Annotated in this window: 55 protein-coding genes, 1 tRNA gene and 1 pseudogene (1 of these 57 only partly in view); 12 read left to right on the forward strand and 45 right to left on the reverse strand. The window is 63.0% G+C overall.

Features of this window, described 5'->3' with window-relative positions:
• A partial coding sequence (locus tag AC0L26_RS10655; protein ID WP_473632470.1) for a CoA-acylating methylmalonate-semialdehyde dehydrogenase occupies nucleotides 1-1,460 on the reverse strand: 1,460 nt, incomplete at its 3' end.
• A gap of 370 nt (nucleotides 1,461-1,830) precedes the next feature.
• On the opposite strand from AC0L26_RS10655, the gene AC0L26_RS10660 reads away from it, so the two are divergent.
• A complete protein-coding gene (locus AC0L26_RS10660) occupies nucleotides 1,831-2,712 on the forward strand; it encodes a LysR family transcriptional regulator (RefSeq protein WP_473632471.1) in 882 nt (293 codons plus the stop codon).
• Between the two features lie 63 nt (nucleotides 2,713-2,775).
• Here the strand turns inward: AC0L26_RS10660 and AC0L26_RS10665 are convergent, their stop codons facing one another.
• The 10 genes from AC0L26_RS10665 to rsfS all read right to left on the reverse strand — a co-directional run bounded on the left by AC0L26_RS10665 (nucleotide 2,776) and on the right by rsfS (nucleotide 12,213).
• On the reverse strand, nucleotides 2,776-4,032 hold the full coding sequence (locus AC0L26_RS10665; RefSeq protein WP_473632472.1) for a D-amino acid dehydrogenase: 1,257 nt from the start codon (nucleotides 4,030-4,032) through the stop codon (nucleotides 2,776-2,778).
• Between the two features lie 21 nt (nucleotides 4,033-4,053).
• Complete coding sequence (locus AC0L26_RS10670; protein ID WP_473632473.1) at nucleotides 4,054-4,608, reverse strand: GreA/GreB family elongation factor; 555 nt, start codon at nucleotides 4,606-4,608, stop codon at nucleotides 4,054-4,056.
• A 13-nt stretch (nucleotides 4,609-4,621) separates the two neighbouring features.
• Nucleotides 4,622-5,044 carry a nucleoside diphosphate kinase regulator gene (rnk, locus tag AC0L26_RS10675; RefSeq protein ID WP_473632474.1) on the reverse strand — a complete coding sequence of 141 codons (423 nt, stop codon included), beginning with the start codon at nucleotides 5,042-5,044 and terminating at the stop codon, nucleotides 4,622-4,624.
• 273 nt (nucleotides 5,045-5,317) lie between these two features.
• Nucleotides 5,318-6,469 (reverse strand): alanine racemase, encoded by a 1,152-nt coding sequence (gene alr / locus AC0L26_RS10680; protein ID WP_473632475.1) that lies wholly within the window; start codon nucleotides 6,467-6,469, stop codon nucleotides 5,318-5,320.
• A 98-nt stretch (nucleotides 6,470-6,567) separates the two neighbouring features.
• Entirely contained in the window at nucleotides 6,568-7,086 is a 519-nt protein-coding gene (locus AC0L26_RS10685; protein ID WP_473632476.1) for an RNA pyrophosphohydrolase, read from the reverse strand.
• 42 nt (nucleotides 7,087-7,128) lie between these two features.
• Nucleotides 7,129-8,319, reverse strand: a complete 1,191-nt coding sequence (locus AC0L26_RS10690) for a divergent polysaccharide deacetylase family protein (protein ID WP_473632477.1) — start codon at nucleotides 8,317-8,319, stop codon at nucleotides 7,129-7,131.
• A 132-nt stretch (nucleotides 8,320-8,451) separates the two neighbouring features.
• Entirely contained in the window at nucleotides 8,452-9,777 is a 1,326-nt protein-coding gene (locus AC0L26_RS10695; protein WP_352928316.1) for a S41 family peptidase, read from the reverse strand.
• Between the two features lies 1 nt (nucleotide 9,778).
• The gene (locus AC0L26_RS10700) at nucleotides 9,779-11,125 is read right to left on the reverse strand and encodes a murein hydrolase activator EnvC family protein (RefSeq protein ID WP_473632478.1); all 1,347 of its coding nucleotides are present in this window, start codon (nucleotides 11,123-11,125) and stop codon (nucleotides 9,779-9,781) included.
• 145 nt (nucleotides 11,126-11,270) lie between these two features.
• The gene (rlmH, locus tag AC0L26_RS10705; protein WP_473632479.1) at nucleotides 11,271-11,753 is read right to left on the reverse strand and encodes a 23S rRNA (pseudouridine(1915)-N(3))-methyltransferase RlmH; all 483 of its coding nucleotides are present in this window, start codon (nucleotides 11,751-11,753) and stop codon (nucleotides 11,271-11,273) included.
• An 82-nt stretch (nucleotides 11,754-11,835) separates the two neighbouring features.
• Nucleotides 11,836-12,213 (reverse strand): ribosome silencing factor, encoded by a 378-nt coding sequence (gene rsfS / locus AC0L26_RS10710; protein WP_473632480.1) that lies wholly within the window; start codon nucleotides 12,211-12,213, stop codon nucleotides 11,836-11,838.
• 243 nt (nucleotides 12,214-12,456) lie between these two features.
• Between rsfS and AC0L26_RS10715 the strand changes: the two genes are divergently transcribed.
• Nucleotides 12,457-13,311 carry a mechanosensitive ion channel family protein gene (locus tag AC0L26_RS10715; RefSeq protein ID WP_473632481.1) on the forward strand — a complete coding sequence of 285 codons (855 nt, stop codon included), beginning with the start codon at nucleotides 12,457-12,459 and terminating at the stop codon, nucleotides 13,309-13,311.
• Nucleotides 13,312-13,334: 23 nt separating this feature from the next.
• Here AC0L26_RS10715 and AC0L26_RS10720 read toward each other — a convergent pair whose 3' ends face one another.
• From AC0L26_RS10720 to obgE, 5 genes are all read right to left on the reverse strand, one after another.
• Entirely contained in the window at nucleotides 13,335-14,630 is a 1,296-nt protein-coding gene (locus AC0L26_RS10720; protein WP_473632482.1) for an MFS transporter, read from the reverse strand.
• Nucleotides 14,631-14,726: 96 nt separating this feature from the next.
• Complete coding sequence (locus AC0L26_RS10725) at nucleotides 14,727-15,314, reverse strand: nicotinate-nucleotide adenylyltransferase (protein WP_473632710.1); 588 nt, start codon at nucleotides 15,312-15,314, stop codon at nucleotides 14,727-14,729.
• Between the two features lie 71 nt (nucleotides 15,315-15,385).
• Nucleotides 15,386-16,672: a glutamate-5-semialdehyde dehydrogenase gene (locus AC0L26_RS10730; protein ID WP_473632483.1), complete on the reverse strand. Its 1,287-nt coding sequence runs from the start codon at nucleotides 16,670-16,672 to the stop codon at nucleotides 15,386-15,388.
• Nucleotides 16,673-16,675: 3 nt separating this feature from the next.
• The gene (gene proB / locus AC0L26_RS10735) at nucleotides 16,676-17,872 is read right to left on the reverse strand and encodes a glutamate 5-kinase (RefSeq protein WP_473632484.1); all 1,197 of its coding nucleotides are present in this window, start codon (nucleotides 17,870-17,872) and stop codon (nucleotides 16,676-16,678) included.
• Nucleotides 17,873-17,874: 2 nt separating this feature from the next.
• Nucleotides 17,875-18,906, reverse strand: a complete 1,032-nt coding sequence (obgE, locus tag AC0L26_RS10740; protein WP_352928330.1) for a GTPase ObgE — start codon at nucleotides 18,904-18,906, stop codon at nucleotides 17,875-17,877.
• Between the two features lie 114 nt (nucleotides 18,907-19,020).
• Here obgE and AC0L26_RS10745 point away from each other — a divergent pair, with 114 nt between their 5' ends.
• The gene (locus AC0L26_RS10745) at nucleotides 19,021-19,890 is read left to right on the forward strand and encodes an endonuclease/exonuclease/phosphatase family protein (RefSeq protein WP_473632485.1); all 870 of its coding nucleotides are present in this window, start codon (nucleotides 19,021-19,023) and stop codon (nucleotides 19,888-19,890) included.
• A gap of 215 nt (nucleotides 19,891-20,105) precedes the next feature.
• Here AC0L26_RS10745 and AC0L26_RS10750 read toward each other — a convergent pair whose 3' ends face one another.
• The 3 genes from AC0L26_RS10750 to AC0L26_RS10760 all read right to left on the reverse strand — a co-directional run bounded on the left by AC0L26_RS10750 (nucleotide 20,106) and on the right by AC0L26_RS10760 (nucleotide 21,850).
• Nucleotides 20,106-20,693, reverse strand: a complete 588-nt coding sequence (locus tag AC0L26_RS10750) for a GNAT family N-acetyltransferase (RefSeq protein ID WP_473632486.1) — start codon at nucleotides 20,691-20,693, stop codon at nucleotides 20,106-20,108.
• 118 nt (nucleotides 20,694-20,811) lie between these two features.
• A complete protein-coding gene (gene rpmA, locus AC0L26_RS10755; protein WP_095487526.1) occupies nucleotides 20,812-21,081 on the reverse strand; it encodes a 50S ribosomal protein L27 in 270 nt (89 codons plus the stop codon).
• 100 nt (nucleotides 21,082-21,181) lie between these two features.
• Nucleotides 21,182-21,850, reverse strand: a complete 669-nt coding sequence (locus tag AC0L26_RS10760; protein WP_473632487.1) for a 50S ribosomal protein L21 — start codon at nucleotides 21,848-21,850, stop codon at nucleotides 21,182-21,184.
• 324 nt (nucleotides 21,851-22,174) lie between these two features.
• Here AC0L26_RS10760 and AC0L26_RS10765 point away from each other — a divergent pair.
• Nucleotides 22,175-22,264 (forward strand) — tRNA-Ser (locus AC0L26_RS10765).
• 168 nt (nucleotides 22,265-22,432) lie between these two features.
• Here the strand turns inward: AC0L26_RS10765 and AC0L26_RS10770 are convergent.
• The 4 genes from AC0L26_RS10770 to AC0L26_RS10785 form a co-directional block, all read right to left on the reverse strand.
• On the reverse strand, nucleotides 22,433-22,729 hold the full coding sequence (locus tag AC0L26_RS10770) for a hypothetical protein (protein WP_473632488.1): 297 nt from the start codon (nucleotides 22,727-22,729) through the stop codon (nucleotides 22,433-22,435).
• 657 nt (nucleotides 22,730-23,386) lie between these two features.
• Nucleotides 23,387-23,962, reverse strand: a complete 576-nt coding sequence (locus AC0L26_RS10775; protein ID WP_473632489.1) for a DUF308 domain-containing protein — start codon at nucleotides 23,960-23,962, stop codon at nucleotides 23,387-23,389.
• A gap of 65 nt (nucleotides 23,963-24,027) precedes the next feature.
• A complete protein-coding gene (locus AC0L26_RS10780; RefSeq protein ID WP_473632490.1) occupies nucleotides 24,028-24,639 on the reverse strand; it encodes a TetR/AcrR family transcriptional regulator in 612 nt (203 codons plus the stop codon).
• An 86-nt stretch (nucleotides 24,640-24,725) separates the two neighbouring features.
• Nucleotides 24,726-25,208, reverse strand: coding sequence for an RNA polymerase sigma factor (locus AC0L26_RS10785; RefSeq protein ID WP_473632491.1), 483 nt, complete (start codon nucleotides 25,206-25,208; stop codon nucleotides 24,726-24,728).
• Nucleotides 25,209-25,586: 378 nt separating this feature from the next.
• On the opposite strand from AC0L26_RS10785, the gene AC0L26_RS10790 reads away from it, so the two are divergent.
• The gene (locus AC0L26_RS10790; RefSeq protein ID WP_473632492.1) at nucleotides 25,587-26,264 is read left to right on the forward strand and encodes an outer membrane protein; all 678 of its coding nucleotides are present in this window, start codon (nucleotides 25,587-25,589) and stop codon (nucleotides 26,262-26,264) included.
• 152 nt (nucleotides 26,265-26,416) lie between these two features.
• Here the strand turns inward: AC0L26_RS10790 and AC0L26_RS10795 are convergent, their stop codons facing one another.
• Complete coding sequence (locus AC0L26_RS10795; protein ID WP_473632711.1) at nucleotides 26,417-27,391, reverse strand: Tim44 domain-containing protein; 975 nt, start codon at nucleotides 27,389-27,391, stop codon at nucleotides 26,417-26,419.
• 193 nt (nucleotides 27,392-27,584) lie between these two features.
• Between AC0L26_RS10795 and AC0L26_RS10800 the strand changes: the two genes are divergently transcribed.
• Nucleotides 27,585-28,478: an alpha/beta fold hydrolase gene (locus tag AC0L26_RS10800; protein WP_473632493.1), complete on the forward strand. Its 894-nt coding sequence runs from the start codon at nucleotides 27,585-27,587 to the stop codon at nucleotides 28,476-28,478.
• A 138-nt stretch (nucleotides 28,479-28,616) separates the two neighbouring features.
• Nucleotides 28,617-28,940: a hypothetical protein gene (locus AC0L26_RS10805; RefSeq protein WP_473632494.1), complete on the forward strand. Its 324-nt coding sequence runs from the start codon at nucleotides 28,617-28,619 to the stop codon at nucleotides 28,938-28,940.
• 54 nt (nucleotides 28,941-28,994) lie between these two features.
• Here the strand turns inward: AC0L26_RS10805 and recQ are convergent, their stop codons facing one another.
• The 10 genes from recQ to uxaC all read right to left on the reverse strand — a co-directional run bounded on the left by recQ (nucleotide 28,995) and on the right by uxaC (nucleotide 39,310).
• Nucleotides 28,995-30,839, reverse strand: coding sequence for a DNA helicase RecQ (recQ, locus tag AC0L26_RS10810; RefSeq protein ID WP_473632495.1), 1,845 nt, complete (start codon nucleotides 30,837-30,839; stop codon nucleotides 28,995-28,997).
• A 305-nt stretch (nucleotides 30,840-31,144) separates the two neighbouring features.
• Nucleotides 31,145-31,921: a sulfotransferase family protein gene (locus AC0L26_RS10815; protein WP_473632496.1), complete on the reverse strand. Its 777-nt coding sequence runs from the start codon at nucleotides 31,919-31,921 to the stop codon at nucleotides 31,145-31,147.
• 277 nt (nucleotides 31,922-32,198) lie between these two features.
• Nucleotides 32,199-32,537, reverse strand: coding sequence for a cupin domain-containing protein (locus AC0L26_RS10820; RefSeq protein WP_473632497.1), 339 nt, complete (start codon nucleotides 32,535-32,537; stop codon nucleotides 32,199-32,201).
• 13 nt (nucleotides 32,538-32,550) lie between these two features.
• A complete protein-coding gene (kduD, locus tag AC0L26_RS10825; protein WP_473632498.1) occupies nucleotides 32,551-33,315 on the reverse strand; it encodes a 2-dehydro-3-deoxy-D-gluconate 5-dehydrogenase KduD in 765 nt (254 codons plus the stop codon).
• Entirely contained in the window at nucleotides 33,312-34,169 is an 858-nt protein-coding gene (gene kduI, locus AC0L26_RS10830; RefSeq protein WP_473632499.1) for a 5-dehydro-4-deoxy-D-glucuronate isomerase, read from the reverse strand. Before kduI ends, kduD begins: the two co-directional genes overlap by 4 nt.
• Before the next feature lie 14 nt (nucleotides 34,170-34,183).
• On the reverse strand, nucleotides 34,184-34,960 hold the full coding sequence (locus tag AC0L26_RS10835; RefSeq protein WP_473632500.1) for a FadR/GntR family transcriptional regulator: 777 nt from the start codon (nucleotides 34,958-34,960) through the stop codon (nucleotides 34,184-34,186).
• A 9-nt stretch (nucleotides 34,961-34,969) separates the two neighbouring features.
• On the reverse strand, nucleotides 34,970-36,250 hold the full coding sequence (locus tag AC0L26_RS10840; protein WP_473632501.1) for a TRAP transporter large permease: 1,281 nt from the start codon (nucleotides 36,248-36,250) through the stop codon (nucleotides 34,970-34,972).
• Between the two features lie 4 nt (nucleotides 36,251-36,254).
• Nucleotides 36,255-36,785 (reverse strand): TRAP transporter small permease, encoded by a 531-nt coding sequence (locus tag AC0L26_RS10845; protein ID WP_473632712.1) that lies wholly within the window; start codon nucleotides 36,783-36,785, stop codon nucleotides 36,255-36,257.
• Between the two features lie 100 nt (nucleotides 36,786-36,885).
• Nucleotides 36,886-37,863 (reverse strand): TRAP transporter substrate-binding protein, encoded by a 978-nt coding sequence (locus AC0L26_RS10850; protein WP_473632502.1) that lies wholly within the window; start codon nucleotides 37,861-37,863, stop codon nucleotides 36,886-36,888.
• Nucleotides 37,864-37,900: 37 nt separating this feature from the next.
• Nucleotides 37,901-39,310 (reverse strand): glucuronate isomerase, encoded by a 1,410-nt coding sequence (gene uxaC / locus AC0L26_RS10855; RefSeq protein WP_473632713.1) that lies wholly within the window; start codon nucleotides 39,308-39,310, stop codon nucleotides 37,901-37,903.
• Between the two features lie 162 nt (nucleotides 39,311-39,472).
• On the opposite strand from uxaC, the gene AC0L26_RS10860 reads away from it, so the two are divergent.
• Nucleotides 39,473-40,957, forward strand: coding sequence for a mannitol dehydrogenase family protein (locus AC0L26_RS10860; protein ID WP_473632503.1), 1,485 nt, complete (start codon nucleotides 39,473-39,475; stop codon nucleotides 40,955-40,957).
• 52 nt (nucleotides 40,958-41,009) lie between these two features.
• Here the strand turns inward: AC0L26_RS10860 and lepB are convergent, their stop codons facing one another.
• The 8 genes and pseudogenes from lepB to AC0L26_RS10900 all read right to left on the reverse strand — a co-directional run.
• Nucleotides 41,010-41,969, reverse strand: a complete 960-nt coding sequence (gene lepB / locus AC0L26_RS10865; RefSeq protein ID WP_473632504.1) for a signal peptidase I — start codon at nucleotides 41,967-41,969, stop codon at nucleotides 41,010-41,012.
• Between the two features lie 93 nt (nucleotides 41,970-42,062).
• Nucleotides 42,063-42,470, reverse strand: coding sequence for a F0F1 ATP synthase subunit epsilon (locus AC0L26_RS10870; RefSeq protein WP_473632505.1), 408 nt, complete (start codon nucleotides 42,468-42,470; stop codon nucleotides 42,063-42,065).
• Between the two features lie 101 nt (nucleotides 42,471-42,571).
• Nucleotides 42,572-44,155 carry a F0F1 ATP synthase subunit beta gene (gene atpD / locus AC0L26_RS10875; RefSeq protein WP_473632506.1) on the reverse strand — a complete coding sequence of 528 codons (1,584 nt, stop codon included), beginning with the start codon at nucleotides 44,153-44,155 and terminating at the stop codon, nucleotides 42,572-42,574.
• Between the two features lie 73 nt (nucleotides 44,156-44,228).
• Entirely contained in the window at nucleotides 44,229-45,113 is an 885-nt protein-coding gene (locus AC0L26_RS10880; protein ID WP_473632507.1) for a F0F1 ATP synthase subunit gamma, read from the reverse strand.
• Nucleotides 45,114-45,146: 33 nt separating this feature from the next.
• On the reverse strand, nucleotides 45,147-46,676 hold the full coding sequence (atpA, locus tag AC0L26_RS10885) for a F0F1 ATP synthase subunit alpha (RefSeq protein WP_127206280.1): 1,530 nt from the start codon (nucleotides 46,674-46,676) through the stop codon (nucleotides 45,147-45,149).
• Complete coding sequence (locus tag AC0L26_RS10890) at nucleotides 46,676-47,236, reverse strand: F0F1 ATP synthase subunit delta (RefSeq protein WP_473632508.1); 561 nt, start codon at nucleotides 47,234-47,236, stop codon at nucleotides 46,676-46,678. The genes atpA and AC0L26_RS10890 overlap by 1 nt, the downstream gene beginning before the upstream one ends.
• Nucleotides 47,237-47,471: 235 nt before the next feature.
• A complete protein-coding gene (locus tag AC0L26_RS10895) occupies nucleotides 47,472-47,867 on the reverse strand; it encodes an AGROH133_08824 family phage infection protein (RefSeq protein ID WP_352928386.1) in 396 nt (131 codons plus the stop codon).
• A 118-nt stretch (nucleotides 47,868-47,985) separates the two neighbouring features.
• A pseudogene (locus AC0L26_RS10900) lies at nucleotides 47,986-48,178 on the reverse strand (aspartate/glutamate racemase); the annotation flags it as partial.
• Between the two features lie 64 nt (nucleotides 48,179-48,242).
• Between AC0L26_RS10900 and AC0L26_RS10905 the strand changes: the two are divergent.
• Together AC0L26_RS10905 and AC0L26_RS10910 are read left to right on the forward strand one after the other, a co-directional pair.
• Nucleotides 48,243-48,485 (forward strand): type II toxin-antitoxin system Phd/YefM family antitoxin, encoded by a 243-nt coding sequence (locus AC0L26_RS10905; protein ID WP_352928388.1) that lies wholly within the window; start codon nucleotides 48,243-48,245, stop codon nucleotides 48,483-48,485.
• Nucleotides 48,486-48,681: 196 nt separating this feature from the next.
• Nucleotides 48,682-48,894 carry a PIN domain-containing protein gene (locus tag AC0L26_RS10910; RefSeq protein ID WP_473632714.1) on the forward strand — a complete coding sequence of 71 codons (213 nt, stop codon included), beginning with the start codon at nucleotides 48,682-48,684 and terminating at the stop codon, nucleotides 48,892-48,894.
• 14 nt (nucleotides 48,895-48,908) lie between these two features.
• On the opposite strand, the gene AC0L26_RS10915 is transcribed toward AC0L26_RS10910, so the two are convergent.
• The gene (locus AC0L26_RS10915; protein WP_473632509.1) at nucleotides 48,909-51,092 is read right to left on the reverse strand and encodes a primosomal protein N'; all 2,184 of its coding nucleotides are present in this window, start codon (nucleotides 51,090-51,092) and stop codon (nucleotides 48,909-48,911) included.
• 90 nt (nucleotides 51,093-51,182) lie between these two features.
• On the opposite strand from AC0L26_RS10915, the gene fsa reads away from it, so the two are divergent.
• Nucleotides 51,183-51,836, forward strand: coding sequence for a fructose-6-phosphate aldolase (fsa, locus tag AC0L26_RS10920; protein ID WP_352928393.1), 654 nt, complete (start codon nucleotides 51,183-51,185; stop codon nucleotides 51,834-51,836).
• A gap of 368 nt (nucleotides 51,837-52,204) precedes the next feature.
• Here fsa and AC0L26_RS10925 read toward each other — a convergent pair whose 3' ends face one another.
• Together AC0L26_RS10925 and leuS are read right to left on the reverse strand one after the other, a co-directional pair.
• Nucleotides 52,205-52,795, reverse strand: a complete 591-nt coding sequence (locus tag AC0L26_RS10925) for an LPS assembly lipoprotein LptE (protein WP_473632510.1) — start codon at nucleotides 52,793-52,795, stop codon at nucleotides 52,205-52,207.
• Nucleotides 52,782-55,472, reverse strand: coding sequence for a leucine--tRNA ligase (gene leuS, locus AC0L26_RS10930; protein ID WP_473632511.1), 2,691 nt, complete (start codon nucleotides 55,470-55,472; stop codon nucleotides 52,782-52,784). Before leuS ends, AC0L26_RS10925 begins: the two co-directional genes overlap by 14 nt.
• Before the next feature lie 145 nt (nucleotides 55,473-55,617).
• On the opposite strand from leuS, the gene AC0L26_RS10935 reads away from it, so the two are divergent.
• Nucleotides 55,618-56,120, forward strand: partial view of a YggS family pyridoxal phosphate-dependent enzyme gene (locus AC0L26_RS10935; protein WP_473632512.1) — the 5' portion only. The gene runs 160 nt beyond the window's last position; only the first 503 of its 663 coding nucleotides appear in the window; it begins with the start codon at nucleotides 55,618-55,620; the stop codon falls past the right edge of the window.

Raw genomic sequence — 56,120 nt, forward strand, 5'->3', positions numbered from 1 at the left:
TTGACGCCGGACGGCCAACGCGAGGTCACCGTCTTGGTCTTGGTGTAGAAACGGAACGCGTCCGGCCCATGCTGGTTGAGGTCGCCGAAGGAAGACGCTTTCCAGCCGCCGAACGTATAATAGGCGATCGGCACCGGGATTGGCACATTGACACCGACCATGCCGACCTGGACCCTCGAGGCGAAATCGCGGGCCGCATCGCCGTCGCGAGTGAAGATGGCGACGCCGTTGCCCATTTCGTGGTCGTTGGCGAGCTTGATCGCGTTCTCGTACGTCGGCGCGCGCAGCACCGAGAGCACCGGCCCAAAGATCTCTTCCTTGTAGATGCGCATGTCTGCTGTCACGTTGTCGAACAGGCAGCCGCCCATATAGTAGCCGTTCTCATAGCCTTGCATCGAGAAGCCGCGGCCGTCGACGACCAGCTTGGCGCCTTCCTTGACGCCAATGTCGACGTAGCTCTTGACCCGCTCCAGCGCCTGCGCCGTCACCAGCGGTCCGAAATCGGCGGATGAATCCGTCGACGGACCGACTTTCAGGCTTTCGACACGCGGCACCAGCTTTTCCATCAGCCGGTTGGCGGTGTCGTTGCCGACCGGGACAGCCACCGAGATCGCCATGCAGCGCTCGCCGGCCGAACCGTAGCCGGCACCGATCAGCGCGTCGACGGTTTGGTCCATGTCGGCGTCCGGCATGATGATCATGTGGTTCTTGGCGCCGCCAAAGCACTGCACGCGCTTGCCCGAGGCGGTGCCGCGCGAATAGATATAGTGGGCGATCGGCGTAGAGCCGACGAAACCAATTGCCTTGATATCAGGGTCGTCGAGGATGGCGTCGACCGCCTCCTTGTCGCCGTTGACGACGTTGAGGATGCCCGCCGGCAGGCCGGCCTCGATGAACAGCTCGGCGATGCGCAGCGGCACGCCCGGATCGCGCTCCGAAGGCTTCAGGATGAAGGCGTTGCCGCAGGCGATGGCCGGCGCGATCTTCCATAATGGGATCATCGCCGGAAAATTGAACGGCGTGATGCCGGCAACGACGCCGAGCGGTTGGCGCATCGAATAGACGTCGATACCGGGGCCGGCGCCGTCGGTGAACTCGCCCTTCATCATGTGCGGCGCGCCGATGCAGACCTCGACCACTTCCAGCCCGCGCTGGATGTCGCCCTTGGCGTCGGCGATGGTTTTGCCGTGCTCACGCGCCAGAATGTCGGCCAGCGAATCATATTCCCTGGCGACCAGTTCGAGGAATTTCATCAAGACGCGCACGCGCCGCTGCGGGTTGGTCGCCGCCCACCCGGGCTGCGCCGCCTTGGCGTTTTCCACCGCCGCCCGCAGTTCCGCCTGCGAAGCCAGCGCCACCGTGCCGCGCACCGTGCCGTCCATCGGCTGCATGACGTCCTGCTTGCGGCCGCTGGTTCCGGCGACACGCTTGCCGCCGATGAAATGACCGTATTCGATCATGGTTTCTCTCCCTGTATTTGTGATGCGGCATTGTCCGCCTTTGCGCTACGAATGGCAACGCGAGCGAGAACGCAACCGTTGTGCAGAAAATGGATAACGGTTGACGGCTGCGCATCAATTCTCGCAAAATGGGTGTGGTTGCAGATACATGGATTGAGATTGAGTTCCTTCACCGCCCCCCTCTGTCCTGCCGGACATCTCCCCCTCAAGGGGGGAGATCGGCTGTCACGCCCGCCTTCGCAAATCTTCACCGCAGCAAGAGAGACGCCTGCGGCAAAACCGCCAATCTCCCCCCTTGAGGGGGAGATGTCCGGCAGGACAGAGGGGGGCGCCGTAGAGCGCTGCCGTAATCGTCATCCGGACCATCCCCATGAACTGGGATGACGTCCGCATCTTCCTCGCAGTAGCGCGAGCCGGCCAGATCCTCGGCGCGGCCAGGCGGCTGGAGCTCAACCACGCCACAGTCTCGCGCCGCATCGCCGCGCTCGAGGAGGCGTTGCGCACAAAACTTTTTCGCCGGCTTACCACCGGCAGCGAGCTGACGCCGGCGGGCGAGCGCTTCCTCGACATCGCCGAGCGCATGGAGGGCGATATGATCGCCGCGCGCTCGACCGTGGCGGGCGAAGGCGACGATGTCTCCGGCACCGTGCGCATCGGCGCGCCTGATGGCTTCGGCGTCGCCTTCCTGGCTAAGCGCCTCGGCGCACTGACGGCGCTTCACCGCGAACTCACCATCCAGTTGGTGCCGGTACCGCGTTCCTTCTCGCTGTCGCGGCGCGAGGCCGACATCGCTATTACCGTGGAGCGACCGACCGAAGGCAGGCTGGTGGCAGGCAAGCTGGTCGACTACACGCTCGGCCTGTTCGCGTCCCGCGCCTATGCCGACGCGCATGGCCTGCCTGAGACGCCTGCCGAGCTTGGCCGGCACACGCTGATCGGCTATGTGCCGGACCTCATCGTCAGCCCTTCGCTCGACTATGCGGCCGAGTTCAGCGCCGACTGGCGCACCAGCTTCGCCATCTCCTCGGCACTCGGCCAGGCCGAAGCGGTGCGCTCCGGCGCCGGCATCGGCATCCTGCACACCTTCGTCGCCCGTTCGATGCCCGAACTGGTGGCTGTCGACATCGTCGCGCCCATCCGCCGTGCCTACTGGCTGGTCTATCATGAATCGGTCAGGCCGCTGCGCCGCGTCCAGATCGTCGCCAGCTTCATCACCAAGGCGGTGGAACGGGAACGGGGATTATTCGTCTGACGAGACTGACCGGCGCGCGAAGTCACCGCCTTTCAAAGGCTGGATGAAAGAAGCCTCCTGATCCTACCGCTGGTATCGCTCCGGCCCGAGATCGCGGACATTGATGTCCGGCACCCGGTTGGAGACGATGTCGGCCAGCACCCTGGCCGAGCCGCAGGCCATGGTCCAGCCAAGCGTGCCGTGGCCGGTGTTGAGATAGAGGTTGGAAAACTCGGTGCGGCCGATCAGCGGCGGCCCGTCCGGCGTCATCGGCCGCAACCCGCACCAGAAGCTGGCCGACCGCATGTCGCCGCTGCCGGGAAAAAGATCGCCGACCGAATGTTCGAGCGTGCGGCGCCGTGATTCATGCAGCCTCATGTCGAAGCCGGAAATCTCCGCCGTGCCACCAACCCGGATGCGGTCGCCGAACCTGGTGATCGCCACCTTGTAGGTCTCGTCCATCACCGTCGACACCGGTGCTGCGGCAGCATCCTTGATCGGCAGGGTGATCGAATAGCCCTTGACCGGATAGACCGGTATGGACCGCCTCAGCATGCGCATGAACTTGGCCGAATAGCTGCCCATCGCCATCACGTAGGCGTCGGCTTTCTTCCAACCCTTGTTGGTATTGATATTGGCGATACTGTTGCGCTTGCGGATGATGCGCCTGATCAACGTGTCGTATTCGAAGGTAACGCCGCGCGCCACACAGAGCTCCGCCAGGCGGTCGGTAAACATCTTGCAGTCGCCCGTTTCGTCGCCCGGCAGCCGCAGGCCGCCGACGAATTTTTCACGCACCCCTGCCAGCCCCGGCTCGGCCGCGATGCAGCCGTCGGGATCGAGTATCTCGTAAGGAACGCCATAGGTCTTCAGCACCTCGACATCGCCTGACGTGCCGTCAAGCTGCTGCTGCGTGCGAAACAGCTGCAGCGTTCCCTTGGCGCGCTCGTCATACGCGATGCCGGTCGCCTCGCGCAGCGCTTTCAGCGTGTCGCGGCTGTATTCGGCCAAAGGCACCATGCGCGCCTTGTTCACCGCATAGCGCTCGGCCGTGCAGTTGCGCAGCATCCTGACCAGCCATATCCACATATGCGGATCGAACGTCGGTCGCACCACCAGCGGACCATGCTTCATCAACAGCCATTTGACCGCCTTCAGCGGGACGCCGGGGCCGGCCCAGGGCGAGGCGTAGCCGGGCGAGATTTCGCCGGCATTGGCAAAGCTGGTTTCCAGCGCAGGCCCCTTCTGGCGGTCGATAACAGTCACTTCATGGCCGGCCTCGGCAAGATAGTAGGCGGTGGTCACCCCGATGACGCCGCCGCCCAGCACGAAGATCTTCATCGCTCGCTCCTTAAAGGCCGATCACGCCGCCGAGGGGCCGGGATCGTCCTCCCCTGTCTGCCGGATTTTACCCATTTCGCCAAGTGGCCTGTCGTTGGCTGCGGCGCTATGGACAAGGGTGAGTTTGTGCGGCCGCCGCTCGCCCATCTGCTTTTCCTCTGCCGCTCGCCGCGCTGCTTCAGGCTGATAAAGCACGGTGTCGATCAGCATCAATTCCCGCCTGCCGTCCGGCTGCTCGACAAGCGCAGTCTCACCCTGTGCCATGCCGAGCATGCAAAGCCCCCGCCTAGTTGTAACCGGCAAGCTGGATCCGACCGGTCCGCGCATTTCGTTTTGCACCAGAGTTCGCGTCTCCGACGACCCGGAATCGATGCGGAAGACCACCCTGCTGTTCAGCGTTACGACATTGGGCTCGACCGAGTCGATCGGGACGATGCGGGCGTGCGAGAGCTTGTGTTCAAGCATCGGCACGATCGAGTCGGCGAATGCCCGCCTACGTGCCAGAATTGCTTCAAGCACCGAAAAATCCTTTATCGTCAGGCGACAGCTTGTGCCTGTCATGGAAATGCTTGTCATGAAAACCTCCCGATCAAGACAGTCGGGCGGATGAGAGCGCCTCGACAGCGTCGATGGTCACCGACAGGTCTCTGCCGTCACGGCTTCGCCAGCTCACAACCTGGCCGGCGGCTGCTCCGATGAGAGCCGTCCCGAGCGGCGTCAACACCGAAATCCTGCTTTCGGCAATGTCGGCTTCGCCCGGATAGACCAGCGTAATGCGTTGCGTGCTCCCGTCCTTTCCGAGGATCGTCACCGTCGAACCCATCCGCACCACGCCTGCCGGCATCGCTGCCGCCCTCGTGATCCTGGCTCGATCCATTTCCGCCAGCAGCTCTTCGGCCATGGCGGGCGCGCGCTCCAGATAGGCTCTGGCCAAGCCGGTCAGCCGGTCGTGATCGGCGTCGCTGACCACAATCCGGCTTCGCGGACCAGGCCGTGTCGTTGCATGTTGCATGGCAAACCTCGTGAACTTGGCGCATCGAACGAATGCGCGCTGCCGTCGGGTCAGCGACGGCCGAATGAAGAGCCGGCAGCCGCAATGTGCTGAAGGCTCGATGATGATGTCCGTGATTTAAATGCCCCGATTCAGGCGGCCGCCAACGGCAGCCGTCCCGGGGCTACGCTCCCGCGATGGGGCAGACCCTGAAACAGGTTCTGATATGGGCGAGGTTGCTCATGCACGAAGCCTTGCCGAGAAGCCCTCGCTTGTCAAGCGCGGCGAAACCGCTCAACCGTCGACATAGCGCCGGTGGAAGCGATGCCCAAGGCTGGTCAGGATTTCGTAGCCGATGGTGCCGGCATGGCCTGCCGCCTGGTCGACCGTCTGCGACGGCCCGATCAGTTCGACGAGGTCGCCCGCCTTCAGCCGGTCGGGCGGCAGCGCCGAAATGTCGAGGATGATCGAGTCCATCGATACGCGTCCGAGGAAGGGCAGTCGCACACCATCGAAAAACGCCGCCGCCGAGGCGCGTCGATGCCAGCCATCGGCATAGCCGAGCGAGATCGTCGCGGCAGCCAGCGGGGCCGGCGCATGAAAGGCATGGCCGTAGCCGACGCCGGCGCCGGCCTTCAGCATCCGCGTCTGGATTACCTTTGCTTCCAACCGCACCACCGGCAGCATCGGGTTAGGCTTGCCCGGCGTCGGATTGATGCCGTAGAGCGCCGCACCGGGCCGGGCGAGGTCGTAGCAAAAAGGATGGCCAAGAGAGATGCCGGAGGAATTGGCGAGCGAGGCCGGCGCCTTCGGCAGCATCCTTCGCAGCCGTTCAAACTCAAGCCGCTGCTGTTCGTTGGCCGGATGCTCGGGCTCGTCGGCACCGGCGAGATGGCTCATCACGAGAGCGACGTCGATGCCGTCGAAAGCCCGTGGATCAGCAGCGACCGCTTCCACCTCCACCGCCGCCATGCCGAGCCGCGACATGCCGCTGTCGACCTGGATCGCGGCTATCAGCGTGCGGCCTGAACGCTCAGCCGCCGCCCGCCAGGCGGCGAGCTGGCCGGCGCTATTTATGACCGCCACCAGCCCTGCTTCGACTGCTTCGGCTTCGGCGCCCGGCGGGATGCCATTCAAGACATAGATCGTCACAGCTGAGCCGAGCGCCTGACGCAACAAGGCGCCTTCCGTCAGATGCGCAACAAAGAAAGTATCGCAGCCTTCGGCTATCAGCGCCGTTGCTACCTGCCCGGCGCCAAGCCCATATCCGTCGGCCTTGACGACGCCGGCGCAACGCGCGCCCCCCAACTGGGCTTTCAAGCGACGGTAGTTCTCGCGGATGGCGCCGAGATCGATGGTCAATATGGCGCCCGCCGCCGCTTCGCTGACGAGCTGCGAACTGGTCTGATCCGTTCGACGCGGCGATTTTCCGGACGCGCTGCTCATCCCAGCCCCTAAATTCTGGCCAGTCCCGATCTCTGGCGGATCAGCCTATCAGTAAGAACAGATCATGTGGGTCGCAACATTGGCGTCTGATCTGCATGTCATGCCGCCAGATGCCGGAACGCCGCCACCACGTCCTCATAGACCTTGCGCTTGAACGGCACGATCAGGTCGGGCAGTTCGCGCATCGGCCGCCAGCTCCATTGATCGAACTCGGCTGTATGGCCGCCCGGAGGCGGATTGATCTGGATCTCGCTCTCGTCGCCGTGAAAGCGGAAGGCAAACCATTTTTGCGTCTGGCCGCGATATCGCCCTTTGAATGCGATGCCGACCAGATGGGCCGGCAGGTCGTAATATATCCAGTTCGGTGCCTCATCCAGCAACGAGACGCTGCGCATGCCGGTCTCTTCGTAGAGCTCCCGCTTCGCCGCCTGCAGCGGCTCTTCGCCCTTGTCGATGCCGCCCTGCGGCATCTGCCAGAGCTGTGTCGCACCGGCGAATTCGCTATCCGCCTCGGCAATGCGATGGCCGACCCAGACCAGGCCGTCGCCGTTCAGGACCATCAGTCCGACACAGGGACGATAAGGCAGCGTCTCGGGATCGATATTTCTTGTTGCCATCACTCGGTCTTTCCAGCCGTGGAGCGGGTTTCAAGGCAGCTGCTAGCTTTTTTCCGGATCGATCGCTACTGCCGAAATCGGCACGATCTCGATACCGCGTTTCTTGGCCTCGATCACCCAGGCCGACACGGTGTCGACCGTCAGGTCGAAAGCCGAGCCGATGCCGACAGCAAAGCCTCTCGCCCGCGCGGTGGATTCCAGCTCGTCCAGCTTCTTCAATATGGCGCCGCGGTCCCGCACCGCATCGATCGAGGTGTCGCCGGCAACGAAGGGCACGCCGTCCTTCAGCGCCAGATCGGGCGCGACGCTGCGCGCCGACGAACCGTCGTCGACATAAGCCAGGCCGCGCCTGCCAAGCTCGGCCAAAAATGGCCCCATCGCCGCCGGATCAGCCGAAAAACGTGCGCCCATATAATTCATGACGCCCGTGTAGTTGGTCGTCCGCGACAGCGCCCAACGCAAATTCTTCAAATTCTCGTCCGGCGTCGCCGCGACCGTCAGCGTATTACGGCCCGGATTGACGTTCGGATAGTCGAACGGTTCGAGCGGCACCTGCATGACGATTTCATGGCCCTTCTGCCGCGCCGCCTGCATCCAGCGGTCGATGCTGTTGCCCTGCGGCGCAAAGCCCAGCGTCACTTCGGCCGGCAGCTTGGCGATTGCCGCCTGCGTGCCGGTCTGCGACACCGCAAGCCCGCCGATGACGATCGCCACGCGCGCGCCGCGCGCGCCGGACCACGGTCGGGCATAGACATCGAACGGCCGCCTTCCGTCGGCCGCGCGAACCGGCAACGGGCCGGTCTCGCCGGTCTCGATCAGCGCCCTGTCGGGAATATGCGCGACCCTCAGGTTCTGGCCGACCGTCGAAGGGTCGCGGATGACGATGGCCGCCCTGGGCGGACCCCCGTCCTGTTCGGTTTTCATATGGATGATCTGCGGCCCGCCCGTCGTGGACGCGCTCGTCTCGGGTGTAGTTTGCGCCTTCGATGGCGCCGCAGGCTCAGTGGCCGGCGCCGCGGATTCGACTATCGCTGTCGTCTTCGGTGTCGAAACGGCGACTTCTTCCAGCTTTCGAAACGGCTTTTCACGCAATGCGATCGCGCCCGAGACGCCGATCACGGCCAGCACCAGGAGAGTGGCCGCGACCGTGCCGGCACTGATCCTGCCGGCAGCGCGGGGCGGTCGGACGGTCTGCCCGAGTGGACGTTCGATGTCGTTGCCGATGTCAGCCAAGCCGCATCCCCAGCCGCGGTTCCCCCGAATCAAACTGCCGAGGCCTTGCGACCCCGGCAGCATTGCATCGCTTCGATCGGGCAGCCAGACCTGTTGTCCGGCTGATCGACCTTTACTGGTTCAAAACAGCCCCTACTGGTTCAAAACAGCCTTGTCCGGATTCGGCGGGAACGCTGGATCGGTCTTCTCGCCGCGCAGCAACTGCTCGGCAAAGATAAGCTGCAGATCGTCCTTCGGCTCCGGCGGCACATAGGCTGCCGAGCCCGAACCGGTGTCACCCTCGTCGGAGCCCTTGATGTGGCCCTTGAGGTCCGACTCGCCGCGCGTCAGGTCCCTGCCCTGCAGTTCCGGCGGCAACGGCTGATCGACCTTGATGTCGGGGGTGATGCCCTTGCCCTGGATCGACTTGCCGGACGGCGTGTAATAGAGCGCCGTCGTCAGGCGCAGCGCGCCGTTCTCGCCAAGCGGCACGATGGTCTGCACCGAACCCTTGCCGAACGACTGCGTGCCGACCACCGTGGCGCGGCGCAGGTCCTGCAGAGCGCCGGCGACGATTTCGGACGCACTGGCCGAGCCGCCATTGACGAGCACGACAAGCGGCTTGCCGTCGATGTCGTCGCCGGGCCGCGCGTCGAAGCGGGTGACGTCTTTCGGATCGCGACCGCGTGTCGAGACGATCTCGCCACGGTCGAGGAAGGCGTCGGACACGCTCACCGCCTGGTCGAGCAACCCGCCCGGATTGAGCCTGAGATCGAGCACGTAGCCCTTGAGCTTTTCCTTCGGCACCTGCTTCTTGATTGTCTCGATTGCGTTCTCGAGATCGTCATGGGTCTTTTCGGTGAAGGAGGTGATCTTCATGTAACCGACGTCGTTCTCGACCCGGAACTTGACAGCCTTGACCTTGATGATGTCGCGCACCACCGTCAGCTCTATCGGCTTGTCGGCGCCCTGGCGCAGGATGGTCAACTTGATCGGCGTGTTGACCAGTCCGCGCATCTTCTCGACCGCGTCGTTGAGGCTCAGGCCGCGAACCTCCTCGCCGTCGATCTTGGCGATATAGTCGCCAGCAAGCACACCCGCCTTGGCGGCCGGCGTATCGTCGATCGGCGTGATCACCTTGACCAGATCGTTCTCCATCGTGACTTCGATGCCGAGGCCGCCGAACTCGCCCTTGGTCTGCACGCGCATATCCTGCGCCTCTTCGGCGTTCATGTAGGAGGAATGCGGGTCAAGCGAGGTAAGCATGCCGTTGATGGCGTTTTCGACCAGCGACTTGTCGTCGGGCGGCGTCACATACTGCGCCCGCACCCGCTCGAAGATGTCACCGAAGATCGCCAGTTGCTTGTAGGTCTCGGAGCCCGCAGCGTTCGCCGTAGAGCCGGGCGCGCCATAGACCAGACTCATCGCGGATGCGCCCATCAGCGCACCGGCAAACAGAAGCGACAGTTTCCGCATCATCTCACGTCCTTCCAGAGAAACGGTCCGCCCACCATGGGGTCGGATCGACGGGTTTTCCATCCTTGCGGAACTCAACATAGAGCTCCGGCGTGGCATTTCCATTCTTCGATGCCGAGGTGCTCGCCACCCGGGCCTCTCCCATCGCGCCAACCGGCTCTCCTGCGAGCACTGACTGGCCAGACGCGACGCTGATTCTGCTCATCCCCGCCAGAACGACATGATAGCCGTCACCCGCGTTCAGGATCAAGAGTTGACCATAGGAGCGAAAAGGTCCCGCATAAAGCACATTTCCGTCTGCTGGCGCGGTGACGATGGCTCCCGATTGTGTCGCAACCATGTCACCGAGCATCACTGCGCCGTTACTGTCGCTGGCCCCGAACCGTCGCTTGATCTTGCCGATTACAGGCAGTGCGATCTGCCCCTGGAGCGCCGAAAACGGCGCGGCGGCGGTGAGCCGGTTGGCTTCCGGGACCGGCAGGGCCGCCAGTTCAGTCTGTGCCGGGGTATCCGGTGCCGGGACCTTGTCGGCGTCCGCGGCCTTCTGCTCGGCTGCCTTCGCCGCGTTCGCCGCCTTGCGGGCTTTGTCGGCCTCGAGCGAGGCGATCAGTTCCTTCAAGCTGCCGGCCTTTGCCGCCAGAGCTGCGGATCGCTGCTTTTCAGCGGCCAGCGCCGTCTCCGTCTCGGCCTCGAGCTTCTGCTTGGCTTCGAGCAGCATGCCGAGCCGCTTCTTTTCCGCCGCCTGCTCGCCGACCGCAGCCGTCAACCGCCCCCGCTCCGCCTCGATCGAAGCCGTCACCCGCGACTGCTCCTTGAGATCCGCCAGCAATATCTCGGTTTGCTGGCGCAGTTCCGGCACCACGGCGCCGAGCAGGATGGCACTGCGCACCGACGACAGAGCGTCCTCCGGCTTGACCAGGATGGCCGGCGGCGGATTGAGCCCCATGCGCTGCAGCGCGGCCAGCACCTCGGCGAGAACGTCGCGTCTCGCGGCCAGCGACGCGCGGATTTTCTGCTCCTCCCCCTTCAGCCCTTCCAGCTTGGCGCCGATATCCTCGATGTCCTGGCCGAGCTTCTGCTCGGTCATCGCCGACTGGATCAGCGCAGCGGTGATCGAGGCATGATCCTTCTTGACGCTCGCCATGTCGGCGGCGAGCTTGGCCAGCCGCTCCGACGACAGCGTGATCTCCTTCGACACGCGTTCGTATTCGGCCCGGCTCTGGTCCGGGTCGGGCGTCATGTCGAGCCTGTCCTGCGCCCGCGCGGCACCGAGCGACAGCGCAAGCGCCGCCGCTGCCAAGCCGCAGCGCACGCGCCAAAAGCCCGTTCGCGATTTCCAACCTTCAGACATTGAAGCCCGACTCTATGTGTGGCTTCGTTAACGAACCATCAACCATGTTCGAGAGCCCCGCCGACCGCAAACAGCCTCGTGACCCATTGAGGCGAAAATCCGGGCGGCTCACGCCGATCCACCGGTTTCGGATTGGAAACTGAACTCACGAGCGATGATAGGGATGGCCCGACAGGATCGTCGCCGTCCGGTAAAGCTGTTCGCCCAACATGACACGGACCAGCTGGTGCGGCCATGTCAGTGCGCCGAACGACACCATCAGATCGGACTGGTCGCGCAGCGACTGGTCGTGACCGTCGGCACCGCCGATAGCAATCACAAGTGCCCTGCGGCCGCCGTCGCGCAACAGGCCGATGCGGCCGGCGAAATCCTCGGAGGAAAAGTTCCGGCCGCGTTCGTCCAGCAGCATCAGCGCGGTACCAGGCTGCAACTGCGTCTGCAGTTTCTGGCCTTCCTCGCGCCGGCGCTCATTGGCGGTTTGGGCGCGGCCCTCCGGAATCTCGACAACACCTGAGAATTCGAGCCCCACAGCCTGCCCGCTCTTGGCGAAGCGCTCGAAATATCGGTCGGCGAGCTGCTTCTCGGGGCCGGCTTTCATCCGGCCCACGGCATGAACGGTAATTTTCATCCCTGCCTCGAAGAGCCGCTAATGCATGTCACCAAAAGTGGTCACCGGTCTTGGGAAACGACATGCATCAACCAAATGCGACTCAGTGGAGGGTCTCCCCGTCGAGGTCCGGCGCCTGCCACATCTTTTCGAGATTGTAGAAATCGCGGACTTCAGGGCGGAAGACATGGACGATGACATCGCCCGAATCGATCAGGACCCAGTCGGCGCCGGCCAGTCCCTCGACGCGCGCCGTGCCGAGACCGGCATCCTTGAGCGCCTTGAGGAGATGATCGGCAACAGCCGAGACATGACGGTGCGATCGGCCGGACGCGATGACCATATAGTCACCGAGGCTCGATTTTCCCTGAATGTCGATTGAGACGATGTTTTCGGCCTTGGAGTCTTCCAGACTGACAAGGACTGTGTTGATGGCGCGGGACACGGCGTCGTTTACGCTGATCCCGGCCGGCGAAGGCACGATGTCGGCCTTCTTCCGAAGTGCTGTTCTCAGTGTATTTCCTTTCGCAGCAAGAACAACCAAATCACCCTTCAAAGCAGGTGACACCCCTTAGATAGGCAGAGTTAGGTTGCAGTTTCAAGACGGCAACCGCACGGTGGCCAGCGAAGTGTCGTTTCTTGCTGCTCCGCAGTTGAAGAAAAATCGGAACTCTTGCCGCCGTGCCGGGGTTATCGGCGCATTGACCAATCGGACCCCCCCGCCATGCCGATCGATCCCCAGGACGCCGTTGTCACCGTGCAGGCCGGGCTTGCACAGCTCAGTACGCTGATCGTCTCCTACTCATTCTCGGCCATTGGCGCCGTCATCCTGCTGGTCCTCGGCTATATCGTCGCCGGTCTTGCCCAACGCTCGATCTACGCCGGTCTTGGCCATATCCATGGCTTCGACGCGACGCTGCGCCACTTCTTCTCGAGGATCACCCGCTACGCCATACTGATCCTCGTCGTTATCATGGTGCTCGGCCAGTTCGGCGTCCAGACTGCCTCGATCATTGCCGCCATCGGCGCCGTCGGCTTGGCCATCGGCCTGGCGCTGCAAGGCACGCTGCAGAACATTGCCGCCGGCATCATGTTGCTGGCGCTACGGCCATTCCGCATCGGCGAATATGTCGAGGTTGGCGTTATCTCAGGGACCATCGAGGAAATAGGACTGTTCGCCACGCAGCTGCGGACAGTCGAAGGCGTCTACGTCCTCGCGCCCAATTCGACGCTGTGGAACCTGCCGGTTCGCAACTATACGCGCAACGGCGTCCGCCGTGGCGACATCACGCTCACCATCGGTTCCTGGAACGATATCGATCTGGCGCAGAAAACCATGCTTGGTGTCGCCGCCACCGAACGACGTGTCAGGCGGGACCCAGCGCCGATTGCCTTTGTGGCGACCGTCGGCGACAGCAATGTCGCCATCACTCTGCGCTACTGGACCTCGGCCGCGGATTTCTTCGCCACCCAGATCGATCTCACCAAACGCGCCAAGCAGGCGTTCGACAGCGAAGGCATTTCTATACCCGCGCCGCCACCGGAAGCGCCACGGCAGGAAGTTGCCACCAGACAGTGAGATGATCTGTTCCCAGCGTAGGTCTATTGGTTCGCACGGCGCTGCTCTTCGGACGGAAACGCCAGCTCCACCGGCAGCGGCGCTTGCGCGCTCATCGGCGCGAAATTGCCGGTCTCGGCCGCTGGAACGGCCACCGTCGTCATCACGCGCCACAGCACGAACAGGCAGAAGGCAGCGGCAATGAGAATGGCCACAAAGATGAAGGCCTGCGTTCCATAGACAGCGGAAAGCCCGGTCACGATGGCGGGCACGACGAAGCCCGCCAGCGACCATGCAAACAGAAGCGAACTGGACAGCGCCACCATGTCGTCCTTGCCGGCGCGGTCGGCGGCATGCGCGCTGGCCAGCGAATAGATCGATTCCGAGGCACCGTCCCAGACTATGTAGATGACGACAAGCGCCGCCAGCGCACCGCTGTCGAAGCCGAGAGCAAATAGGCCCGCAGCCAGGGCCAGCGCCGAGGCTGCAATCAGCACATAGCGCCGGTCGGTGCGATCGGAAATCCAGCCAAGCGGGATCTGCAGGATCAGCGTGCCGACCGGCATCGCCGACAAAAGCAGCGCCACATCCGCCTGGCTATAACCCTTGGCCGTGGCATGGATCGGCGCGAACCCCGAAATGGTCATCGACAGGCCGCCGACCGCGAGCATGCCGGCAACGCCCACCGGCGAAATCCGCCACGCCCGGACAATTGCCACCGATGCCGCTTGCGGTGCCGGCGGCTGGGCGAGGCGCGTCAGTCCAACCGGAAGGATCGAAAGCGCCGTGAAGGCAATGCCGATCAAAGGCGCGTCCGCCGCCCTTATGTCGATCAGTGCCAGCGTGGCATAGCCGACGCCGAGCCCGGCGACATAGGCGACATAGAAAACCGCCATGACCCTGCCGCGAATGGCGTTGGCGACGGCATCGTTTAGCCAGCTCTGCGCGACGATGAACAGTCCGCATATGGCAAAGCCGTAGAGCGCGCGTGCCGCGATCCACGACAGCGGGTGCGGCCCGGCCCCGACGGCGGCGTTCGACAACACGATCAACGCCGACAGTACCATGAATGCGCGCGCATGGCCGACGCGCCGTACCAGCGGGCCGGTCAGGATGCAGCCCGCCAGGCCGCCGGCCGAAAGGCCGGTGACGATCAGCCCGGCCCAGGTCGGATCGAAGCCGTCGGCGCCGAGCCGGACCGGGATATAGGCGAACATCAGTCCGTTGCCGACTGCCACAAGTGCCATGGACAGGACGACGCTGGCAATGGCGATCACCGGGGCTGGTGGGCTGCCCTGCGCCGAATCGGGTCTGGTCTGGTTTTGCTCGATAATCGTCATGCCCGCACAGGATCGCCTACCCGACGGCGAAAGGCCGCCGCAAAAGCGACATCAGTGAGCTTCCCCTATCCCCTTGTTGTGGAAGAAGGGAGACTCCTATCCCTTCGCCATCTTACGGATCGCGGTCGACGACAGCGACGAGCGGGGGCCGTGGATGAAGGTCCAGGCCGGCGCCTTCATGCGGGCCAGCCGCGGCGCGTCGCCCTCGTCGACACGTGCGTAATCGAAGGTCTTGGCGACGACCGAGGACAGGAAGGACAGCGTCGCGCCCGGACGGTCGATCACCGCGATCGGGAACGTCATGACGATCTGGCGCCAGCGCTGCCAGTGGTGGAAGTCGCGCAGGCTGTCGGCGCCCATGATCCAGACGAAGTCGACGCCGGGATTGCGCGCCTTGACCAGCGCCAGCGTATCGGCGGTGAAGCGGACGTGATGCGCGGCCTCGAAGGCGGTGACCTTGACCTTCGGATTCCTGGCGATCTGCTCGGACAGGCGAAGCCGCTCAGTCAGCGGCGCCAGCTCCCGTGCGCTCTTGAGCGGATTGCCCGGCGTCACCATCCACCACAACTGGTCGAGCGCCAGGCGCCTGAGCGCAATCTCGGCGACCAGCGCATGGCCGGCATGCGGCGGATTGAACGAACCGCCGAACAGGCCGACAGCCAGGCCTTTCTCGGCATGCGGCATTTTGAGGTAGCGGGAGGGAACGAGCTGTTCGGACTGCGAAAGCATGCCTCAGGCTCTAACGACGAAAAGCGTCAAGGCCGCACCTGTCCCGACCCGCGCACGCGGTACTTGAATGACGTCAACTGCTCGACGCCGACCGGACCGCGCGCGTGCATCTTGCCGGTGGCAATGCCGATCTCGGCGCCCATGCCGAACTCGCCGCCATCGGCGAATTGCGTCGAGGCATTGTGCAGAAGGATCGCCGAATCGATCTCGCTGAAGAAACGTTCGACTGCTTGCGCATCCTCCGCAATGATAGCCTCGGTGTGGTGCGAGGAAAACCTCTCGACATGCTCGATCGCGCCCGCAACGCCATCGACCAGCTTCACCGCTATGATCGCGTCGAGATATTCGGTGATCCAGTCGGCATCGGTTGCCGGACTGGCGTCGAAGAACAGCTTCAGCACTTCGGCATCGGCATGGATCTCGCATCCAGCCGCGCGCAACGCGTCAAGGATCGGCACCAGATGGGTGGACGCGACGGCACGGTCGACCAAAAGCGTTTCGGCCGCACCGCAGACACCGGTGCGCCGCATCTTCGCGTTGACGGCGATCTTGACCGCCATGTCGAGATCGGCCGAACGGTCGACATAGAGATGGCAGATGCCTTCGAGATGGGCAAAGACCGGCACCCGAGCTTCGTTCTGCACACGCTCGACAAGGCTGCGACCACCGCGCGGAATGATCACGTCGAGATTGCCGCCGAGGCCTTTCAGCATCTCGCCGACGGCGGCGCGGTCGGTGGTCGGCACCAGCTGGATGGCATCCTGCGGCAGACCGGCCGCCTTCAGCCCCTCGACTAGGCAGGCATGGATCGCGGCGGAGGAATTGAGCGAATCCGAACCACCGCGCAGGATCACCGGATTGCCGGCCTTGAGGCAGAGCGCACCGGCATCTGCCGTCACGTTTGGCCGGCTCTCATAGATGACACCAATAACGCCGAGCGGCGTGCGCACGCGCTCGATATGCAAGCCGTTCGGGCGATCCCATGCGGCGATGACGTCGCCGACCGGATCACTGAGTTCGGCGATATCGCGTATGCCGTCGGCCATGGCGTGGATGCGCGCTGGATCGAGCTTCAGCCGGTCCATGGACGAGGCGGAAAGCCCCGACTCGCGGCCGTTCGAGATATCGATGGCATTGGCGCCGAGAATATCCTGCTCACGGGTGATGATGGCGTCGGCCATGGCGAGAAGCGCAGCATTCTTGGCGGCGGTCGTGGCGATGGCTAGCGGGCGGGCAGCAGCACGGGCGCGGCGGCCGATATCGGCCATCAGCCCGGCAGTGTCGTCCCGGGATTTTTCATGCAGCTTCAGCATGGCTCATCCTCCGCTATGTACCTGGTCACCGATTACCTGGTCACCGGTCCCTACTTGGTCACCGGCCCGTACTTGGTCACCGGAATGGCTCACCACAAGGTCGTCGCGGTGGATCATTGCCGAACGCGCCTCGTAGCCGAGCACGGTTTCGATCTCGGCCGTCTTCAGGCCAGCGATCCTTACGGCATCGGCGGCATCGTAGGCAACCAGTCCGCGCGCGATCTCGCGGCCCTCGGGCGACAGGATCGCCACCGTGTCGCCGCGCGAGAAATTGCCGCTGACCAGCTTGACGCCTGCCGGAAGCAGCGACTTGCCCGACAACAATGCACCGATGGCGCCGGCGTCAACAGTCAGCCGGCCAGCCGGTTCGAGCTGCCCGGCGATCCACGTCTTGTAGCCTTTGACCGGATTGGCGCTCGGCCGGAAGAAAGTCGCCCGCTCGCCGCGCTCGATCGCCATGAGCGGCGATAACCGTGTGCCTGATGTGATGATCATGGCAGTGCCGGCGGCGGTGGCGATTTTGCCGGCGTCGAGTTTTGTCCGCATGCCGCCGCGCGACAATTCGGACGCCGCCGCACCGGCCATCGCCTCGATATCAGGGGTGATGCGGTCGATGACCGGAATGAACTTTGCGCTGGGGTCTTTGGCCGGCGGCGCCGTATACAGCCCGTCAATGTCGGAGAGCAGCACCAGGAGGTCGGCGCCCATCATCGTCGCCACCCGCGCGGCCAGCCGGTCATTGTCGCCATAGCGGATTTCGGAGGTCGCCACCGTGTCGTTCTCGTTGATGACCGGCACCGCCTTCATCTTGAGCAGCGTCGAGATCGTCGCCCGCGCATTGAGATAGCGGCGGCGCTCTTCGGTGTCGCCGAGCGTCAGCAGGATCTGGCCCGATCTCAGGCCGCCCTTGCCGAGCGCATCCGACCAGGCGCCAGCCAGCGCGATCTGCCCGACCGCGGCCGCAGCCTGGCTCTCCTCGAGCTTCAGCGCCCGCTTGCCGAGGCCGAGAATGGTGCGGCCCAGCGCAATCGCGCCGGACGACACGACGAGGATTTCGGCGCCGCCTTCAGCCAGCACGGCGATGTCTTGGGCAAGCGAAGCCAGCCAGTCGCGCTTCAGGCCCGTCGTGCGATCGACAAGCAGCGCCGAGCCGATCTTGACGGTAATGCGCCGGTATTTTCTCAGCGACTGCGCGGCCATGGCTATCTGTTCCAGCGCGTCTCGACCGGCGTGGCGGCAGCTTCGCGGGCCTCGGCCACAACCGCCATCAGCGCCCGCAGAACCGCTTCGACCCCTTCGCCGGTGACCGCGGACAAAAGCATCGGCGCGCGGCCGGCGGCGCGTTTCAGCGAAGCGACTTTCTTCTTGCGTGCGTCGGCATCGAGCGTGTCGACCTGGGAAAGTGCGACGATCTCGACCTTCTCGATCAGCCCATGGCCATACGCGTCGAGTTCGGTGCGCACGGTCTTGTAGGCTTTCCCCGGATTTTCTTCCTGCGCGGAGACCAGGTGCAGAAGGACGCGCGTGCGTTCGACATGTCCGAGGAAACGATCGCCGATACCGACGCCTTCGTGGGCGCCTTCGATCAAACCCGGAACGTCGGCGATGACGAACTCGCGCCCGTCGATGCGGGCCACACCCAGGCCCGGATGCAGCGTGGTGAAGGGATAATCGGCGATCTTCGGCTTGGCCGCGGTCACAGCGGCCAGAAAAGTCGACTTGCCGGCATTGGGCAGCCCGACCAGACCGGCGTCGGCGATCAGCTTGAGCCTGAGCCAGATGTTGAGCTCTTCGCCCGGCAGCCCTGGGTTGGCGCGGCGCGGCGCCTGGTTGGTCGAGGTCTTGAAGTGCTGATTGCCGAAGCCGCCATTGCCGCCCTTGGCCAGCAGGAAGCGTTGACCGACGACGGTCAGGTCGCAGATCAGCGTCTCATTGTCCTCGGCAAAGACCTGCGTTCCCGCCGGCACTTTCAGCGTAACGTCGGCGCCCTTGGCGCCGGTCATGTTGCGGCCCATGCCGTGCGTACCGGTCTTGGCCTTGAAATGCTGCTGGTAGCGATAGTCGATCAACGTGTTCAGCCCATCGACCGCCTCCACCCAGACATCGCCGCCGCGGCCGCCGTCGCCGCCATCGGGACCGCCGAACTCGATGAATTTTTCGCGCCGGAACGACACCGAACCGGCGCCGCCGTCGCCGGAGCGGATATAAACCTTGGCTTGATCGAGAAATTTCATCGGATTGCTGAGTTTCTGCTAGTGGCCTTGCGGCATTGCTCTAAATCTTTGGCACTGCTCTAAACCAAGGCGGGGCGAAGGGCGAGGCTGTTTATGAACATGGCCGGAGTCGCAATGAAGCTCGTAACCTACAACATCCACTACGGCGTCGGCCTCGACGGGCGCTACGATGTCGGCCGCATTGCCGATGCCGTGCGCAGCGCCGACGTGATCGCGCTGCAGGAGGTTTCGCGCAACAATCCCAACAATGGCGGCCGCGACATGGTGGCCGAGCTCGGCGAGGCGCTGCCCGAATACTTCGCCGTCTACGGCAGCAATTTCGAGGCCAATGTCGGCTCGCGTCTGGAAAACGGCCGCGCCGTCACCACCACCTTCCAACTCGGCAATATGGTTCTGTCGAAAACGCCCGTTCATCTGTCGCGCAATCTCCTCTTGCCGCGCAGCCGCAGCTTCGAAGTGATGAACTTCCAGCGCGGCGCGTTGGAGGCGCTGATCGAGACGCCGCTTGGTTTCATCCGCTTCTATTCCACCCATCTCGATCATCGCAGCCCGGTCGAACGTTTGAGCCAGCTCCGGTTTCTGCGCCAGCGCCTGTTGAACTATGCAATCGAAGGCGGCGCGCTGTCCGGCGTCGCCGAGGTCGGCCTGCCGGATCTGCCTTGTCCCGAAGCCTTCGTCGTCATGGGCGACTTCAACATGCTGGCCGGATCGCCGGAATATGTCGAACTCGCCGGCCACCCGGATCACGAATTCGGCATGCCTGTGACCGCCGATCTTGCCGTCGATGCCGCCGCGCGCCTTGCCGCTACAGGCGCCGACCTCATCACCTGGGTCGACCCCGAGCGGCCTGACGACATCAGCCGCCACAAGCGCATCGACTATGTCTTCACCAGCGCCTCGCTCGCCAAATCGCTGAAGCGCCTGTCGGTCGACCGGCATGCGGTCGGCTCGGACCACCTGCCGGTCTGGGTCGAGATGGCCTGATCCGGAGTTTGGTTCGCAACTGACTTTCGAATTCACCATGATCCTTTCGGAACCTTTGGTTCGAGGCCATGCGCCGAGGTGTGTTGAGATTCAGGTCAGGCCGAGTCGAAAATGACGGTTTCCGAGAACCGGAGCGGAGCGTACTCAAGTACGTGAGCACCGGAAGCGCAGGAAACCGCCATTTGCAGGCCGGCCTCACCTGAATATCGACACGCCTAGAAATGCACCCAGTTCCGGAGGCTGGTCCAGGTCTTGCGATCGAGACGATAGCGCTCGACCGGCACCTGGCCGGCGACGATCGAGTTCAGCATGCCTTGGCCGGCATATTGGAAGCCGCATTTGTGGATCACCCGGCGCGAGGCCGGATTGATGACCCGCGTCGAGGCATGCAGCACCTGGATCGACGTCTTCTGGAAGGCGAGGTCGACCAGCGCGTGTGCTGCCTCCGTCGCATAGCCGCGCTTCCAATAGGGCTCGCCGATCCAGTAGCCAAGCTCCAGCCCGCGGTCGGTGGTGTTGAGGCCGGCGCAGCCGACGAAGGTTTCTGTACCGGCCAGCGTCAAGGCATAGGCAATCCCAGCCCGGCGCGATGCCGTCATCGCGAGGAAGGCGCGTGCCTCGGCCTCGCCGTAGGGGTGCGGCATGCGGGCCAGCATTTCGGCGACGTGGCGGTTGTCGGCGAGCACCACCAATTGCTCGATATCGCTTTCGCGCGGCGCCCGCAGGACCAGGCGCTCGGTCACCAGGACCGGGCAATCTATCGCGTAACTTTCACCGTCCGTGTCTTCCGCTTCGGCAACCATATCAGTCCTCCAGGCACAAGAAAAAGGGGAGATGGAAACCCATCTCCCCTGATCCATTTCCTGGCTTGGCCAGACACCGGTTCCCGAGATGGGTGCCGGTGTTCTCGTACGGAACCGGCTACTCCGCGGCCTTCGTCATCGGGTTCACCGATACGTAGGTTCGGCCGTTGGCTTTTTTGTTGAAGGTGACTGCGCCAGCTTCGAGCGCAAATAGCGTGTGATCCGTGCCAATGCCGACATTGACGCCGGGATGCCACGTCGTGCCGCGCTGACGAATAATGATGTTGCCCGGAATCACGGCTTCGCCGCCGAACTTCTTCACGCCGAGCCGCTTGGAATGGGAGTCGCGACCATTGCGCGACGAACCGCCAGCTTTCTTGTGTGCCATCTAACTAACTCCGATGCGCCGCAGGGGCGCCTAAAGGGTCTTATGAACGCGTTCGCGTTCCGTTTCAAGTCCGATCCGGCGACGATTGCGCCGGCTCGCTTTACTTCTTCACCAATTCCTTGGCCTGCTCGCGCCAGTCCGTGATCTGGTCGGCGCTGAACGGCATATGCTCGTCGATCTTGGCGACGTCCTTGTCCGACAGCTTGGCGATCTGGGCAAAGGTCGTGATGCCCTGCTCGTTCAGCTGGCCGGCCGCAACCGGGCCGATGCCCTTGATCACGGTCAGGTCGTCCGGTTCGCCCTTCGGCGCCTTGAACAGCGGAGCGGCGGTTTCGGTTGCCTTGGCCTCGGTTGCCTTGGCCTCGGTTTCCTTCGGCGCAGCCTCTGCCTTGGCTTCCTTCTTCGGAGCAGCCTTTGCCTCTGTCTTGGCCGCGGCCGTCTTCGTCGGCTTGGCACCATCCAGCAGGATCTCGGCGATCCGCACGGTGGTCAAAAGCTGGCGATGGCCGATCTTGCGGCGCGAATTCTGCCGGCGGCGCTTCTTGAAGGCGATGACGGTGCGGTTCTTGCCCTGTTCGACGACTTCGGCGGTGACCAAGGCGCCGTCGACGAACGGTGCGCCGAACGTCACATTCTCGCCCTCGCCATGCGCGAGCACGTGGCCGATCTCGACGATATCGCCGACCTGGCCTTCGACTTTTTCGATCTTCAAGAGATCGTTGGCGGCGACGCGATACTGCTTGCCGCCCGTTTTGATGACTGCGAACATTTTTTGCCTTTCGCTGTTCGGTCGGCCTTGATGAACCGCTTCAGGCGGTTCGGCCGTCTTTTTGTCAGTCTGCGGGTTCAAAAAACAAGCGGCGCGGAAGAACCCTCCACGCCGATTGCGCGCTGTCCCTAACCGAAGGTTGAGCGCAAGTCAAGGCAAGCGGTCGGCACACGGGCCAGGAATGCATTCAAGCCAAGCGCCGACACCACGGAGCGGCACGGCAAGTCCGATAAGAAGCCGGATCGTCGGGCAGATTGGCCCTTGTAACCTGTCCGCCCAGCCGTTATCTAGTGCGCCGCGCCGGCAACGGCGGACCATGACCGCGGAGAGGTGGCAGAGTGGTCGAATGCACCGCACTCGAAATGCGGCATGGGTGCAAGCCCATCGGGGGTTCGAATCCCTCCCTCTCCGCCATTCTCATATTCCACTAACAATTTTAGAATTTCGGCAGCCTTCCCGCTTTCTTCCCCATTTGGCAGGTCGAGGCGTCAGCCCCAATCGCACGATTGCTCCCTGATAAGGGTCGGCACGCCGACGTCGTGATGAACGCGTCGAGACGCGCTTCACAGGCGCTCGTCACCGTCAGCTGCGAGGAGTGAAGAGCGGCTCTCTACATCGATGAACCAAGCACTGGCCGTCGCGCGTCGGCACAAACGCTACCGCTGGGATTTCCGACCAGTCGCACGCGTTGCTGTACTGGCGGCTGATATAGAGAGCATAGGTGTTCGGGCCGGTGGTCAGCACCGCCGAGCCGTGGCTCTGGATCAGCGCCTGCGTCTGTTGGCAAGTCATGGTGCGGGTGTCCGGCCGGGCCTGGGCGAGGGCTGTGAAGGCAAACGTGACCGCTGCCGAGGTCAACGCAATCCGGCGAATGGACATGACGAGACTCCCGCGATGAGCCAATTGGTTGATAAACTCGCATGTCGAAGGGCGGCTGTGCAATGGTTGGCTTTGCGATCGACGGGCAGGATCTGCTCAACCCGCATGCCGGCGATCAACCACGCTCCTCATAGGGGGTGTTGTTGTTCAGTCCTTCAGCGGGTCAGCATAACCCAAACGGGTCATGCGACAAAAATTGGTCTCCTTTAAAATTTGCCTCTGCAAAGAGGGAGTCCGTTGTGAAACACAAACGTGTCATTGCCTGTGCGATTTCGTTATGCGCCCTTCAGGGTTGCTCAACAATGCAGACGAATCAATTCGCTGAGGGAATGGCTCAAGGGATGGGGGTGTTCGTTCCAGCACCGTACACTCCTCCTCCGCGACGCTATACGCCAGTGAGACGCTCCGCCCCGGTTTATCGCCCCCCAGTCTATCAACAACCCGCATATCCGAGCAGCGGCAACGGTTCAGTTTGTTCACCCGAACAAAGGGCTCGCGGTTGGTCAGACGATCGTTGCGCGGTGAACTAATCTGTTCCTGGAGCGAGATTGATACGATCGCTGTAAAGTTTAATTTTCTTGCCGCCTCGGTTGCGGCTGCCGAAGCTGCTGCCACGGCGCGCCTCGATCGGGGTCAGTATGGCTTAAGATCGCGGTTCTATGCGGCCTTCCGCCGCGATTGGCTCACGCTCAGCCACACCGCCGAAACCAGGAAGTAGAGGGCGCCTACTGCGGCATAGCCGGCCACGTTGGTGATGGATGGCGGCATCGGCATCCGCGCCTGCGCGATGAAAAACGTGCCTGCCAGCGCTGATTGCCCGCCGCTCAGGACCATCGCCCACTGCGCGCCATAGCTCTTCCAACGACGGATTGCGGTGCCGAGTTGAAGCAAGCCAGAGAGGATCGCCCATACCCCGAACACCCCGAGCACCCAATTCATGCTCAGCTCCAGCGCGAAAACGACCGCGAGCGTTGTCGCCACACTGACGACGACGTTGATGCTCTGCGTGCGGTTCTGTCCCAATCCTCCGCTGCGCGACGCGTCGACAAGATTGGCAAGGGCGTCCCAGGCAGGATAGGCCACGAGCAAAACCGCCGCGATCACCCAGGAATTCTGCCCCACCGTAAAGGCAGCCGCCACCCAGACGGCCGAGAACGCTGTCCGGGCGAAGTAATAGAGCTTGAGCCATTCTTCCTGGCTGGCGCGGGAAAGATCGCCACTGTAAACCGTCATTGGATTGTCCTTTCGACTAGTAGGTAGGGATTGTAGACGAGCGTGCCGAGCGATCACGGCTTTGGTTATCCGAGTGCCAGGACCGTATTTGGAGGCAAGCGCGGAGCGAGTCGCTCCAAGAGCGGGCCTGTCACGGCGCCGAATATCTTCGGATCGCCATAGGCCCGCGCCGAAAGCATCGCGCCGTGGACCGTCGCCATAAATGCTTCAGCCTCGGCACGAGGGGTACTCATCAGCTGGAGTCGGCCGTGCCGCGCACCGCGCTCCAGCACGGATGTCAGCCATGCTGACAGGGAGCGGAAATGCGCCCGAACCTCAAGGCCAACCTCCTCGGGCAGGACGGGCAGCTGGCTTGCCAACAGGGCGCAGACACAAAACGGAGCGGTGGCGTCCGCGATGCAGGCTTCCCAATAGCCAGCGTAGAGCCGAAGCTGTTCGAGCGGATCGGGTACCTGATGTTCGAGATTCGCCATCCCCGCATCAGCTTCTTCCCGATACCGCGCAACCAGCGTTCGGACCAGATCGACCTTGCTTGGGAAATGGTGATGGATGCTCGCCTTGCGAATCCCGACCACATCAGCGATGTCGGCATAACTGAAACCGTTGTAGCCGCCAGCGACGATCAGAGAACGCGCGCAAGCCAGGATGTCGTCAGAAGTGGTAGATAAGTTACTCATGCCTGAACCTACCTTCTGGTAGGACGGCTGTCAAGCCCCGCGCAACGGGAGCAGCTGTGGCAACGGCCGCCGCTGCAGTGTATCGGTCAGCTCCGCTCCGGCAATTTTTCGAGTGCTGCGGCCAGGTGGCGCACCCGTTCGCGCTCGATGGCTATGGTTTCCGGCGACGGCGTTTCGGCTGGAATTTCGGTACAATCCTGGACCTCCAGGCCCGTGCGCTCATAGCGCGCGCGTGTCCTGCGGCGCCTCTCATGGTCCAGTGCCAGATTGCGCGCGGTGTGATGCAGGAAGGCCTCGATACGATCGATCGGCCCCGCCTCAAGCGCCTTTCGGGTGCGCAGATAGTTTCCTGTGCAAGATCTTCCGCCGTCGAGGGATCCCGAACGATGCGCATGACACTGCCCATCAGCGAGCGCTTCTCGGAGAGAAAGATGGTTGTCAGGTTTAGGCGGCATCACACGCTTGCCGAAGCCGTGAACTGACCGGCAGTGACATGCACCCCTCTTCCCTTTGTCTGGAAGAGCAGAGCACAGGAACATCCCGAGCACGCGATTGTCACAGGAACCCACCAGACCACGCCGCCGACACGCAGCGGATGTACTGCGCTACCAAATATGTGTGAAAAGGTCAACTTATTGGGACCCCCGAAGCGCCGCACCGCGAAGTTGTCACCAAGGGGTGCCAGACCGGTCGCAACGTCGATCATCTTATCGCGATGGATCGATAGTTCGGCAACTGGTGCGGCGCCGCCGACTAATGCAACATCGGTTGCCCTGACTGCAAAACCGTTGGGCGCTTTCCTGTTCGGAAGTGCTCGCGATGGCTTGTTGCCAGTGGGCCACAATTGTCAACAAAATTGGCCAACTGGGGCCGTTCCTCAGCAGATTCTGTTGACGCGCTTAAGTTCGATGTGTCTGTTCCGACAGATAGCATCGGGGGCAATCGCTATGAAACAGTTCCTTCTCGCATCTGCTTTGTCCGTGTTGACGCTTACGCCTGTCCTGGCTGCTGACGCGGTCGCACCTATCGCGTCCGTGTATGACTGGAGCGGGTTTTATGTCGGCTTGCAGGCTGGCTATGGGTGGAGCCGTGTCGACCAGCCGTACGCAAATGTCGGTGGACCGTTCATCTTCACGCAAGGCGACGCCGACGGAGACGGCTGGGTTGGCGGCGCGCACGTTGGTTACAATAAGCAATTCGACTCTTGGGTGCTTGGCCTTGAGGGAGATTTTGAAGCTTCCAACATCGATGGCGATGATGGCGGTTCCGGCGGCCACATTAACGGCTTTGAGTTCAAGTGGCTGGGGTCGGTACGCGGACGAGTTGGCTATGCAGTAGATCGCGTTCTCCTCTATGGCACGGGCGGTTATGCCTTCATGCGAGGCTCAGCATATGCGGTTGAAGGCTTCGGCGGAGCAACGGCAGAAAGCAATTCTGCCACATTCCATGGTTGGACCATTGGAACGGGTGCCGAGTACGCTTTTACAGATAACCTCACTGCGCGCGCCGAGTATCGGTACACGGATTTTGGTGCGAAACGAATTTCGTTCCCAGTCAACGGCTATGATGAAGAGATCGATCCATCGTTCCACGCTGTTCGACTAGGCGTCAGCTACAAGTTCTGACGGACCATCCGAAGCGGTCCGCCCCCCGCACAGCCGTCACGCGCTCGCGCCGGTCAATAAGTACGCTCTGCGACGGCTATGCGGATAGCCGGTTGCAAATCCGGGCGCCCCCAATCCATCCGGATTGCGCTGTCAGGGCGAAGCGTAACGGGTCAGGGTTGCTGTATTGCTGCGAGCTTCCAGTCGCCACCGTTCTGGCGCGTGAAGGTCCACAATTCGGTTGTTTCCGTCGGCCGATCGGCTTCGCCCGCGACGATCTTGCCGCTGGCGCGATCGCGCATCACGTCATGGGACTCATAGCGCAACGCAGCCGTGGCGTAGTCGCGACCATCTTCCCGCCAGCTCTCCGCAATATCGGCCTCCAGCAGGCTGACGTTCGACACCTCGTTCCTGATGCCGTTTTTGGCATTATCGGCAAGTTCCTCCGACAGGTACGACACCATCTCGGGGGTCGCCAGCCGGCGCAGGCCAGCATGATCTTCGCGTCCGAACGCTTCTTGAACCTCCGTCAACCGTTGCTGGAACGTATCGAGATCGGCCGGCGTCATTGTAATTTCATCGGAGGCTTGAGCCGTCCGGCCAAATCCAGACCCGATGCCTGGAATGGGGAAAGACGAGACGTTGTCAGCCTCGGACTGGGCTGCAGCGTTTCGCCCGAAGCTCCCCATGTTCCGCGGAACCCCGGCCATGGCGGGCGCTTGGTTGCGTGCCGATTGCGACCGGAAAAAGCGGATGGCCAACATGATCGCGCCGCCGATCAGTAGTCCCTGAAGCAGCAGACCCAACATGCCAGCCAGGCCGCCGAACCCCTGGCCCAAAAGAAGTCCGATCAGGCCGCCGAGCAGCAGGCCGCGCATCATCGAACCGCCGAGGCCGTTGAAGAAGCTTGGACGTTGGGATGCCGGCGTCTGGCGGGCCGCATTGTTCGTCGCGGGCGTCATCGAGCGCTCGACCGGCGCGGCCGGCTGTGGCGCCGTCCTGGTCGGCGGGACCGACTGGAAAGTGCGCGTGCCGCGGCTGCCGAAGCTGCCGCCGCGGCGCGCCTCGGCGTAATCGGCCGTGACCATGGAAAATGCCAGGAACAGCCCTGCAAACAAAGCGGCAAACCGGCTCGAACGCGAAATCATCATAGCAAACCCTTAAGCGACACTCTTGCCGCTCATATGGGGTGCGCCGATCGAAATATCAGTGGCCGCACCTTCCGCATTTCAAGATTGAGGAGAAGTCCAGGGCCGCCCTTCACCAGGCACGGCAGCTGGCCGTGATCCTTCTGTCACTTTGTGCGTTGTTGCCTGAGGTCCATCGAGGAGACGACGAACGGTGTTTGCGGGTTTCAGAGCCACCAGCTTGCAACAGGACGACACGGCCATTTTCGCAAGGGTCGGCGGGACGGGTCCGCCGCTGCTGCTGCTTCATGGTTTTCCCGAGACGCATCTGATGTGGAGGGACATCGCCACAGCATTGGCGCCCCGCTTTACGGTGATCGCCGCCGATCTTCGGGGTTATGGGCAAAGCGGGTGCCCGGTCTCCTCTGCCGATCATGGCCCATACGCCAAGCGCGCCATGGCCGGCGACATGGTTCAACTCATGAAACAGCTGGGGTTTGAGCAGTTCATGGTTGCCGGACATGATCGTGGCGGTCGGGTCGCTTATCGTCTGGCGCTCGACCATCCCCGCGAAATCTCCAAAGTCGCGGTCCTCGACGTCATCCCCACCGCCGCCGCGTGGGATAGGGCGGACGCCCGACTGGCCCTGAGCTTCTGGCCCTGGAGCCTTCTCGCGCAACCGGAGCCGCTGCCGGAGCGGCTGATAGGCGCAGCGCCCGACGCCATTGTCGACAATGCGATTGTGCAGTGGGGGTCGCCGGCAGAAATATTCTCGACGAAGGTCAGGAACGCCTATGTCGGTGCGCTTCGCGATCCCGTTCATGTTCACGCGATATGCGAGGAATATCGGGCCGCCGCCACGATCGATCGTGAACATGACGCGCTGGATCAGGCAAGCGGTCGTCGCATCGAGTGTCCGCTACTGGCATTGTGGAGTAGCGAAGGCGGCCTGGAGAACTGGTATGCGGAGGAAGGCGGACCGCTGGCTATCTGGAGAAAATGGGCCGACAGCGTTGAAGGCCGCCCGGTCCCGGGCGGGCACTTCTTTCCGGAGGAGCACCCTCGCCAGACCGCAGCAGCTCTCTCGAAATTCTTCGAGGACAATTAGGGGGAATGACGCCCGGGACGGAGTATTGTAGAGGTTTACATGTTTCCGTTACGCAAAACCTCGGGAACGCTCCGCGGCCCGGGATCGGGACCCCTCTGATATCAGCCCCATTCGGCGTCAAACCTGCTTGTTAAAAATATGAAGGCGATCACCAGAGCCACGCCCCTGATATGCAGCCTCGTAATTGCAGGAGGTTGCGCCTCGCCCTTCAGTGCATCCTTTGATACCGCGAAATACGACAAGATGAGCTGCGTCGAACTCAACGTGGCCATGGGCGAAGTCGCCAAGGAGATATCGGCGACAGCGATCACCCGGGGCAAAGTCGCGCAAACCAATATTCCGGGCTGGCTATTGGGAGCCCGGCGTGTCGCCTCTACCGTCACCGCCCGCCAGAGCGCGAAAATCGAGCGCTTGCGGCAGCAGGAGGCTGCGATCGCAGCAGCGAGACGAAGCAAGTGCTGATTGCGCCGACGTGGTCTGGTGGCTGTCGGCATGATCGCATTGTTGATACAGCCCTCAGCCCGACATCCCGGATTGATGCGTGGCGATTGCACTCAGAAAAGTCTGGCCGAATTCCTTGAGCTTCGCGGCGCCGACGCCGTTGATTGCGGCGAAGCCATCGAGGTCGTGCGGGCAGCGTTCGGCCATGTCGATCAGCGTACGATCGGAGAAGATCACATAAGCCGGCACCTGGCGCTCCCTAGCGAGGCGCAGCCGCAGCGCCTTGAGCGCGGCCAAGAGCGAAGCATCGAGGCCCGTAGTGCCCGCGGCGGTACCTCCGGCGGAACGCAGCTTGCCGCGCGCGGCGCGATGCCGCGTTTCGACACGATACTGGAACGGCACCTCGCCACGGCCGAGCGCATGACCCTTTTCGGCGATGGCAAGACCGCCATGGCCGGAGGGATCCGGCTCCAGGAACCCGCCGGCGACGAGCTGGCGAATCAGCGACAGCCAGAAATCCTTCTTGTGCGCCACTCCGGCGCCAAAGCTGGCGAGCCTCTCATGGCCTCTGGCCAGCACCTTCTCGGTTTCATGGCCGAGCAGAATGTCGATAACATGGGCCGCACCGAAGCGTTCGCCGCTCTCAGTGACCGTCCCCAGGATGATGCGCGCCTCGGCAGTGCCATCTGCGCGCGGCACCTGATCGAGGCAATTGTCGCAATTGCCGCATGTCGACGCTTCCTCGCCGAAGTAGCCAAGCAGCACCTGGCGGCGGCACTGCGCCGTCTCGCAATAGCCGATCAGCGTATCGAGCCGGCGATGCGCCCGTCTTTTGTGCTCCGCCGCTGCATCCTCCTCGTCGATGAACAGGCGCCGCATGCGGATGTCGCCGAGCCCGAACAGCATATGCGCCACCGCCTCCCGCCCGTCGCGGCCGGCACGGCCGATCTCCTGATAGTAAGCCTCCAGGCTGCCCGGCATATCGGTGTGAAAGACATAGGCGACGTCAGGCTTGTCGATGCCCATGCCGAAAGCGATGGTCGCCACCATCACCACGCCGGAGAGCGTCATGAAGGCATTCTGGTTGGCCTCGCGCGCGTCCTTGCCCATGCCGGCATGGTAGGCGAGCGCGCGGACACCGTTCTGTTCGAGGAATGCCGCCATTTCTTCGGTCTTCTTGCGCGACAGGCAGTAAATGATGCCGCTGCGGCCGGCCTGACGCTGCACGAACTCCAGCAATTGGCGCTTGCTGTTCTGCTTGGCCTCGATGCCAAGCCTGATGTTCGGCCGGTCGAAACCCAACACCAAGCTCTCAACGCTGCCAGCGAACAGCCGCGCGGCTATGTCGTTGCGCGTGGCTTCGTCCGCTGTCGCCGTCAGCGCGATTATCGGCACATCGGGGAAGATACCGGAGAGCCGCGACAACTCTTCATATTCGCGTCGGAACGCCGGACCCCATTGCGAGATGCAATGCGCCTCGTCGATGGCGATCAGCCTGATATCGAGCCTGGCCAGCGCCTCGAGCATCCGCGTCGTCATCAGCCGCTCAGGCGCGAGATAGAGCAGGCGCGTCTGGCCCGCGGCAACGCGACGCCATGCGGCGACATTGGCATCGCGGTCGAGCGATGAATTGATCGTATCGGCCGCCACGCCGGCAAGGCGCAATGCGGCGACCTGGTCCTGCATCAGCGCCACCAGCGGCGAAACGACGATGGTAAGCCCGCCCAGGACCAGCGCCGGGACCTGGTAGCAGAGCGATTTGCCAGCGCCGGTCGGCATGACAGCCAGCACATGACGCCCGGCCAGCAGCGCCTCCATCACAGCATCCTGGCCGGGGCGAAAATCGTCGAAGCCGAACACGTCCTTCAGGACGCGCCGCTTGGGATCCTCTGCCGGGATACTCGCCGCCGATACCTGCATCAGGGAAGTTCTACGATCGGCGCCGCCCAGAAAGGTGGCGTCGGAACAGCCAGGGATGGAACCCAAGCCGCCTTGCAACAGGTCTCGACTTCCACACAAAATGGGGTGGGATTTATTTTCCGCGGATGAGAGAAGACTTGAAAGCCGGTCAAACTACCCCTCCGCGTGCCACGTTGCCTTAGCGCAGCCGTCATCGAACCACAACAAGAATGCTTATGCTCCAGCAGGCAGGCAGTTGAAGGAGCCGCTCGCGATCGCTGCGTGATCGTGATTCAAGCCGCTACAGGACCAGATCAACCGCGTATTCAGGGCGCCAACCGGTTCGCGACCTTATCGCCCGGATTGGCCGGCATATCGTAGCCGAACTCACCGCAGAAGCGTTCAACGCGGGCGAGAAATGCTGGCGGCAGGCTACTGAGATAGGCCAGGAATTCTGCGTTCCTTTCCCATTTCCTGAGCGAGGTTTCCCGGATCGGATTGGCCGGATCCTTGCTAAAGCGGATGCGCGGTGCCAACCCGAACGACCGCGCGATTCTTTCCTGCACGACATCCGGGTCGCCGACCATGTCTTCGTATCGAACATAAAGGACCTGTCGATCCGGCTGCGCCTTTTTCAGCTGCAGCAGCGCGTCGTATTCGACCAACCAGCGCTCGGCCGTGACATGGAACCGGCGCAACGTCCTTGTTTGCGGATGCGAACTGGTGAGCACGTCGAAGGGATGACGCACGCAGTAGATCAGGCCGGTGGAGGCAGGCAGTTTCGCGAGGTGCGCATAGCTGCGGGAGGCGCGTTTGACGACCAGGTTGGATTCCGGCCGGTCCAGCATGTTCAACATCGCGTGGCGCGCTTCGGGCGGATGGACGAATGTATCCGCGAAGCATCCCATCAGTCGCTGCGTCAGCGTTGTTCCGCTGCGTGCGCAACCGGCGATGAAAATCCTGTTGGGAAACGCTGCGTTTCCGTTTGCGCGCGTCGGCTTTCGTCTTTTCGAGGATAGTGGCGACGCGATACGCCGAAACTCCCTGGCAAATTTCCAGATGACTGCCTTGACCGCGGACTCGAATATCCGAACGCCCTTCAAATCCTGCCTCCTTCCGCGTCGTCTGAAGAACCGTCATTGGCCGATATGGGACCGTTATTCCAGCCCCATTCGCTTTGGGCACGAATATCGCGCCGGCTCTGGGTGGTTAATCCTATTTTCACCATGGTTCGGCAGGTTCAGATCCTGCGGTGATGTTTTGAGTACCGCGGCGCCACAAGCGCCCAGGCAATACGCCCGCGTCTCTCCGGAGGCGCGGGCTTTTTGTTTCCAAAGATAGGCTGCTGTTGCGTGGTGGCCTGCGATCGTTCTCGTCCTGTCAGGCAAGGAAATCGGCGCGGTGCGGCGTAAAACTGTCGACCAGGCGCCCGGCCTCGAGCGCCTTGACGCCATGGACGAGGTTGGATGGGACAATGAAGCTGCTTCCCGTTTCCAGGAGCTCGGTCCTGCCGTCGATGGTGACCTCGAAACGGCCTTCGGCGACGTAGCTCGCCTGGACATGCGGGTGCGAATGCAGCGCCCCGACACCGCCCTTGTCGAAACCGAACTCGACCATCATCAATTCGTCCGTGTGCAGCAGCACGCGCCTGCGATTGCCATCCGGGGTCGGCGTCCATGCGCCCTCGCCGGCATGCGAAAAGATTTTCTGTCCGGTCATTGCCAAATCCTTCTCATCGCGCCAGCCAGCCGCCGTCCACCGGCACCACCGCGCCATGCATGTAGTTGGACGCCGGCGCCAGCAGGAAGACGGCCGCGTCGCCGATGTCTTCCGGCTCGCCCCAGCGCCCGGCCGGAATGCGCGCCAGAATGGCGGCGCTGCGGTCCGGATCGGCACGCAGCGCCTCGGTGTTGTTGGTCTCGATATAACCGGGCGCAATGCCGTTGACGTTGATGCCATTCGGCGCCCATTCGCAGGCGAGCAGCCGCGTGATGCCGAGCACGCCGTGTTTCGAGGCGGTGTAGGAGGCGACGCGGATGCCGCCCTGGAAGCTGAGCACCGACGCGATGTTGACGATCTTGCCCTTGCGTCCGCCGGCAAGCACGCGTCTGGCGAAGCTCTGGCTGAGAAAAAAGACCGTCTTCAGATTGACGTCCATGACCTCGTCCCAATCTACCCCAGTCAATTCGACCGCATCGGCGCGCCGGATGATGCCGGCATTGTTGACCAGCCCGTCGAGCGGCCCATGCTCGTCCCAAACGCGGTCGAGCATGCTGGCGGCGGCCGAGGGATCGCCGAGGTCGGCGGCCACCGCAGCAAACGTCCCGCCCGCCGCCGCGAGCTTTCCCGCTGTCTCGTCCATCGCCGAACGGCCGACGCCGACCACCGCACCGCCGGCGCGGGCGATCGACAGGGCGATGCCCTGGCCGATGCCGGTGTTGGCGCCGGTCACGAGGATGCGCTTGCCCGCCAGGCTGAAGGCGGAAAGGCCGCTCACCGCAGCTCGTCCATCGTTACCGGATCGACATCGGTATAGTCGACATTGTCGCCGGCCATCGCCCAGATGAAGGCATAGTTGGAGGTGCCGGCACCCGAATGGATCGACCATCCCGGCGAGAGCACCGCTTCTTCATTGCGTATGACGATATGGCGCGTTTCATCCGGTTCGCCCATGAAATGAAACACGCGCGCCGCATCGGCCAAGTCGAAATAGAGGTAGGCCTCCATGCGTCGGTCATGCACGTGGCACGGCATGGTGTTCCAGACCGAGCCTGAAGCGAGCTGGGTCATGCCGACGACGAGTTGGCAGGTTTTGACGCCGTCGGCATGGATGAACTGGAAGATCGAACGCTCGTTGCAGGTCGCCTGGCTGCCGAGATCGAGCCGCTTGGCATCGCCGATGCGGATCATCTGGCTGGGATGGCTCTGATGCGCCGGCGCGCTGAGCAGATAGAACTTGGCCGGCTCGGCCGGATTGACTGAGGCGAACGACACCTCATTGGCGCCCATGCCGAGATACAGCATGTCGCGCGGCTGCAGCTCATAGGACTGGCCATCGGCCTTCACGGCACCAGCGCCACCGATATTGACGGCGATCATTTCGCGGCGATCGAGAAAGTTCTTGGTCCCGGTCGGCCTGATCGCCTGCAGCGGCAGCGGCGTGCCCGCAGGCATGGCGCCGCCGACGATCATGCGGTCGTAATGCGTGTAGGTCAGGCCGATGCGGCCGAGCTGGAACAGACCTTCGATCAGGAAATTGTGACGGAGCTCGTCCGTCCCCATCGCCGCGGCGGTAACAGGGTCTATGGCGAAACGCGAGGTGATGTCAGTGTGATTGTCGGGGTGATTCATTTCTGCCTCATTGGTCATTCGGTTGCCGCGGCCTTGACCGACTCGGCATAAAAACTCTGACGTGCGTGCAGGCGCTCACGATAGCGCTGCTGGCTTGCGGTGAGATGCGAGCGCATGGCTTCGCGCGCGGACTCCGCGTCGCCTGACGTAATGGCATTCAGGATCACCAGATGCTCGCCTTGCAGCCCCCGCTGGTAGGCGTCGGATTGGGCGAGTTCGGTGGACCAGGGTGAAGTCACGTCGCACGGAATGGCCCGCCGGCCGAGCACGTCGAGCATCTCGACATAGAACGGGTTGTTGGTGGCGCTGGCGATCGCGCGGTGGAAGGCAAGGTCGGCTGGGCCCGTCGGCTCGCTGTTCAAGAGCAATCGCTCGAACTCGAAGAACGCCTCCTGGATCGCCGCTTCCTGCGCGGCATTGCGACGGATGGCGGCGAGCCCGGCGGACTCGATCTCGATCGCCAGGCGCACCTCGAGCACGTTGAGCGCGATCGAATCCTTGGCACCCATATCCGCGGCCAGCGCGCCGAACATCGTCGAGATATGCTCGGTGACGAAGACGCCGGCGCCCTGGCGCGGCTCGACCAGGCCGTCGGCCGCAAGCTTAGCCAGCGCTTCGCGTACGACGGTTCGGCTGACCCCGAAGGTTTCGGTCAGCTGACCCTCGGTCGGCAGCTTCTGTCCCGGTTGGATCTCGCCCGCATGCAACTGCTTTCGAAGCGCCGCAATCACGGTTTCTGAAAGCTTGGGCTTGCGTTCGACCTTCAGGCTGATCGCCATGTCAGATGCCATTGCCAACCCCTATTTGAAGACGCTCGGCAGCCATAGCGAGATGGCCGGAATGTAAGTGACGAGCCCCAGCACCACGAGGCCTGCCCCATAGAATGGCCAGATCGAGCGCATGGCTTCCCAGACCGATATCTTGCCCACTGCGCACGCCACAAACTGCACGGCGCCGACCGGCGGCGTGTTCAGTCCGATGCCGAAATTGAGGATCATGATGACACCGAAATGCACCGGATCGACGCCGTAAGCCTGCGCTACAGGCAGGAAGATCGGGGTGCAGATGATGATCGTCGGCCCCATGTCCATGAACGTGCCGAGGAACAGCATCAAGATGTTGAGCAGGAGAAGCACGACCAGCGGATCCTCCGAGATCGCTTTCATCGAGGCTATGAGCGCTGCCGGCACTTTCAGGAAGGCCATCAGCCACGAGAACGCCGCCGCCATACCGATGATGAGCAGCACCATGGCGGTGGTACGAACGGCGCCATGGGTAGCATGAACGAAACCTTCCCAAGTCATCTGCCGGTAAACCAGGACAGTAACCAGCAACGCATAGATGACGGCGATGCAGGAACTCTCGGTGGCCGTGAAGACGCCCGATCGCACGCCGCCGAAGATGATCGCGATCAGCAGCAGGCCGGGCACCGCGACAGCGAAGAGATGCGCGACGGCGGCGAAGCCCGGAAACGGCTCGGTTGGATAGCCGCGCGAGCGCGCCACGAAATAGGCGGTAACCATGAGGGCCAGGGCCAGTAGCAGGCCCGGGATGATGCCGGCCGTGAACAGGTCGGCGATAGAGATCTTTCCGCCTGCCGAGATCGAGTAGATGATCATGTTGTGCGACGGCGGCAGGAGCAGCGCGATCAGCGCCGCCATCGAGGTGACGTTGACGGCATAGTCCGCGCCATACCCACGCGCCTTCATCTGCGGGATCATCAAGCCGCCTACTGCCGCCGCCTCCGCCACAGCGGAGCCCGAAATGCCGCCGAACAGTGTGGCCGTTGCGATGTTGACCTGCCCGAGACCGCCGCGCATGTGGCCGACGAGCGAGCCGGCGAAGGCAACGATCTTGCTGGCGATGCCGCCGCGCACCATCAGGTCGCCGGCGTAGATGAAAAACGGAATGGCCAGCAGCGAAAAGACGCTCATGCCGGAATTCAGGCGCTGGAACACGATGAGCGGCGGCAGGCCCATATAGAGGACGGTGGCAAAGCTTGCGACGCCGAGGCAGAAGGCGATCGGCGTGCCGATAAGCATCAGAACGGTGAAGACGCCGAAGAGTATCCAGAGTTCCATGGCGTCAGACCTTCACATCAGCTGTATCGAGTTCGGCTGCGACTTCCGCCGGCGGCAGTTCATCGAGTGCATCGTCGATCGGCGCACCGGACAGGCGAAGCACGATGCGCTCCAGCGTGAAGAGCACGATGAGCGCGCCTCCCGCCACAAGCGGGACGTAGTCCCAGCCTCCCGATATGCCGAGCGACGGCAAGGTGGTGCCCCAGGTCAAGGCGACCAGCTGGCTGCCATACCAGATCATGCCGATGCCGAAGGCGAGCGCGACGAGGTCCGAGATCATCCTCAGCCAACGCTTGCCGCCTTTCGGCAGCACGTAGAGCAGGACGTCGAAGCCGAGGTGATAGTTCTCGCGCACTCCGACGGCGGCACCGAGGAAAATGAACCAGCTCATCAGCATCACCGAACCCTGCTCGGTCCAGCTCGGCGAGCGGTTCAGGATATAGCGGCCGAACACCTGCCAGGCGACGAAGGCGGTCATCAGCACCAGCCCGACGCCGGCAATCCACAGCGCCGCCGCGCTGACGCGCGACATCATGCGCGCGACGCCGGACAGGAGCGGTCTTTGTTCTGGGCTGGAGGCCACCGGTTTTCTCCGCAAGAGGAAGGCGGCGCGTAATGCCCGCGCCGCCGCTAGATCACTGCACGGCCCTGATGGCCTCAACCATCGCCTTCAGCTTGTCGTCCTTGACGTGCTTCTCGTAGACCGGGCCCATCGCGTCGATGAAGGGCTGCTTGTCCGGCGTCGTGATCTGCGAACCGGCCGCCTCGACCTTGGCGCGCGATTCCTTGACCTTGGCGGCCCACAGCTCACGCTGCTTGGCGACGCTTTCCTTGGCGGCCGCCTTGAAGATCGCCTGATCTTCCGGAGTCAGCTTGTCCCAACTCGACTTCGCCATGACGAAGGCTTCCGGCACCATCGTGTGCTCGTCGAGCGAATAGAACTTGGCGACTTCCGCATGCTTGGCGGTGTCGTAGCTCGGAAAATTGTTTTCCGCGCCGTCGATGACCCCGGTCTCGATCGCCGAATACACCTCGCCATACGGCATCGGCGTCGCGTTGGCGCCGAGTGCCGCCACCATGTCGACGAAGATGTCGGACTGGATGACGCGGAACTTCATGCCGGCCAGGTCGGCTACAGAGTTGATCGGCTTCTTCGAATTGTAGAAGGAGCGCGCGCCGCCGTCATAAAAGGCGAGCAGCACCAGCCCGACCTGTTCGAACGCCGCCGCGATCTGGTCGCCGACCGCACCGTCCATGACCTTGTGCATATGATCTTCCGAGCGGAAGATGTAGGGCAGCGAAGGCACGGTGGTTTCGGGGATAAGCCCGTTGAACGGCGCCATCGAGACGCGGTTGAGGTCGATCACGCCGGAGCGCACCTGCTCGATCGTGTCCTTTTCTTCGCCGAGCTGCGCGGAATGATAGAGCTCGACCGTATAGCGGCTGGCCGTCCGCTCCTTTACAAGTTCGCCGAAATATTTGACCGCCTCGACCGTCGGATAGCCGTCCGGGTGCGTGTCGGACGAGCGCAGAACCGTCTGAGCGCCTGCCGTTCCGGCCATCAGTGCGGCGGCAAGCAGCGTAGCTCCCGCCAGTCTGGAAAAATGCAGCATTGGTTTCCTCCCGTTTGAGCGATGGCGGCAAGCGCCGTTAGAGCCGGTACGCCTTTTTTGCCAGCGTATAGGCCAGATCCTGCGCCAGCTCGTGCGCCTCGTCCTCGCGGAGCCGGTGCTCGGCGACGAGACGCGCAAGAAAGGCGCAATCGACCCGACGCGCCACATCGTGGCGAGCCGGGATGGATGGAAAGGCGCGGGTGTCGTCGTTGAAGCCGACGGTGTTGTAGAAGCCGGCGGTCTCGGTCGTCATCTCGCGGAACCGGCGCATGCCCTCCGGGCTGTCGTGGAACCACCAGGCCGGCCCGAGCTTCAGCGCCGGGTAGACGCCGGCGAGCGGCGCCAGCTCGCGCGCATAGCTGGTCTCGTCGAGCGTGAAGACGATGACGGTAAGCTCGCGCTCCAGGCCGACGCAGTCGAGCAGCGGCTTCAGCGCCGTTACATAGTCGGTTCTGGTTGGGATATCGAAGCCCTTGTCCCTGCCGAACCTCTGAAACATAGCCGGCGAATGGTTGCGCCAGGAGCCGGGATGGATTTGCAAGACGAGCCCGTCATCGCGGCTCATCTTGGCCATCTCGGTCAGCATCTGGGCGCGAAACAGTTTTCGCTCGCGCTCGTCCTCCGAGCCCCGGCGGATGCGGCTGAACAGCTCGGCGGCAGCGGCATCTGAAAGATTGGCGGTCTCCACCGTCGAATGGCCGTGATCCGACGCGGTCGCGCCGAAACTCTTGAAGAAGGCTCGCCGCTGGCGATGCGCGTCGAGATAGCCGGCCCAATTGCCGGTGTCGCAGCCGGTGATTGCTCCGAGCTGGTCGAGATTGGCCGAAAACCCTTCGAAATCGGGATCGACGACCGCGTCCGGCCGATAGGCGGTGACGACGCGTCCCTGCCAGCCGCTGTCGCGGATCATCTGGTGCCATCTGAGATCGTCGAGCGCGCCTTCGGTTGTCGCGATGAGCTCGATGTTGAAGCGTTCGAACAACGCTCGCGGGCGAAAATTCTCCCGCTGCAGCAAGGTTGAGATCGTGTCGTAATGGCGGTCGGCGGTTGCGGCCGTCAGCGGCTCTTCGATGCCGAACAGGTGCGCAAGCACATGGTCGAGCCACAGCCGTGTCGGCGTGCCGCGGAACAGATAATAGTGCTCGGCGAAGCGCCGCCAGATTGTCCTGCCGTCGGTCTCCACCGGCGAGCCGTCGAGCGTTGGCACGCCGAGATCCTCGAGGCGGATGCCCTGGCTGAACAGCATGCGGAAAATGTAATGATCCGGCACAACAACCAATTGCGCCGGATCGGCAAATGTCTCGTTGAGCGCATACCAGCGCGGATCAGTGTGACCATGCGGGCTGACGATCGGCAGGTCCTTCACCCCGGCGTAAAGGTCGCGGGCAAGCGAACGCGGACGCGTCTCCGATGGAAACAGCAAATCCGGATCGGTCAGTACGGCCACCATCAATCCTCCCAATGCGGCAATCGGTAGGATTGGAAAGAAATAATGTCAACATACAAAAATCAGATTGTTATATGATGACTGGATGGCGGCGACCCATTGTGCGGGAGGGAAACGAATGTTACGCCGCTGCCAACCGTACCTCCGGACGACCACCGCACCATGACCAACAGACGCCTTTCCAACAACACGCTGCAGGCATTGCCGGCTTCGGTCGCGGTCCCTGGATATGATCGCGACCGGATCGTGCCGGGCATCGTCCATCTCGGCGTCGGCGCGTTCCACCGCGCCCATCAGGCAGCCTATATCGACGACTGCCTGGCGGCTGGAGAGACGGATTGGGGCATTGTCGGCGTCTCGCTGCGCAGCGCCGATACAAGCGACGCGCTGGGGCCGCAGGACGGGCTCTACTCGCTGGCGATCAGGAGCAGCGGCAGCGAAAGCCTGCGCGTCGTCGGCTCTATCCTGTCGATGCTGGTGGCCCCGCAAGATCCGGGCGCGGTGCTGGCCGCGCTGACTGATCCGCGCACACGCATCGTCACGCTGACGATCACCGAAAAGGCCTATCTCAGGTCGGCGGGTGGCGGACTGGACACAGCCCATCCCGCTATCGTCCACGATTTGGCCAACCCGCAGATGCCGCGAACGGCGCACGGTTTCCTCGTCGAATCGCTTTCGCGCCGCCGCGCCGCCGGTATCCAGCCATTTACTGTGCTCTGCTGCGACAATCTCCCGGCCAATGGCGCCACGCTGCACCGGCTGCTGGTCGAGTTCGCCGCTTTGCGCAACACCGATCTCGCCCGCCATATCGCCGACGAGGTGGCGTTTCCGTCGAGCATGGTCGATCGCATCGTGCCGGCGACCACCGGTGCCGACCGGGCGCGGATATCAGGCCAGCTCGGCGTCGAGGACGCCTGGCCTGTCATGACCGAGCCGTTCTGCCAATGGGTGGTCGAAGACGATTTTCCGGCGGGCAGGCCGGCCTGGGAAAAGTTCGGCGTCACCATGGTCGGCGACGTCGGGCCGTTCGAGGACATGAAGCTGCGCCTGCTCAACGGCTCGCACTCGGCCATAGCCTATCTCGGCCTGCTCAGCGGCCATGAGACGGTCGACCGCGCCTTCGCCGATCCGGCGATCCGGCAATTCGTCGACAGATTATGGGCCGAGGCTATCCCCACGCTGCCGCAAGATGTCGGGCTCGATACGGCCGACTACACGGCCCAGCTTGCCGAGCGCTTTTCGAACACCGCGCTTGCCCACCGGACGGCGCAGATCGCCAATGACGGCAGTCAGAAACTGCCGCAGCGCATCGTCGCCTCCGCCATGGAACGGCTGAGCGGCGGCGCCCTGCCCGCGCATCTCATGCTGGTGGTGGCCGCCTGGGTCGCCGCCTGCGAGGCGCGCGGCAATGCCTTGCCGGAAAGCCATTTCACCGATCCGCTCGATGCGGCGCTGGCCGCGCTCGACACCCGGCGCCAGTCGGCTAAGGACGCCGCAATGGCGGTGTTCGACCTGGCCGGCTTCGCCAAGGGCGGTGCCGAGCGCCTGACGCTGATCGACCTCGCGGCCGCCCATCTCGAGCGCCTGCGGCGGGGCGGAGTGGCCGCTGCTTTCACGGCGCTGGGCATACAGAGCGCGAAAACATGAGGCAGAACCGCCCGCAATCGTGCGTGCGGTGGAGGCGCTAACACGCGTGAGCCTATTTGCCCCGACCATCCAGCGTTTGCCGAGAAGAATAATCTTTGCCCTTTGAATTCCAGTACAGCCGCACCGCCTTGCCGACCAGATTTTCGAAGGGAACCATTCCCACGCGGAATCGGCTATCGCTGGAGTTGTCGCGATTGTCGCCGAGCATGAAATAGTGACCTTCCGGCACGATCCAGGCCATCGTATCGTCACCGACCGATCCGTCCGTCAGACTGAGAATGGAATAAGAAACTCCATTCGGCAAAGTTTCCCGCTGCTGTTTCGCCGGCCCTGTGTCTTCAGAGGAATACGGACCGATGTCTTCCAATCGAACCGGCACGTCATTGATGTGGAGTAAACCAGCGATCATCTGAATCTTTTCGCCCGGAAGACCAATGACTCTTTTGACGGAGTCTGTGCTGGGCTCGGACGGCAGCCTGAACACGACAATGTCTCCCTGCTGCGGCGCCACGCCGAAGACGCGATCGTCGACAGGCAAAAGTCCGAAAGGCACACTGTAGCGGCTATAGCCATATGCGAGCTTGGAGGCGAAAAAATAGTCCCCGTCCACCAGCGTCGGCACCATGCTGCTGGACGGCACGGAAAAAGACTGGAACAAGAACGAGCGGATCGCGAAGGCGACCGGATAAGACGTTACAAAGACGAGTGCCAGTACCGAAAGCCCATGCGCATACCACTTGTCCGGCTTGAACCGGGGCGCAAAGGGCAAGACCAACGCCGCTGACAAGATCGCCAAGCCGACAGTTGAGAGATCGGCCAGCCCTGACACATCCTTGCCCGAAAGCACCGGAAATCCGATCCAGCAAAGAGCGACACCCACGACCACAGTTACGATCCAGCTTATGACAGCCAGCTTGCCGCTTCCAATCCAAAGAAAGCCGCCGAACGGACCGCCAAAGACCGACACCAGGGCCGTCGACCATCTGGATCTCGACTTCGTTTCTTCAGTCACAGGCTACCGCCCCCAAGGCAGACAAGGCAGGACTGTCCATCAAACAAAAAAGCGAGGCAAGCCTCGCTTTTGCAATTGCCGGACTGATCTTCTTCAGGCAGGCAATATCGCCCCTTCGAGCGTGGTGAGCTGGCTAAGGAACTGCTCGGCCTTGGTACGGGTCTGATCGTCCTTGGCGTCGGCGGCGTCTTCCCTGGCTTCCTGGATGCGGCGGGCAAGGTCGGCGCGGTCGATATCGCCGACGGCGACCGCCGATTCTGCGAGCAGCGTGCAGCCGGCAGGAACGATGTCGGCGAAGCCGCCGAACACCACGTAGCGTTCTTCCTTGCCTGCGGTGGTCCTAACCGTGACGACGCCCGGCTTGATCGTGGTCATGACCGGCGCGTGATGCGCCATGACGGTCATTTCGCCTTCGGCGCCCGGAATGACGACGGACTCGACCTGCTCGGAAACCAGCAGGCGCTCCGGCGAGACCAGTTCGAATTGGAAAGCTTCAGCCATGATCAATTTAGCGAGTAGGGAATAGCGAGTAGCGAATAGTCTAAGAACTTCGCCTGCTCACATCGCCCCTATTCGCTACTCCCTATTCGCTATTCGCTTCTTTACGCCGCTTCAGCCGCCAGGCGCTGTGCCTTCTCGACCGCTTCCTCGATGCCGCCAACCATGTAGAAGGCGGCTTCCGGCAGGTGGTCATAGTCGCCGTTGCAGAGACCCTTGAAGCCCTTGATGGTGTCCGCGAGGTCGACCAGCTTGCCCGGCGCGCCGGTGAACACTTCGGCGACGAAGAAGGGCTGCGACAGGAAGCGCTCGATCTTGCGGGCGCGGGCCACCGTCTGCTTGTCCTCTTCCGACAGCTCGTCCATGCCCAGGATGGCGATGATGTCCTGCAGCGACTTGTAGCGCTGAAGGATCGACTGCACCTGGCGGGCAACCTGGTAGTGCTCTTCGCCGACGACCATCGGGTCGAGCATGCGCGAGGTCGAATCGAGCGGATCGACGGCCGGATAGATGCCCTTTTCCGAAATCGCGCGGTTGAGCACGGTCGTCGCGTCGAGGTGGGCGAACGAGGTCGCCGGCGCCGGGTCGGTCAGATCGTCGGCCGGCACGTAGATCGCCTGCACCGAGGTGATCGAGCCCTTGGTCGTCGTCGTGATGCGCTCCTGCAGCGCACCCATATCGGTGGCCAGCGTCGGCTGGTAGCCCACGGCCGAAGGAATACGGCCGAGCAGCGCCGACACTTCGGAACCGGCCTGCGTGAAGCGGAAGATGTTGTCGACGAAGAACAGCACGTCCTGGCCCTGGTCGCGGAAATATTCGGCGACCGTCAGGCCGGTCAGGCCGACGCGGGCGCGGGCGCCCGGCGGCTCGTTCATCTGGCCGTAGACGAGCGCCGCCTTGGATCCTTCGCCGCCGCCCTTCTTGTTGACGCCGGACTCGATGAACTCGTGATAGAGGTCATTACCTTCGCGGGTACGCTCGCCGACGCCGGCGAACACCGAGAAGCCGCCATGCGCCTTGGCGACGTTGTTGATCAGTTCCTGGATCAGCACCGTCTTGCCGACGCCGGCGCCGCCGAACAGGCCGATCTTGCCGCCGCGGGCATAGGGCGCAAGCAGGTCGAGAACCTTGATGCCGGTGACCAGGATCTGCGCTTCGGTCGACTGCTCGACATAAGTCGGGGCCGGCTGGTGGATGGAGCGCATCTCGATGCCGTCGACCGGCCCTGCCTCGTCGACCGGCTCGCCGATGACGTTGATGATGCGGCCGAGCATGCCCGGGCCGACCGGCACCGTGATCGGCGCGCCGGTGTCATAGACCTCCTGGCCGCGAACCAGACCTTCGGTCGAGTCCATGGCGATGCAGCGCACCGTGTTCTCGCCGAGATGCTGGGCCACCTCAAGCACGAGGCGATTGCCGACATTGGACGTTTCCAGCGCGTTCAGGATCGCCGGCAAATGTTCGCCGAACTGCACGTCGACAACGGCGCCGATGACCTGGCGAACCTTGCCGGCCAAGCCAGTCTTCTTGATGGCCACGGTCGGTGCCTTCGCCGCAACAGCCGTGGCGGGTGCTGCCGCCTTCTTGGCCGGAGCGGCCTTTGCTGCCGCTGCCGGAGCTTTTGCCGGGGCTGCCGCCTTCGCGGCGGTCTTCGGGGCCGCCTTCTGGGGGGTCGCTGCTTTCGCCATCGTCTTTACCCTTTTCGTCTCTTTGTTTCTCACGCGATCCGCCTGAAGGTCACAGACCTTCGTGGGAGCACGCCTAGAGCGCCTCGGCGCCCGAAATGATTTCGATCAATTCCTTGGTGATCTGCGCCTGCCGCTGGCGGTTATAGGTGATCGACAATTTGTTGATCATATCGCCGGCGTTGCGCGTCGCATTGTCCATGGCGCTCATCTTGGCGCCCATCTCGCCGGCCGCGTTTTCGAGCAGCGCACGGAAAACCTGCACGGAGATGTTGCGCGGGATGAGGTCGGAGAGGATTTCGCCCGGCTCCGGCTCGTATTCATAGACGGCATTGCCGCCGTTGGTCGTCTCGGCGGCAGCGGAAGATACGCCTGCCGGGATGATCTGCTGCGTCGTCGGGACCTGGCTGATCACGGACCTGAACTGCGAATAGAACAGCGTGCAGATATCGAAGCCGCCCTCGTTGAAGAGCTGGATGACTTTCTTGGCAATGGCATCGGCATTGACGAAGCCCAGCGTCTTCACCTCGCGCAGGTCGACGCGCTCGATGATCAGCTCTGCGTAGTCGCGGCGCAGGATGTCGAACCCTTTTTTGCCGACGCAGATGATCTTGACCTTCTTGCCGCCGGCCAGAAGCTTGCGGATGTGGTCGCGGGCAAAGCGTGCGATCTGCGAATTGAAGCCGCCGCACAGACCACGCTCGGCAGTGCAGACGAGGAGCAGATGCACGTCGTCCTTGCCGGTGCCGGTCATCAGCGCCGGGGCCTCGCCGCCGCCGCCGATCGCCTGGGTGATGTTGGCCAGCACCGCGCCCATGCGCTCCGAATAGGGGCGCGCGGCCTCCGCCGCCTCTTGCGCGCGGCGCAGCTTCGCCGCGGCGACCATCTGCATCGCCTTGGTGATCTTCTGCGTCGCCTTGACCGAGGCGATACGGTTACGAAGGTCTTTTAATGAAGGCATGCTTCAAACCTGATCCCGTCCGTCCGGCTTCGTTCAAGCGAAGGTCTTGGCGAAGGTGTCGATCTCCGCCTTCAGCTTGGCGCGTAGATCGTCCGACAGCGCCTTCTCCTTGCGGATGCCGTCGAGCACCTCCTTGCCGGCCGAGCGCATGTGGCTGAGCAAGCCATGCTCGAACTTGCTGACCTGGTCGATCGCCAGCTTGTCGAGATAGCCGTTGACGCCGGCGAAGATCACCGCGACCTGTTCCTCGACCTTGAGCGGCGAGAATTGCGGCTGCTTCAGGAGTTCGGTCAGACGCGCACCGCGGTTGAGCAGGCGCTGCGTGGCGGCGTCGAGGTCGGAGCCGAACTGAGCGAAGGCCGCCATTTCGCGGTACTGCGCGAGCTCGCCCTTGATCGAGCCGGCGACCTGCTTCATCGCCTTGATCTGCGCCGAGGAGCCGACGCGCGACACCGACAGGCCGACATTGACCGCCGGGCGGACGCCCTGGAAGAACAGATTGGTTTCCAGGAAGATCTGGCCGTCGGTGATCGAGATGACGTTGGTCGGGATGTAGGCCGACACGTCGTTGGCCTGGGTCTCGATGATCGGCAACGCCGTCAGCGAGCCGCCGCCATTGTCGTCATTGAGCTTGGCGGCCCGCTCCAGAAGGCGCGAGTGCAGGTAGAAAACGTCGCCCGGATAGGCTTCGCGGCCCGGCGGGCGGCGCAGCAGCAGCGACATCTGGCGATAGGCGACGGCCTGCTTCGACAGATCGTCGTAGCTGATCAGCGCATGCATGCCGTTGTCGCGGAAATATTCGCCCATGGTGCAGGCGGTGAACGGCGCCAGGAACTGCATCGGCGCCGGATCGGAAGCGGTGGCGGCGACGATGATCGAATAGTCGAGCGCGCCGCGCTCTTCGAGAACTTTCACGAACTGCGCGACGGTCGAGCGCTTCTGGCCGACGGCGACGTAGACGCAGTAGAGCTTTTCCTTCTCCGGCCCGTGGTCGTGCACCGATTTCTGGTTGAGCATCGTGTCGAGGATGATCGCGGTCTTGCCGGTCTGGCGATCGCCGATCACCAGCTCGCGCTGGCCGCGGCCGACCGGGATCAGCGCGTCGATGGCCTTGAGGCCGGTCGACATCGGCTCGTTCACCGATTTGCGCGGAATGATGCCGGGCGCCTTGACGTCGACGCGCTTGCGCTCGGTCGCCTGGATCGGCCCCTTGCCGTCGATCGGATTGCCGAGCGCGTCGACGACGCGGCCGAGCAGGCCCATGCCGACAGGCGTATCGACGATGGCGCCGGTGCGCTTAACGATGTCGCCTTCCTTGATGTCGCGGTCGGCGCCGAAGATGACGACGCCGACATTGTCGGCTTCGAGGTTGAGCGCCATCCCGCGGATGCCGCCGGGGAACTCGACCATCTCGCCGGCCTGGACGTTGTCGAGGCCATAGACGCGGGCGATGCCGTCACCGACGGACAAAACCTGGCCGACTTCGGAGACCTCGGCCTCCTTGCCGAAATTCTTGATCTGGTCTTTCAGAATTGCGGAAATTTCCGCGGCGCGGATGTCCATCAGCCGACCTCTTTCAGTGCAAGCTTGAGCGAATTGAGTTTGGTTTTGAGCGACGTATCGATTTGGCGCGAGCCGATCTTGACCACCAGCCCGCCGAGCAGCGACGGATCGACGGTCACGGTGATCGCGACATCCTTGCCGGCAACGCTTTTCAGCGCCGCCTTCAGCTCGGTTTGCTGGGCGCCCGTCAGCGCATGCGCCGAAGTGACTTCAGCTGATGTCTCGCCACGGTGCTCGGCGGCGATCTGGCGGAACGCCTTGATCATGCCTGGTACCGCGAACAGCCGGCGGTTCTGGGCGACGACGCGCAGGAAATTGCCGGTGAGGCCGGTGATCCCTGCCTTGTCGGCGATCGCAGCAATGGCCTTGGCCTGGTCCTCGCTGGAGAACACCGGGCTATTGATCAGGCGGGTAAGGTCGGCACTGCCTTCGAGCATCGCCGCGAAACTGTTGAGGTCGGCCTCGACCTTGGCGACCAAATTCGCCTGGAGCGCGAGTTCGAACAGCGAACCTGCATAGCGCTCTGCGACACCTGAGATTGGCGATGACGATTGGGCCACGGACCGTCTTTTCTCTTATCTGAGGGGCCGCAGATTGTTGGCGCGAGCGAAAACTCTGGCTAAATCTTTGACCTTACTGCATTTTTCCAAGCACGGAGGCGCGGCTTCCGCTATCCCCGGCCGAAAGTCGATTGCCGTCTAGCACAGGCATTTTAAGACCGCAATGCGTCGTCCTGCATGGTTTTCAGGCACTATTGTCGCATCCGGCGGCGGAGTTCAGTCGAAGCCTTTGGATTCAAGACACAAAGCCGAAGGCAAAGGCAAGCGGCAGCGCCGCCAGCACCAGTTCCACCGCGATGGAAACCCAGTTGAAAGGCGTGTTGGCGCCGTCCGACATCATCGACAGCAGCCGGCCGAAGGCGGTGAACAGCCAGGAAAAGCCAAGCGCCATGTAGAGCAGCGGCTGCGCCAGCAGAATGCAACACAGGCTGACGCCGAGATAAAAGCCCGACATCCTGCCGCGCCCTTCGGCGATCGCCGCCACCCTTTCGGGCTTGACCTGCAGCCGCAGGATGCGGAAGGCCAGCTCCGGCGCCAGGAACAGCAGCAGCCCGAACAGCAAGGTCACGACGGCGCTCGACCATGCCAGCCACTCGCCCTGGCTCATCGGCCATGGAAAGGCAAATTCCATCTTGTCCCCCTCGTAAATTGCCGTTTCGAAATTTCGGGCATTCTAGCGGAGGAAAAGCCCGGCGCCAGATGGTGGCCGGCACTTTAGAAATGGTGGCCGGCACTTTAGAAAAAGCGCATCAAGAGAGCGCGAATGCTACCGCCGCCTCGGCATGGATGCGCGTCGTATCGAATACCGGAATGTCGAAATCCGGCTGGCCGATCGGCATGGTGCTCGGTGCAGCCCATGATGATGCCGTCGATCTTTTCATCGCGCCTACGGGCGATTTCGTCGATGTAGGCCACCTTTGGTTCGGTCCCAAGGGTTTTACAGGAACTGTTCCTTTCGCGGTCCAATTCCTAAATATGACCACATGAGACCACAAGGAGAACCGCAATGAAAACCATGCAGGTTCGGGAGGCAAAGGCAGGGTTCTCAGCGCTCGTCGAGGCTGCGGAGAGCGGCGAGCCCACTATTATCACAAAGCACGGTAAGCCAGCAGCGGCTGTAGTGTCGGTCGAAGACTTGCAAAAGCTATATCCGGTCGCACGTCGAAACTTCGGCGAGTTTCTTCTGACCTATCCAGGAGGGATCGAGCTTGAAAGGAACGAGTCACCGTCGCGGGATATCGATCTTTGAGCCGCTATCTTATCGATACTTCCATCTTATCCACGTTCGCGCCCGGCAGGCCGCCGCTTGCGAAAAATGTCGGCACATGGATCGTAGCCCAAGGTGAAAAGCAAGGGCTCTTCATACCGATCGTGCGGGGGCCACAAAGCGCGCGGAGAGTCTCACTGCCTGGCTTAACGACACCATCGAAGGATTTGCAGATCAAATTCTAGAAGTCGATGCGGACATAGCGCGAAGAGCGGGCAGAATGGAGGAAGCAGCCTCTGCGAAAGGGAAGAATCCTGGCCTCGCGGACATACTAATCGCCGCCACGGCGGCAGCTAACGAGCTTACCGTAATTACGGCAAACGTCAGGCATTTTAAAGCGCTTGGCGTTTGGTGCTGGAATATCCTGCAAGACCCGCCAAGCCCCGACTAAGTCACGCCCCACGCTCACAAAAAGCTCTGCGGATCGATATCGACCTGTACACGCACCGAGCCCCGTATCTTCGGCCCGTCGGCCAGCATGGCGCGGATGAAGCCTTGCATGTCGGCGCGCCGCTCGCCCTGGATCAGCAAGCGGAAGCGATGACGTCCGCCGAGCAATGACAGCGGCGCTTCGGCCGGTCCGAGCACGAACAGGTCGGCGGCTTCTGGCGCGGCGCGGCGCAGGGCCCTTGCATGGCCCTCGGCTTCCGCCCGCGTCACAGCACTGACGATGACACCAGCGAGCCGACCAAAGGGCGGCAGTGCCGCCCGCTCGCGCTCGGCGATCTCGCGCTCGTAAAAAGCCTCGGCGTCGCCGGAGACGATCGCCCGCATCACCGGGTGATCGGGCTGGAAGGTCTGCAGCAGGCCGAGGCTCTTCTTGCCGGTTCTTCCTGCGCGGCCGGTCACCTGGCTAAGCAACTGGAAGGTGCGTTCGGCGGCGCGCGGATCGCCATTGGCGAGACCGAGATCGGCGTCGACCACGCCGACCAAAGTCATATTGGGAAAGTTGTGGCCTTTGGCGACGAGTTGCGTGCCGATGACGATGTCGGCCTCGCCATTGGCGATTGCTTCAAGCTCCAGCCTCAGCCGCCGCACACCGCCCATCAGGTCGGACGACAAGACGATGGTGCGGGCGTCGGGGAAATGCGCGACGACCTCCTCGGCGATGCGCTCGACGCCCGGCCCGCAGGCGACCAGATGGTCGAGCGTGCCACATTCCGGGCAGGCCTCGGGGCGCCGCTCATTATGTCCGCAATGGTGGCAGACGAGCTGGCCGCGAAAGCGATGCTCGACCAGCCAGGCCGAGCAGACCGGGCAGCCGAAGCGGTGGCCGCAGACCCGGCACAGCGTCAGCGGCGCATAGCCGCGCCGGTTAAGGAACAGCAGAGACTGTTCCTTTTTCTCCAGCGTCTGCCGCATTTGGCCAAGCAGCACCGGCGACAGGAAGCCGCCGCGCGCCGGCGGGGCGCGGCGCATGTCGATCGTCTTCAGATCGGGAAGCGCCGCCTCGGCAAAGCGCGCCGAAAGCACTGCCCTGTTATAGCGGCCTTGGCTCGCATTGACCCGGCTCTCGACCGACGGCGTCGCCGACGCGAGCACGACCGGAAAGCCGCCAATATGGCCGCGCACCACCGCCATGTCGCGGGCGTTATAGAAGACGCGGTCTTCCTGCTTGTAGGCAGGGTCGTGCTCCTCGTCGACGACGATCAGCCCAAGCTCCTTGAACGGCAGGAACAACGCCGAGCGCGCGCCGGCAACCACGCGCACGCCGCCTTCCGCCACTTGCCGCCAGACACGCTCACGCATCCTTGGCGGCAGGTCCGAGTGCCATTCCGCCGGCTTGGCGCCGAACCGTTCCTGGAAGCGCTCGAGGAAGGCGTGGGTCAGCGCGATCTCCGGCAGCAGGATCAGCACCTGCTTGCCATGGTCGAGCGCCGCCCCCACCGCCTCGAAATAGACCTCCGTCTTGCCGGACCCGGTCACGCCGTCGAGCAGCGTGACGCCGAATGCGCCGGCCGCGACATTGGTGCGCAGCATGGCGGCCGCATCGCTCTGGTCCGGCATCAGCGAAGGCTGGGCGTAGCTTGGGTCGGGTGCTGCGACCACCGGTCGCGGCGGGATCATCACCGTCTCGAACACGCCTTGCGCCTTCAACCCGTCGATGACGGTCGACGACACGCCGGCTGCATGTGCCAGCCCGGACCGCGTCCAGGCGAGCCCGCCTTCGGCTGTTTCCAGCACGCGCATCCGCGCACCTGTCATCCGGTCGGGGTTGGCGAAGGTGCGTTGCAGCCCTTCGATCCACGGTTCGGGGTCGAAGGCCTCCGGTGCCCGTAGCAGCATGCGCGCCACCATGCCGGGCGGCGACAGCGTGTATTGCGCGATCCAGTCGACGAAGCGGCGCATGGCGCGGTCGATCGGCGGACAGTCAAAGACCTGCTCGATCGGGCGCAGTTTTTTGGTATCCACCTTTTCGACGGCGCCGTCCCAGACGATGCCGGCAACCTGGCGAGGGCCGAGCGGCACGCGCACGATCGAACCCGGCACCACGCACATGCCGGCGGGCACGGCATAAGTGTAAGGGCGCTCGGCGGGCATCGGCACCAGGACCGGTGCAGCCGCGACATAGGGCGAATCTTCCATCATCAGGCGTGACCTTGCCCCGACTTTGGTCTAGAGCAAAGGCCGACCCCAAATGTGCATGGCATGCACATGAAAATCTTCAGGAGACCCGCCATGAAATTTTTTGTCGACACTGCCGATGTCAAGGAAATCCGTGACCTGAACGATCTGGGGCTGCTCGACGGCGTTACCACCAATCCTTCGCTGATCCTCAAATCCGGAGGCAAGATCGCCGACGTCACCAGGGAGATCTGCGAAATCGTCAAGGGCCCGGTCTCGGCCGAAGTCGTCGCCACCGAATACAAGGATATGATGGCGGAGGCCAAGATCCTGGCCAGGATCGCCGACAATGTCTGCATCAAGGTGCCGCTGACGCTCGACGGCCTGAGAGCCTGTAAGGATATCCGGTCGGACGGCCGCATGGTCAATGTCACGCTCTGCTTCTCGGCGACCCAGGCGCTGCTCGCCGCCAAGGCCGGCGCCTCCTTCATCTCGCCCTTCGTCGGCCGTATCGACGACAGCGGCTGGGACGGCATGGAACTGATCTCGGACATCCGCACCATCTACGACAATTATGATTTCCAGACCGAGATCCTGACCGCTTCGGTGCGCACCGTGAACCATGTCAAGCAGGCCGCACTGATCGGCGCCGACGTCATCACCGCGCCGCCGGCAACGCTGAAGGCGCTGGTCAAGCACCCGCTGACCGACAAGGGCCTGGAGCAGTTCCTCGCTGATTGGGCCAAGACCGGCCAGAAGATCGGCTGAAGCGAAGATCGGCGGCCATCACGCCTTCGTCATCCTGGGGCGGAGCAAGGAGCGCAGCGACGCGGCGCAGACCCCAGGATCCATGCCGTGACCGTTGCCGAAGAAGTGCGGCGGCCTAGACTAGAATGGTGCCCGTAGCCGCGACCGTACGCCCTTCAGGGGCCGGCTACGTATGACCGTAAGCCGTGCGAAGGCGCTCGATTCTGGCCCTTCTTCGTTTACCACACACGTTACGGCATGGATCCCAGGGTCTCCGCGACGTCGCTTCGCTCCTGCTCCGCCCTGGGATGACGAAGGGAGAGGTGTTTCGGCCAATCTCGAGGGCATGCCGCTGAGGTGATTTTATCAGCTGTCGCTGTGCCGACGCTCTAACCCGCCGCCACCGTCTTGCCGTGCTTGACCAGATCCTGGGCGATCGACAGGCGCAGCAGTTCCGCCAGTTCGCGCGCCGCGCGGTTCTCGGCATCGATCTGCGCCCGATAGGTGGCAAACTCCTGACGGGGCTTGTCGTAGGACGATGCTATCGAGCGCCTGCCGGTCGCAATCCTCGTGCCGGTTTTGGCGTCGGTCAGCACATAATTCGCGGTCAGTGTCACCGTGCCCGCCGTCGGCTCGTCCTCATCGGTCGTGATCTGCACAGTTGCGGCGGACTCAACAATTTCGGAAACGCCGAGATCGAGCGAATAGGCAGGTGAAGCCGGCTCCCCCGCACCCTGACCCAACGCGAAGATCAGGTTGTTGCGGACCTGCTGGGCGTAGCGGGTTTTGACCGGCTTGATCGAGATGGACGCGAGTTCGGCGGCGGCGCCAACTTGCGAGCCGGCCGACAGCGGCGCGCTCGAATAGAGCGGGCGCACCGTGCAGGCCGAAACCAGCGCAACCGAAGCGACCAGGCCGAAAAGGGCGATACGGCGCAGCAAATACGTTACTTCTGTCTTCCCTAAGTCAGGCAACGACATTGACGATCCTCTGCGGGACGATGATCACTTTGCGCGGCGCCTTACCTTCGAGCGCTTTCTGCACGAAGTCGAGAGCCAGAACCGCTTTTTCGACCGCACCTTGGTCCGCGTCGCGGGCAATTGTCAAATCGCCGCGCTTCTTGCCGTTGACCTGGACCGGCAGCACGATCTCGCTGTCGACGACCAGCGCCGGATCATAGACCGGCCACGGCCGTTCGGCGACAAATCCTGTCCCGCCCAAGGTCGACCAGCATTCGTCAGCCAGATGCGGCATCATGGGTGCGATCATGATGACGAGCATTTCCAGTGCCTGACGCAACGCTGGAGCATTTTCCGGGTTCAGACTTCTGCCACCCAAGACATTGTCCCCGCTGAGCTCACTTTTGCTGGCCGTGAAGGCGCCGGCGGGCGCAAGCGCCTGGATAGCATTGACCAATTCATAGAGCCGGGCGATGCCTTTGTTGAAAGCGATCCTCTCGATATCCTCCGCCACCTGCTTGGCGGCACGATGCGCCATACGCGACAGTTCAAGCGCAGGACCGGAAACGCCTTGTGCAGGTGATACCCCTGCCAGCGCGGGCGCTGCCTCCGACACCTGACGCCAGACGCGCTGTACGAAGCGGTGTGCGCCCTCGACGCCAGCTTCCGTCCAAATCACGTCGCGGTCGGGCGGCGAGTCGGACAGCACGAACCAGCGTGCGGTATCAGCGCCGTAGTTTGCCAAGATATCGTCGGGATCGACGACATTCTTCTTCGACTTCGACATTTTCTCGATCGCGCCGATCTCTACCGGCGTGCCGTCGCTGATCAAAGCCGCCTTTCGCTCCCCTTCGACCATGTCAACCCTGACCTCCGCCGGAGTGACATACTGGCCGTTGGCGCCGCTGCCGATACGGTAGGTCTCGTGCACAACCATGCCTTGGGTAAACAGGCCATCGAACGGCTCTTCGACCACATTGAGATGGCCAGTCGCCTTCATGGCGCGGGTGAAGAAGCGCGAATAGAGCAGGTGCAGGATCGCATGCTCGACACCGCCGATGTATTGGTTGACCGGCAGCCAGCCGTTCTTGCCATCGACCGCGGCCATCGTCGTCGGCGCAGCCTCGTTCCACGGGTCTGTGAAGCGCGCGAAATACCACGATGAATCGACAAACGTGTCCATCGTATCGGTGTCGCGCCGCGCCGGCTTGCCACATTGCGGACAGTCGACATGCTTCCACGTCGGATGATTGTCTAGCGGATTACCTGGCTTGTCGAAGGACAGGTGATCCGGCAACTCGACCGGCAAATTCTCGGCGCGCACGGGCACGGCGCCGCAATCGTCGCAATAAATCACCGGTATTGGCGCGCCCCAACAACGTTGGCGCGACACCAGCCAATCGCGCAGCCGGAACTGCACGTTGCGCTCAGCCTGCGGCCGATTGCCGATAGCGATGCCTGACAGCCTGGTCGCTACCTCATCGAATGCGGCCTGTGGCGTCATACCATCAAGGAAGCGCGAATTGATCATCACGCCGTCGTCGGTATAGGCCTCCTCAGTGATCTGGAAGGTCGTGGCGTCGGCGCCTTCCGGCATCACTACCGGAATGACCGGCAGCCCGTATTTATTGGCGAAGTCGAGATCGCGCTGATCGCCAGACGGACAGCCGAAGATGGCACCCGTGCCATAGTCCATCAGCACGAAATTCGCGACAAAAACCGGCAGCGTCCAGCTCTCGTCAAACGGATGAACGACCCGGATGCCAGTATCAAACCCCTTTTTCTCGGCGGTCTCGATCTCAGCAGTCGCCGTACCGCCGCGCTTGATATCCTTGATGAAGGCGGCCAACTCGGAGTTGTCTTCCGCAGCTCTTTTCGCCAACGGATGATCTGCCGCAATTGCCATGGACGAGGCGCCGAAAATAGTGTCGGGCCGGGTCGTGTAGACCTCAAGCTCGCGCTCGCCGGCGGGCGCCGTAGCGGCAGCCAGCGGCCAGCGTATCAGCAGGCCTTCCGAGCGGCCAATCCAGTTGGCCTGCATCAGCTTGACCTTGTCCGGCCAGCGCTCCAGCGTCGACAGGCCGTCCAGCAATTCCTGCGCCATCGAGGTAATCTTGAAGAACCATTGCGTCAGGTCGCGCTGCTCGACCAATGCGCCGGATCGCCAGCCGCGCCCATCGATGACCTGTTCATTGGCGAGCACCGTCATATCGACCGGATCCCAATTGACCTTCGCCGATTTGCGCTCGGCCAGCCCGGCCTTCCAAAAATCCAGGAACATCTTCTGCTGGTGCTTGTAGTAGCTCGCATCGCAGGTGGCGAACTCGCGGGCCCAATCCCACGAAAGGCCCATCGACTTCAACTGGCCCTTCATCGTTTTGATATTGGCGTAGGTCCAATCGCGTGGATTAACATTGTTGTCGCGCGCCGCGTTTTCGGCCGGCAGGCCGAAGGCATCCCAGCCGATCGGGTGCAGCACGTTGAAACCCTTGGCCCGCTTGTAGCGCGCCACCACGTCGCCCATCGTATAGTTGCGCACATGGCCGATATGGATGCGCCCCGACGGATAAGGGAACATCTCCAGCATGTAGTATTTCGGGCGCGGGTCGTCGTTGTGCGCTTCAAACAGCTTCTTTTCAGCCCAGGCCTTCTGCCATTTGGGCTCTGATGCGCGCGGATTGTATCGTTCGGTTGCCATTGGATGTTTTTCACTTAAAAGCAGGCGCAAACGGCCGGACAATGCCCGGCGGCTCAGGAAATGTCGTCGCGGTGTTCACCATGGATTGCCGGACCCGTCAACTGCGGCGATCGGGCGAGTATCAAAACTAGAGGCAGATATAGGCATGACGAGCGCCGTCGAACAGTTTTTCACGGTCAAGGCGAAGATCGCCGCTGCCGAGCGCGAGGCGGGACGGCAGGCCGGCGCGGTGACGCTGGTCGCGGTCTCGAAGACCTTCGACGCCACCGATGTCCGCCCGGTCATCGAGGCCGGCCAGCGTATCTTCGGCGAAAATCGAGTGCAGGAAGCACAAGGAAAATGGCCGGCGCTGAAGGAAGTCATCCCCGACATCGAACTGCATCTTATCGGCCCGCTGCAATCGAATAAGGCGAAGGACGCGGTCGCGCTGTTCGACGTCATCGAGACGGTCGACCGCGAAAAGATCGCCGCCGAACTCGCCAAGGAAATCGCCAGGCAAGGCCGGTCACCAAAACTCTACGTCCAGGTCAACACCGGTTCGGAACCGCAAAAGGCAGGGATCGAACCGCGCGAAGCCGTCGCCTTCGTTACCCGCTGCCGTACGGTTCACGGGCTCGCTATCGAAGGTCTGATGTGCATTCCGCCGGC

This window comes from Mesorhizobium sp. WSM4823 (assembly GCF_055811195.1).

Coding starts and splice junctions, on each gene's coding strand:
- AC0L26_RS10660 (WP_473632471.1), top strand. CDS start 1,831: ATGAACTGGGATGACGTCCGCATCTTCCTCGCAGTAGCGCGAGCCGGC.
- AC0L26_RS10665 (WP_473632472.1), bottom strand. CDS start 4,032: ATGAAGATCTTCGTGCTGGGCGGCGGCGTCATCGGGGTGACCACCGCC.
- AC0L26_RS10670 (WP_473632473.1), bottom strand. CDS start 4,608: ATGACAAGCATTTCCATGACAGGCACAAGCTGTCGCCTGACGATAAAG.
- rnk (WP_473632474.1), bottom strand. CDS start 5,044: ATGCAACATGCAACGACACGGCCTGGTCCGCGAAGCCGGATTGTGGTC.
- alr (WP_473632475.1), bottom strand. CDS start 6,469: ATGAGCAGCGCGTCCGGAAAATCGCCGCGTCGAACGGATCAGACCAGT.
- AC0L26_RS10685 (WP_473632476.1), bottom strand. CDS start 7,086: ATGGCAACAAGAAATATCGATCCCGAGACGCTGCCTTATCGTCCCTGT.
- AC0L26_RS10695 (WP_352928316.1), bottom strand. CDS start 9,777: ATGATGCGGAAACTGTCGCTTCTGTTTGCCGGTGCGCTGATGGGCGCA.
- AC0L26_RS10700 (WP_473632478.1), bottom strand. CDS start 11,125: ATGTCTGAAGGTTGGAAATCGCGAACGGGCTTTTGGCGCGTGCGCTGC.
- rlmH (WP_473632479.1), bottom strand. CDS start 11,753: ATGAAAATTACCGTTCATGCCGTGGGCCGGATGAAAGCCGGCCCCGAG.
- AC0L26_RS10715 (WP_473632481.1), top strand. CDS start 12,457: ATGCCGATCGATCCCCAGGACGCCGTTGTCACCGTGCAGGCCGGGCTT.
- AC0L26_RS10720 (WP_473632482.1), bottom strand. CDS start 14,630: ATGACGATTATCGAGCAAAACCAGACCAGACCCGATTCGGCGCAGGGC.
- AC0L26_RS10725 (WP_473632710.1), bottom strand. CDS start 15,314: ATGCCGCATGCCGAGAAAGGCCTGGCTGTCGGCCTGTTCGGCGGTTCG.
- AC0L26_RS10730 (WP_473632483.1), bottom strand. CDS start 16,672: ATGCTGAAGCTGCATGAAAAATCCCGGGACGACACTGCCGGGCTGATG.
- proB (WP_473632484.1), bottom strand. CDS start 17,872: ATGGCCGCGCAGTCGCTGAGAAAATACCGGCGCATTACCGTCAAGATC.
- obgE (WP_352928330.1), bottom strand. CDS start 18,906: ATGAAATTTCTCGATCAAGCCAAGGTTTATATCCGCTCCGGCGACGGC.
- AC0L26_RS10745 (WP_473632485.1), top strand. CDS start 19,021: ATGAAGCTCGTAACCTACAACATCCACTACGGCGTCGGCCTCGACGGG.
- AC0L26_RS10750 (WP_473632486.1), bottom strand. CDS start 20,693: ATGGTTGCCGAAGCGGAAGACACGGACGGTGAAAGTTACGCGATAGAT.
- rpmA (WP_095487526.1), bottom strand. CDS start 21,081: ATGGCACACAAGAAAGCTGGCGGTTCGTCGCGCAATGGTCGCGACTCC.
- AC0L26_RS10760 (WP_473632487.1), bottom strand. CDS start 21,850: ATGTTCGCAGTCATCAAAACGGGCGGCAAGCAGTATCGCGTCGCCGCC.
- AC0L26_RS10770 (WP_473632488.1), bottom strand. CDS start 22,729: ATGTCCATTCGCCGGATTGCGTTGACCTCGGCAGCGGTCACGTTTGCC.
- AC0L26_RS10775 (WP_473632489.1), bottom strand. CDS start 23,962: ATGACGGTTTACAGTGGCGATCTTTCCCGCGCCAGCCAGGAAGAATGG.
- AC0L26_RS10780 (WP_473632490.1), bottom strand. CDS start 24,639: ATGAGTAACTTATCTACCACTTCTGACGACATCCTGGCTTGCGCGCGT.
- AC0L26_RS10790 (WP_473632492.1), top strand. CDS start 25,587: ATGAAACAGTTCCTTCTCGCATCTGCTTTGTCCGTGTTGACGCTTACG.
- AC0L26_RS10795 (WP_473632711.1), bottom strand. CDS start 27,391: ATGATTTCGCGTTCGAGCCGGTTTGCCGCTTTGTTTGCAGGGCTGTTC.
- AC0L26_RS10805 (WP_473632494.1), top strand. CDS start 28,617: ATGAAGGCGATCACCAGAGCCACGCCCCTGATATGCAGCCTCGTAATT.
- recQ (WP_473632495.1), bottom strand. CDS start 30,839: ATGCAGGTATCGGCGGCGAGTATCCCGGCAGAGGATCCCAAGCGGCGC.
- AC0L26_RS10820 (WP_473632497.1), bottom strand. CDS start 32,537: ATGACCGGACAGAAAATCTTTTCGCATGCCGGCGAGGGCGCATGGACG.
- kduI (WP_473632499.1), bottom strand. CDS start 34,169: ATGAATCACCCCGACAATCACACTGACATCACCTCGCGTTTCGCCATA.
- AC0L26_RS10835 (WP_473632500.1), bottom strand. CDS start 34,960: ATGGCATCTGACATGGCGATCAGCCTGAAGGTCGAACGCAAGCCCAAG.
- AC0L26_RS10840 (WP_473632501.1), bottom strand. CDS start 36,250: ATGGAACTCTGGATACTCTTCGGCGTCTTCACCGTTCTGATGCTTATC.
- AC0L26_RS10845 (WP_473632712.1), bottom strand. CDS start 36,785: ATGATGTCGCGCGTCAGCGCGGCGGCGCTGTGGATTGCCGGCGTCGGG.
- AC0L26_RS10850 (WP_473632502.1), bottom strand. CDS start 37,863: ATGCTGCATTTTTCCAGACTGGCGGGAGCTACGCTGCTTGCCGCCGCA.
- AC0L26_RS10860 (WP_473632503.1), top strand. CDS start 39,473: ATGACCAACAGACGCCTTTCCAACAACACGCTGCAGGCATTGCCGGCT.
- AC0L26_RS10870 (WP_473632505.1), bottom strand. CDS start 42,470: ATGGCTGAAGCTTTCCAATTCGAACTGGTCTCGCCGGAGCGCCTGCTG.
- atpD (WP_473632506.1), bottom strand. CDS start 44,155: ATGGCGAAAGCAGCGACCCCCCAGAAGGCGGCCCCGAAGACCGCCGCG.
- AC0L26_RS10880 (WP_473632507.1), bottom strand. CDS start 45,113: ATGCCTTCATTAAAAGACCTTCGTAACCGTATCGCCTCGGTCAAGGCG.
- atpA (WP_127206280.1), bottom strand. CDS start 46,676: ATGGACATCCGCGCCGCGGAAATTTCCGCAATTCTGAAAGACCAGATC.
- AC0L26_RS10895 (WP_352928386.1), bottom strand. CDS start 47,867: ATGGAATTTGCCTTTCCATGGCCGATGAGCCAGGGCGAGTGGCTGGCA.
- AC0L26_RS10905 (WP_352928388.1), top strand. CDS start 48,243: ATGAAAACCATGCAGGTTCGGGAGGCAAAGGCAGGGTTCTCAGCGCTC.
- AC0L26_RS10915 (WP_473632509.1), bottom strand. CDS start 51,092: ATGATGGAAGATTCGCCCTATGTCGCGGCTGCACCGGTCCTGGTGCCG.
- fsa (WP_352928393.1), top strand. CDS start 51,183: ATGAAATTTTTTGTCGACACTGCCGATGTCAAGGAAATCCGTGACCTG.
- AC0L26_RS10925 (WP_473632510.1), bottom strand. CDS start 52,795: ATGTCGTTGCCTGACTTAGGGAAGACAGAAGTAACGTATTTGCTGCGC.
- leuS (WP_473632511.1), bottom strand. CDS start 55,472: ATGGCAACCGAACGATACAATCCGCGCGCATCAGAGCCCAAATGGCAG.